This is a genomic window from Streptomyces sp. NPDC002788 (assembly GCF_053592115.1).
The window spans coordinates 1-54,376 of record NZ_JBSFVB010000019.1; the positions used below are offsets into that span (position 1 = coordinate 1).

55 protein-coding genes and 2 pseudogenes are annotated in these 54,376 nt (G+C 71.2%); 26 read left to right on the forward strand and 31 right to left on the reverse strand.

Translation table 11 applies throughout. The features are described from left to right. Positions 1-360 precede the first annotated feature (360 nt). A complete protein-coding gene (locus ACWD1U_RS29805; protein WP_451112141.1) occupies positions 361-1,002 on the reverse strand; it encodes a DNA-3-methyladenine glycosylase in 642 nt (213 codons plus the stop codon). Positions 1,003-1,146: 144 nt separating this feature from the next. Here ACWD1U_RS29805 and ACWD1U_RS29810 point away from each other — a divergent pair, with 144 nt between their 5' ends. From ACWD1U_RS29810 to ACWD1U_RS29820, 3 genes are all read left to right on the forward strand, one after another. Next, on the forward strand, positions 1,147-1,929 hold the full coding sequence (locus tag ACWD1U_RS29810; RefSeq protein ID WP_451112143.1) for a sporulation protein: 783 nt from the start codon (positions 1,147-1,149) through the stop codon (positions 1,927-1,929). Positions 1,930-1,982: 53 nt separating this feature from the next. Beyond that, a complete protein-coding gene (locus ACWD1U_RS29815) occupies positions 1,983-2,522 on the forward strand; it encodes a YbhB/YbcL family Raf kinase inhibitor-like protein (protein ID WP_451112144.1) in 540 nt (179 codons plus the stop codon). Positions 2,523-2,730: 208 nt separating this feature from the next. Continuing rightward, positions 2,731-3,237: an HNH endonuclease gene (locus ACWD1U_RS29820; protein WP_451112146.1), complete on the forward strand. Its 507-nt coding sequence runs from the start codon at positions 2,731-2,733 to the stop codon at positions 3,235-3,237. A gap of 56 nt (positions 3,238-3,293) precedes the next feature. Here the strand turns inward: ACWD1U_RS29820 and ACWD1U_RS29825 are convergent, their stop codons facing one another. The 3 genes from ACWD1U_RS29825 to ACWD1U_RS29835 all read right to left on the reverse strand — a co-directional run bounded on the left by ACWD1U_RS29825 (position 3,294) and on the right by ACWD1U_RS29835 (position 5,706). Then, complete coding sequence (locus ACWD1U_RS29825; protein ID WP_451112148.1) at positions 3,294-4,250, reverse strand: SPFH domain-containing protein; 957 nt, start codon at positions 4,248-4,250, stop codon at positions 3,294-3,296. 132 nt (positions 4,251-4,382) lie between these two features. Next, positions 4,383-4,814: an NfeD family protein gene (locus tag ACWD1U_RS29830; protein ID WP_451112149.1), complete on the reverse strand. Its 432-nt coding sequence runs from the start codon at positions 4,812-4,814 to the stop codon at positions 4,383-4,385. Positions 4,815-4,908: 94 nt separating this feature from the next. Beyond that, complete coding sequence (locus ACWD1U_RS29835; RefSeq protein ID WP_451112151.1) at positions 4,909-5,706, reverse strand: ABC transporter ATP-binding protein; 798 nt, start codon at positions 5,704-5,706, stop codon at positions 4,909-4,911. Between the two features lie 161 nt (positions 5,707-5,867). Between ACWD1U_RS29835 and ACWD1U_RS29840 the strand changes: the two genes are divergently transcribed. Next, complete coding sequence (locus ACWD1U_RS29840; RefSeq protein ID WP_451112153.1) at positions 5,868-6,653, forward strand: hypothetical protein; 786 nt, start codon at positions 5,868-5,870, stop codon at positions 6,651-6,653. Positions 6,654-6,840: 187 nt separating this feature from the next. On the opposite strand, the gene ACWD1U_RS29845 is transcribed toward ACWD1U_RS29840, so the two are convergent. The 3 genes from ACWD1U_RS29845 to ACWD1U_RS29855 form a co-directional block, all read right to left on the reverse strand. Further along, a complete protein-coding gene (locus tag ACWD1U_RS29845; protein ID WP_451112155.1) occupies positions 6,841-7,083 on the reverse strand; it encodes a chaplin in 243 nt (80 codons plus the stop codon). Positions 7,084-7,239: 156 nt separating this feature from the next. Beyond that, on the reverse strand, positions 7,240-7,881 hold the full coding sequence (locus ACWD1U_RS29850) for a response regulator (RefSeq protein WP_451112157.1): 642 nt from the start codon (positions 7,879-7,881) through the stop codon (positions 7,240-7,242). Further along, the gene (locus ACWD1U_RS29855) at positions 7,874-9,019 is read right to left on the reverse strand and encodes a GAF domain-containing sensor histidine kinase (protein ID WP_451112159.1); all 1,146 of its coding nucleotides are present in this window, start codon (positions 9,017-9,019) and stop codon (positions 7,874-7,876) included. Before ACWD1U_RS29855 ends, ACWD1U_RS29850 begins: the two co-directional genes overlap by 8 nt. Before the next feature lie 232 nt (positions 9,020-9,251). Here ACWD1U_RS29855 and ACWD1U_RS29860 point away from each other — a divergent pair. The 3 genes and pseudogenes from ACWD1U_RS29860 to ACWD1U_RS29870 all read left to right on the forward strand — a co-directional run. Beyond that, positions 9,252-9,535 (forward strand): annotated as a pseudogene (locus tag ACWD1U_RS29860) (SDR family NAD(P)-dependent oxidoreductase); the annotation flags it as partial. Continuing rightward, positions 9,534-9,867 (forward strand): annotated as a pseudogene (locus ACWD1U_RS29865) (S-adenosylmethionine:tRNA ribosyltransferase-isomerase); the annotation flags it as partial. The pseudogenes ACWD1U_RS29860 and ACWD1U_RS29865, both read left to right, overlap by 2 nt. Before the next feature lie 302 nt (positions 9,868-10,169). Beyond that, positions 10,170-10,886, forward strand: coding sequence for a transglycosylase SLT domain-containing protein (locus ACWD1U_RS29870; protein WP_451112161.1), 717 nt, complete (start codon positions 10,170-10,172; stop codon positions 10,884-10,886). 92 nt (positions 10,887-10,978) lie between these two features. Here the strand turns inward: ACWD1U_RS29870 and ACWD1U_RS29875 are convergent, their stop codons facing one another. Next, positions 10,979-13,516, reverse strand: a complete 2,538-nt coding sequence (locus tag ACWD1U_RS29875; protein ID WP_451112163.1) for an FHA domain-containing protein — start codon at positions 13,514-13,516, stop codon at positions 10,979-10,981. A 242-nt stretch (positions 13,517-13,758) separates the two neighbouring features. Here ACWD1U_RS29875 and ACWD1U_RS29880 point away from each other — a divergent pair, with 242 nt between their 5' ends. Both ACWD1U_RS29880 and serB read left to right on the forward strand, forming a co-directional pair. Beyond that, the gene (locus ACWD1U_RS29880) at positions 13,759-15,888 is read left to right on the forward strand and encodes a streptophobe family protein (RefSeq protein ID WP_451112164.1); all 2,130 of its coding nucleotides are present in this window, start codon (positions 13,759-13,761) and stop codon (positions 15,886-15,888) included. A 155-nt stretch (positions 15,889-16,043) separates the two neighbouring features. Beyond that, a complete protein-coding gene (gene serB / locus ACWD1U_RS29885; RefSeq protein ID WP_451112165.1) occupies positions 16,044-17,270 on the forward strand; it encodes a phosphoserine phosphatase SerB in 1,227 nt (408 codons plus the stop codon). 56 nt (positions 17,271-17,326) lie between these two features. On the opposite strand, the gene ACWD1U_RS29890 is transcribed toward serB, so the two are convergent. The 4 genes from ACWD1U_RS29890 to ACWD1U_RS29905 all read right to left on the reverse strand — a co-directional run bounded on the left by ACWD1U_RS29890 (position 17,327) and on the right by ACWD1U_RS29905 (position 19,978). Then, positions 17,327-17,845, reverse strand: coding sequence for a SixA phosphatase family protein (locus ACWD1U_RS29890; protein WP_451112167.1), 519 nt, complete (start codon positions 17,843-17,845; stop codon positions 17,327-17,329). A gap of 65 nt (positions 17,846-17,910) precedes the next feature. Then, positions 17,911-18,117, reverse strand: coding sequence for a hypothetical protein (locus ACWD1U_RS29895; RefSeq protein ID WP_451112169.1), 207 nt, complete (start codon positions 18,115-18,117; stop codon positions 17,911-17,913). A gap of 164 nt (positions 18,118-18,281) precedes the next feature. After that, positions 18,282-18,398: an SGM_5486 family transporter-associated protein gene (locus tag ACWD1U_RS29900; RefSeq protein WP_451112170.1), complete on the reverse strand. Its 117-nt coding sequence runs from the start codon at positions 18,396-18,398 to the stop codon at positions 18,282-18,284. Between the two features lie 68 nt (positions 18,399-18,466). Continuing rightward, entirely contained in the window at positions 18,467-19,978 is a 1,512-nt protein-coding gene (locus ACWD1U_RS29905) for an MFS transporter (protein ID WP_451112172.1), read from the reverse strand. 70 nt (positions 19,979-20,048) lie between these two features. Between ACWD1U_RS29905 and ACWD1U_RS29910 the strand changes: the two genes are divergently transcribed. Continuing rightward, positions 20,049-20,741 carry a FadR/GntR family transcriptional regulator gene (locus tag ACWD1U_RS29910; RefSeq protein ID WP_451112174.1) on the forward strand — a complete coding sequence of 231 codons (693 nt, stop codon included), beginning with the start codon at positions 20,049-20,051 and terminating at the stop codon, positions 20,739-20,741. Here the strand turns inward: ACWD1U_RS29910 and ACWD1U_RS29915 are convergent. The 3 genes from ACWD1U_RS29915 to fabG all read right to left on the reverse strand — a co-directional run bounded on the left by ACWD1U_RS29915 (position 20,719) and on the right by fabG (position 22,722). Continuing rightward, positions 20,719-21,069, reverse strand: coding sequence for a hypothetical protein (locus tag ACWD1U_RS29915; protein WP_451112175.1), 351 nt, complete (start codon positions 21,067-21,069; stop codon positions 20,719-20,721). The two genes, ACWD1U_RS29910 and ACWD1U_RS29915, sit on opposite strands and share 23 nt — an antisense overlap. Before the next feature lie 160 nt (positions 21,070-21,229). After that, on the reverse strand, positions 21,230-21,997 hold the full coding sequence (gene fabI, locus ACWD1U_RS29920) for an enoyl-ACP reductase FabI (protein WP_451112177.1): 768 nt from the start codon (positions 21,995-21,997) through the stop codon (positions 21,230-21,232). Between the two features lie 5 nt (positions 21,998-22,002). Continuing rightward, positions 22,003-22,722 carry a 3-oxoacyl-[acyl-carrier-protein] reductase gene (fabG, locus tag ACWD1U_RS29925; protein WP_451112179.1) on the reverse strand — a complete coding sequence of 240 codons (720 nt, stop codon included), beginning with the start codon at positions 22,720-22,722 and terminating at the stop codon, positions 22,003-22,005. A gap of 273 nt (positions 22,723-22,995) precedes the next feature. Between fabG and ACWD1U_RS29930 the strand changes: the two genes are divergently transcribed. Genes ACWD1U_RS29930 through tyrS form a run of 3 tightly spaced genes read left to right on the forward strand, consistent with a single transcriptional unit; the run spans position 22,996 to position 27,236 of the window. Beyond that, positions 22,996-24,519 carry a TldD/PmbA family protein gene (locus tag ACWD1U_RS29930; RefSeq protein ID WP_451112180.1) on the forward strand — a complete coding sequence of 508 codons (1,524 nt, stop codon included), beginning with the start codon at positions 22,996-22,998 and terminating at the stop codon, positions 24,517-24,519. After that, positions 24,516-25,910 carry a metallopeptidase TldD-related protein gene (locus ACWD1U_RS29935; protein ID WP_451112181.1) on the forward strand — a complete coding sequence of 465 codons (1,395 nt, stop codon included), beginning with the start codon at positions 24,516-24,518 and terminating at the stop codon, positions 25,908-25,910. The genes ACWD1U_RS29930 and ACWD1U_RS29935 overlap by 4 nt, the downstream gene beginning before the upstream one ends. Positions 25,911-25,967: 57 nt before the next feature. Further along, a complete protein-coding gene (gene tyrS / locus ACWD1U_RS29940; protein ID WP_451112183.1) occupies positions 25,968-27,236 on the forward strand; it encodes a tyrosine--tRNA ligase in 1,269 nt (422 codons plus the stop codon). A gap of 60 nt (positions 27,237-27,296) precedes the next feature. Here tyrS and ACWD1U_RS29945 read toward each other — a convergent pair whose 3' ends face one another. Next, on the reverse strand, positions 27,297-27,572 hold the full coding sequence (locus ACWD1U_RS29945; protein WP_451112185.1) for a GlsB/YeaQ/YmgE family stress response membrane protein: 276 nt from the start codon (positions 27,570-27,572) through the stop codon (positions 27,297-27,299). Between the two features lie 244 nt (positions 27,573-27,816). On the opposite strand from ACWD1U_RS29945, the gene ACWD1U_RS29950 reads away from it, so the two are divergent. Together ACWD1U_RS29950 and ACWD1U_RS29955 are read left to right on the forward strand one after the other, a co-directional pair. After that, positions 27,817-28,212 (forward strand): DUF3099 domain-containing protein, encoded by a 396-nt coding sequence (locus ACWD1U_RS29950; protein WP_451112187.1) that lies wholly within the window; start codon positions 27,817-27,819, stop codon positions 28,210-28,212. A 213-nt stretch (positions 28,213-28,425) separates the two neighbouring features. After that, positions 28,426-28,638, forward strand: a complete 213-nt coding sequence (locus tag ACWD1U_RS29955) for a hypothetical protein (protein ID WP_451112188.1) — start codon at positions 28,426-28,428, stop codon at positions 28,636-28,638. A 5-nt stretch (positions 28,639-28,643) separates the two neighbouring features. On the opposite strand, the gene moaA is transcribed toward ACWD1U_RS29955, so the two are convergent. From moaA to ACWD1U_RS29970, 3 genes are all read right to left on the reverse strand, one after another. Then, positions 28,644-29,633, reverse strand: a complete 990-nt coding sequence (gene moaA, locus ACWD1U_RS29960) for a GTP 3',8-cyclase MoaA (protein ID WP_451112190.1) — start codon at positions 29,631-29,633, stop codon at positions 28,644-28,646. 172 nt (positions 29,634-29,805) lie between these two features. Next, positions 29,806-31,431, reverse strand: coding sequence for a solute symporter family protein (locus ACWD1U_RS29965; protein WP_451112192.1), 1,626 nt, complete (start codon positions 31,429-31,431; stop codon positions 29,806-29,808). Further along, complete coding sequence (locus ACWD1U_RS29970; protein WP_451112193.1) at positions 31,428-31,784, reverse strand: DUF485 domain-containing protein; 357 nt, start codon at positions 31,782-31,784, stop codon at positions 31,428-31,430. The genes ACWD1U_RS29965 and ACWD1U_RS29970 overlap by 4 nt, the downstream gene beginning before the upstream one ends. Before the next feature lie 254 nt (positions 31,785-32,038). Between ACWD1U_RS29970 and ACWD1U_RS29975 the strand changes: the two genes are divergently transcribed. Then, positions 32,039-33,568, forward strand: coding sequence for a S8 family peptidase (locus ACWD1U_RS29975; RefSeq protein WP_451112195.1), 1,530 nt, complete (start codon positions 32,039-32,041; stop codon positions 33,566-33,568). Positions 33,569-33,632: 64 nt separating this feature from the next. Continuing rightward, a complete protein-coding gene (locus ACWD1U_RS29980) occupies positions 33,633-35,153 on the forward strand; it encodes a S8 family peptidase (protein ID WP_451112197.1) in 1,521 nt (506 codons plus the stop codon). 413 nt (positions 35,154-35,566) lie between these two features. Here ACWD1U_RS29980 and ACWD1U_RS29985 read toward each other — a convergent pair whose 3' ends face one another. Both ACWD1U_RS29985 and ACWD1U_RS29990 read right to left on the reverse strand, forming a co-directional pair. Further along, on the reverse strand, positions 35,567-36,247 hold the full coding sequence (locus ACWD1U_RS29985) for a lysoplasmalogenase (RefSeq protein ID WP_451112199.1): 681 nt from the start codon (positions 36,245-36,247) through the stop codon (positions 35,567-35,569). Continuing rightward, entirely contained in the window at positions 36,244-37,329 is a 1,086-nt protein-coding gene (locus tag ACWD1U_RS29990) for a sterol desaturase family protein (RefSeq protein ID WP_451112201.1), read from the reverse strand. The genes ACWD1U_RS29985 and ACWD1U_RS29990 overlap by 4 nt, the downstream gene beginning before the upstream one ends. A gap of 293 nt (positions 37,330-37,622) precedes the next feature. Here ACWD1U_RS29990 and ACWD1U_RS29995 point away from each other — a divergent pair, with 293 nt between their 5' ends. The 3 genes from ACWD1U_RS29995 (at position 37,623) to ACWD1U_RS30005 (ending at position 39,775) form a co-directional block, all read left to right on the forward strand. Further along, positions 37,623-38,615 carry a DEDDh family exonuclease gene (locus tag ACWD1U_RS29995; RefSeq protein ID WP_451112203.1) on the forward strand — a complete coding sequence of 331 codons (993 nt, stop codon included), beginning with the start codon at positions 37,623-37,625 and terminating at the stop codon, positions 38,613-38,615. 79 nt (positions 38,616-38,694) lie between these two features. After that, the gene (locus ACWD1U_RS30000; protein WP_078615365.1) at positions 38,695-38,928 is read left to right on the forward strand and encodes a hypothetical protein; all 234 of its coding nucleotides are present in this window, start codon (positions 38,695-38,697) and stop codon (positions 38,926-38,928) included. A gap of 49 nt (positions 38,929-38,977) precedes the next feature. Beyond that, positions 38,978-39,775 (forward strand): SURF1 family cytochrome oxidase biogenesis protein, encoded by a 798-nt coding sequence (locus tag ACWD1U_RS30005; RefSeq protein WP_451112205.1) that lies wholly within the window; start codon positions 38,978-38,980, stop codon positions 39,773-39,775. Positions 39,776-40,308: 533 nt separating this feature from the next. Here the strand turns inward: ACWD1U_RS30005 and ACWD1U_RS30010 are convergent. Beyond that, on the reverse strand, positions 40,309-42,447 hold the full coding sequence (locus ACWD1U_RS30010) for a carbon starvation CstA family protein (protein ID WP_451112207.1): 2,139 nt from the start codon (positions 42,445-42,447) through the stop codon (positions 40,309-40,311). 64 nt (positions 42,448-42,511) lie between these two features. Further along, the gene (locus ACWD1U_RS30015) at positions 42,512-42,724 is read right to left on the reverse strand and encodes a DUF3311 domain-containing protein (protein WP_086852193.1); all 213 of its coding nucleotides are present in this window, start codon (positions 42,722-42,724) and stop codon (positions 42,512-42,514) included. Between the two features lie 168 nt (positions 42,725-42,892). On the opposite strand from ACWD1U_RS30015, the gene ACWD1U_RS30020 reads away from it, so the two are divergent. From ACWD1U_RS30020 to ACWD1U_RS30040, 5 genes are read left to right on the forward strand one after another with little or no spacing between them, the layout of a single operon-like run. Beyond that, a complete protein-coding gene (locus tag ACWD1U_RS30020; protein ID WP_451112209.1) occupies positions 42,893-44,440 on the forward strand; it encodes a sodium:solute symporter family protein in 1,548 nt (515 codons plus the stop codon). Continuing rightward, positions 44,437-45,027 carry a sigma-70 family RNA polymerase sigma factor gene (locus ACWD1U_RS30025; protein WP_451112211.1) on the forward strand — a complete coding sequence of 197 codons (591 nt, stop codon included), beginning with the start codon at positions 44,437-44,439 and terminating at the stop codon, positions 45,025-45,027. Before ACWD1U_RS30020 ends, ACWD1U_RS30025 begins: the two co-directional genes overlap by 4 nt. Continuing rightward, positions 45,024-45,356: a hypothetical protein gene (locus tag ACWD1U_RS30030; RefSeq protein WP_451112213.1), complete on the forward strand. Its 333-nt coding sequence runs from the start codon at positions 45,024-45,026 to the stop codon at positions 45,354-45,356. The genes ACWD1U_RS30025 and ACWD1U_RS30030 overlap by 4 nt, the downstream gene beginning before the upstream one ends. Positions 45,357-45,389: 33 nt before the next feature. Next, positions 45,390-47,183, forward strand: a complete 1,794-nt coding sequence (locus ACWD1U_RS30035) for a glycoside hydrolase family 15 protein (RefSeq protein ID WP_451112215.1) — start codon at positions 45,390-45,392, stop codon at positions 47,181-47,183. A gap of 5 nt (positions 47,184-47,188) precedes the next feature. After that, the gene (locus ACWD1U_RS30040; protein ID WP_451112217.1) at positions 47,189-47,944 is read left to right on the forward strand and encodes an SDR family oxidoreductase; all 756 of its coding nucleotides are present in this window, start codon (positions 47,189-47,191) and stop codon (positions 47,942-47,944) included. Between the two features lie 52 nt (positions 47,945-47,996). On the opposite strand, the gene amaP is transcribed toward ACWD1U_RS30040, so the two are convergent. From amaP to ACWD1U_RS30065, 5 genes are read right to left on the reverse strand one after another with little or no spacing between them, the layout of a single operon-like run. Next, positions 47,997-48,584 (reverse strand): alkaline shock response membrane anchor protein AmaP, encoded by a 588-nt coding sequence (gene amaP / locus ACWD1U_RS30045; protein ID WP_451112219.1) that lies wholly within the window; start codon positions 48,582-48,584, stop codon positions 47,997-47,999. After that, a complete protein-coding gene (locus tag ACWD1U_RS30050) occupies positions 48,581-49,270 on the reverse strand; it encodes a DUF6286 domain-containing protein (protein ID WP_451112220.1) in 690 nt (229 codons plus the stop codon). The genes amaP and ACWD1U_RS30050 overlap by 4 nt, the downstream gene beginning before the upstream one ends. Next, positions 49,267-49,641 carry an Asp23/Gls24 family envelope stress response protein gene (locus tag ACWD1U_RS30055; RefSeq protein ID WP_451112222.1) on the reverse strand — a complete coding sequence of 125 codons (375 nt, stop codon included), beginning with the start codon at positions 49,639-49,641 and terminating at the stop codon, positions 49,267-49,269. The genes ACWD1U_RS30050 and ACWD1U_RS30055 overlap by 4 nt, the downstream gene beginning before the upstream one ends. A gap of 4 nt (positions 49,642-49,645) precedes the next feature. After that, positions 49,646-49,828, reverse strand: a complete 183-nt coding sequence (locus ACWD1U_RS30060) for a hypothetical protein (protein WP_451112224.1) — start codon at positions 49,826-49,828, stop codon at positions 49,646-49,648. A 55-nt stretch (positions 49,829-49,883) separates the two neighbouring features. Then, positions 49,884-50,357: an Asp23/Gls24 family envelope stress response protein gene (locus ACWD1U_RS30065; RefSeq protein WP_451112226.1), complete on the reverse strand. Its 474-nt coding sequence runs from the start codon at positions 50,355-50,357 to the stop codon at positions 49,884-49,886. 83 nt (positions 50,358-50,440) lie between these two features. On the opposite strand from ACWD1U_RS30065, the gene ACWD1U_RS30070 reads away from it, so the two are divergent. After that, complete coding sequence (locus tag ACWD1U_RS30070; RefSeq protein ID WP_451112228.1) at positions 50,441-51,154, forward strand: nucleopolyhedrovirus P10 family protein; 714 nt, start codon at positions 50,441-50,443, stop codon at positions 51,152-51,154. Positions 51,155-51,169: 15 nt separating this feature from the next. Here the strand turns inward: ACWD1U_RS30070 and ACWD1U_RS30075 are convergent, their stop codons facing one another. The 3 genes from ACWD1U_RS30075 to ACWD1U_RS30085 all read right to left on the reverse strand — a co-directional run bounded on the left by ACWD1U_RS30075 (position 51,170) and on the right by ACWD1U_RS30085 (position 54,275). Continuing rightward, entirely contained in the window at positions 51,170-51,973 is an 804-nt protein-coding gene (locus ACWD1U_RS30075; protein WP_451112230.1) for an enoyl-CoA hydratase/isomerase family protein, read from the reverse strand. A gap of 149 nt (positions 51,974-52,122) precedes the next feature. Next, complete coding sequence (locus tag ACWD1U_RS30080; RefSeq protein WP_010037790.1) at positions 52,123-52,341, reverse strand: helix-turn-helix domain-containing protein; 219 nt, start codon at positions 52,339-52,341, stop codon at positions 52,123-52,125. A 335-nt stretch (positions 52,342-52,676) separates the two neighbouring features. Beyond that, on the reverse strand, positions 52,677-54,275 hold the full coding sequence (locus ACWD1U_RS30085; protein WP_451112232.1) for an ABC-F family ATP-binding cassette domain-containing protein: 1,599 nt from the start codon (positions 54,273-54,275) through the stop codon (positions 52,677-52,679). Positions 54,276-54,376: the final 101 nt, after the last annotated feature.

The following is a 54,376-nucleotide window of genomic DNA, read 5'->3' on the forward strand; positions in this document are numbered from 1 at the left end:
AGTTCTCAAGGAACGGTCGCTTCCTTTGTACTCACCCTCTCGGGCTTTCCTCCGGGCGCTTCCCTTCGGTCTTGCGTTTCCGACTCTATCAGATCCTTTTTCGATCCGATTCCCTGTCGGCGGGATTTGCCGTCCGACCCGGGCTTTCGCCCGTCGGCCTTTCGACATTCACTACGTTAGCCGATTCCCCGTCCAACTCATAATCGAGTCCGCCGGAGTTGAATTCAGGCATGCGAGCACGCCGAATCCGCCCCTGCTGAGGGGAGTCGCTAGGTAGTGGTTTGGCCGCTTCCCGCTGCAGGCGATCGCCGTACCCGGTTCAAGCGGCTCGGGCCACATTACGCACCCCGCCTGGGCGCGTCAACTTCGGCGGCGCCTCGGGACATGGGCCCGATACGGGCTCACCGTCGGGTCGTTGGCGACCCAGAAGCGCCAGGGATGCACGGCACCTTCGCCGGCGACACCGGTCCGGGGGCCGTTGAGCACCTGGTCGGCGGGCACCGGAGTGCCGGTGAGCATGCGGAGCGGAGTGTCGTCGGTGGTGCACGCGTCCGTGCCGTCGAGGGAGCGGTCCACGTCCAGGGCCGTGGCGAGGCGGGCGGGGCCTTTGGCCAGTTCCTTGTCGTTGCGGGCCGAGAGTCGACGGGTACGGGCGAGTTCGGCGCCCTCGATGATCTCGCCCGCGCGGAGCAGGACCGCGCTCGCCTTGCCCTCGGGGCCGCACACCAGGTTCATGCAGAACCACATGCCGTAGGTGAAGTAGACGTAGACGTGCCCGGGCGGACCGAACATCACGCCGTTGCGGGCCGTGCGGCCACGGTAGGCGTGGGAGCCGGGGTCGTCGGCGCCGTCGTAGGCCTCCACCTCGGTGAGGCGGAGGGCGATCGGACCGTCCGGGGTGCTGCGTACCAGGATGCGGCCCAGGAGGTCGGGGGCTGCATCGAGGACGGGCCGGTCGAAGAACTCCCTGGGCAGGGGCGTACGGTCGGGGGTCGCGATCATGCCGTCCGAGGGTACTGGAGACGGGTGGTGCCGCGGGGTGGCCGTCGGGCACCGGCCTTGCCAGGGTGGGCAAGGGAACCGGCCACGTCCGGATCGCGTTTGTACGGATCAAGGATCCACCCGTTGTGGGCGAGAGGGAGAGACATGGCGTTCAAGAAGCTGCTCGCGAGTCTGGGGGCCGGCGGGGCTTCGGTCGAGACGGTGCTGCACGAGGTCAACGTCGTGCCCGGCGGTGTCGTCCAGGGTGAGGTGCGGATCCAGGGCGGGTCCGTCAACCAGCAGATCGAGGGGCTGTCGGTCGGACTGCAGGCCAAGGTCGAGGTGGAGAGCGGCGACCAGGAGTACAAGCAGGACATCGAGTTCACGAAGTCGCGGCTGGGCGGGGCGTTCGAGCTGCAGGCGAACGCGGTGCACGCGGTGCCGTTCGGGCTGGAGATCCCGTGGGAGACGCCGATCACGATGATCGACGGGCAGCCCCTGCGGGCGATGCACATCGGTGTCACCACCGAGCTGGAGATCGCGCGGGCCGTGGACTCCGGTGACCTGGACCCGATCAGCGTGCACCCGCTGCCCGCGCAGAAGGCGATCCTGGACGCGTTCATCCAGCTGGGCTTCCGCTTCAAGAACGCGGACATGGAGCGCGGTCTCATCCGGGGTACGCGGCAGAAGCTGCCGTTCTACCAGGAGATCGAGTTCTACCCGCCTCAGCAGTACCGGGGATTGAACCAGGTCGAGCTGAGCTTCGTCGCCGACGAGCACGCCATGGACGTGGTGCTCGAGATGGACAAGAAGCCGGGGCTGTTCAGCGAGAGCAGCGACACCTTCCGGTCCTTCCAGGTGGGGCTCCACGACTACCAGGGGACCGACTGGGCCGCCTACCTCAACCAGTGGCTCTCGGAGGTCGGCAGCAAGCGCAACTGGTTCTAGGGACAGGCCGTAGGCTCGGGGTCAACTGCAAGAACGATCCAGGAGGTACCGAGGTGACCGAGCTCAAGCGGCGGCCGCTCCCCCACGACTTCCATCCGCCTGTGCCGTCGTTCACGGTGACGAGCAAGGACGTCGAGGAGGGTGCGACGCTCCAGGACGCTCAGGTCCACGCGGCCGGCAACACCTCGCCGCATCTGCGGTGGGAGGGTTTCCCACTCGAGACCAAGAGCTTCGCCGTGACCTGCTACGACCCGGATGCCCCGACGGGCAGCGGGTTCTGGCACTGGGTGCTGTTCGACATCCCGGCGTCGGTGACCGAGCTGCCGGTGGGCGCGGGCAGCGGCACGTTCGAAGGCCTGCCCGAGGGTGCGGTCCACGCTCGCAACGACTTCGGCAGCAAGGACTTCGGCGGGGCAGCGCCGCCGCCCGGGGACGGTCCGCACCGGTATGTGTTCACGGTGTACGCCGTGGACCAGGAGAAGCTGGGGCCGGACGCGGACGCGTCTCCCGCCGTCGTCGGTTTCAACCTGCGGTTCCACACGATCGGGCGGGCCCAGCTGATCGGTGAGTACGAGGTGCCCGCCGAGGGTTGAGCATCCGCCCGGCGATCCCGGCGTTCACGGAACGTTTGCCCGCTCCTGGTCTTGGAATTGATCAGGAGCGGGCATTTTTGTTGCCGGGGGTCGCGGGGGTCACCCCCCGCGGGAGCAGCAGATATTGCGTTGTCCATCTCGGCGTGCCCGGCCAGAGTTGATCCAGCCCGCCAGGGGGTGGGCCGGTGCACACGGGAGGTGGGCTGGTATGCGGGACACGCTGGTACTGAACGCGAGCTTCGAGCCGCTGTCGACGGTGACGTTGAACCGAGCCGTCGTTCTGGTGCTTCAGGACAAGGCCGTCGTCGAGCAGGCCCACCCCGAACTGCGGATGCGGGGAGCGGCGGTCGACATACCGGCGCCGCGTGTGATCAGGCTCTGCCACTACGTGCGGGTGCCGTTCCGAAGACAAGCGCCGTGGTCGAGGCGGGGTGTGCTGGTCCGGGACCGTCACAGGTGCGCGTACTGCGGGCGGCGGGCGACGACCGTGGACCACGTGGTGCCGCGGTCGCAGGGTGGGCAGGACTCGTGGCTGAACACGGTGGCCTCGTGCGCGGAGGACAACCACCGCAAGGCGAACCGGACTCCGGAGGAGGCGGGAATGCCGCTGCTGCGGCAACCGTTCGAGCCGACTCCGGCGGACGCGATGCTGCTGGCGCTGGGGCAGGACGACTTCGACGCGCTGCCGGAATGGCTGGCCCAGCCGGCGGCCTAGCCGACGCGTGAAGGGGCCCGCTTCCCTGGGAAGCGGGCCCCTTCTCGCGTGTCGGGTCAGTCGATGGACGGCTTCTCGCGGCGTTCCTGGGCGGGGACGCCGCCGGACGCGCCTGAGTTACCGCCGGAACCGCCGCCCATGCCTCCGAAGTTGCCCATGGCGCCGGAGAGTCCCTTGAGCGCGTCGCCGATTTCGCTGGGGACGATCCAGAGCTTGTTGGCGTCGCCTTCGGCGATCTTCGGGAGCATCTGGAGGTACTGGTAGGAGAGGAGCTTCTGGTCCGGGTCGCCGGCGTGGATGGCCTCGAAGACCGTCCGGACGGCCTGGGCCTCGCCTTCGGCGCGCAGGGCGGCGGCCTTGGCCTCACCTTCGGCGCGCAGGATCTGGGACTGCTTCTCGCCTTCGGCGCGCAGGATCTCGGACTGCCGGACACCCTCGGCCTGCAGGATCGCGGCGCGCTTGTCGCGGTCGGCGCGCATCTGCTTCTCCATCGAGTCCTGGATGGAGGTGGGCGGTTCGATCGCCTTGAGTTCGACACGGTTGACGCGGATGCCCCACTTGCCGGTCGCCTCGTCGAGGACACCGCGCAGGGCCGCGTTGATCTCCTCGCGGGAGGTCAGGGTCCGCTCCAGGTCCATGCCACCGATGATGTTGCGGAGCGTGGTGACGGTGAGCTGCTCGATCGCCTGGATGTAGCTGGCGACCTCGTACGTCGCGGCCCGCGCGTCGGTCACCTGGTAGTAGATGACCGTGTCGATGTTGACCACCAGGTTGTCCTGGGTGATCACCGGCTGGGGCGGGAAAGGGACGACCTGTTCGCGCAGGTCGATGCGGTTGCGGATGGTGTCGATGAACGGGACGACGATGTTGAGGCCCGCGTTGAGTGTCCGCGTGTAGCGGCCGAAGCGCTCGACGATGGCCGCGCTGGCCTGCGGAATGACTTGAATCGTCTTGATCAGGGCGATGAAGACCAACACCACCAGAATGATCAGGACGATGATGACCGGTTCCATCGTCGTTGCCCGTGTCCCTTCTTCGCTTCGGCGCCTTCGGCAGATCTTATGGTTGTCGAAGATCTTGCTGGTCGAGTCTGACAGACCGTCGCGTACCTAGCGAGGAGTTCTCACCAGTTACGTCGTGCGAGGTCACATGACGATCGCGGTGGCTCCCTCGATGTCCACGACATCCACTTCCTCGCCCACTTCGTAGGCGCGGCCGGTGTCGAGGGCGCGGGCCGACCAGACCTCTCCGGCGAGTTTGATCCGGCCGCCGGAGGCGTCGACGCGTTCCAGGACGACGGCTTGTCTTCCTTTCAACGCGTCCACACCGGTGGCGAATTGGGGTCGTTGAGCACGATGCCGGTTCGCGATGGGGCGTACGACGGCGATGCCCGCGGTCGAGACGACGGCGAAGACCACGACCTGGGCGACGGCCCCGCCGCCGAAGACGCCGGTGGCCGCCGCCGCGGCGATGGCGCCCACCGCCAGCATGCCGAGTTCGGGCATCGCGGTGACCACGAGCGCGATGCCGAGCGCTGTCGCGCCGATCAGCCACCACAGCCATGCGTCGATTTCCACATGGTCATGGTAGGTCGCGGGTCCTGTCGCCGACAGGGCGCCCTCGGTGTGAAATCCCGTACTCGCCCTGGGATTTGTGTGGGGGAGGACCGGGTCAGGACAGCGGGAGGCCCTGGGCGGTCCAGCGCTCGCCCGACTGTTCGACGACGAGCGGGAGGCCGAAGCAGAGGGAGAGGTTTCGGGAGGTGAGTTCGAGCTCCAGCGGACCGGCGGCGAGGACCTTGCCCTGGCGGATCATGAGGACGTGGGTGAAGCCCGGCGGGATCTCCTCGACGTGGTGGGTGACCATGAGCATCGAGGGGGCGATGGGGTCGCGGGCGAGGCGGCCGAGGCGGCGGACGAGGTCCTCGCGGCCGCCGAGGTCGAGGCCTGCGGCGGGCTCGTCGAGGAGGAGCAGCTCGGGGTCGGTCATGAGGGCGCGGGCGATGAGGGTGCGCTTGCGCTCGCCCTCGGAGAGGGTGCCGAACCTGCGCTCCAGGTAGTCGCTCATGCCGAGGCGGTCGAGGAAGGCGCGGGCGCGCCGCTCGTCGATCTCCTCGTAGTCCTCGTGCCAGGTGGCGGTCATGCCGTACGCGGCGGTCAGGACCGTCTCCAGGACCGTCTGGCGCTTGGGGAGCTTCTCGGTCATGGCGATGCCGGCCATGCCGATGCGGGGGCGCAGCTCGAAGACGTCCGTGCCGGGCCTGCCGAGGGTCTCGCCGAGGATGGCGGCGCTGCCCGAGCTGGGGAAGAGGTAGGTGGAAGCGAGGTTCAGGAGGGTGGTCTTGCCGGCGCCGTTCGGGCCCAGGATGACCCAGCGCTCGCCCTCCTTGACCGACCAGGAGACCTGGTCCACCAGAGCCCGGCCCTCACGGACCACGGATACGTCCTGAAGCTCCAGAACATCGCTCATGAGCGCGTTGTCTCCCCTTGCAGTGTGGCCGGTCTCGGCTGTCGCGTACGCCTGTGGCTCGGTCCGCCGCGCCGGTGGGCGCGGGCCTCCATGAAATCTACGCCACCGGTCGGTCCGGCCATTCCCTCGGTCCGGTCCTTGGAGGGTCCTAGGGTGGGGGCATGCTCTCGGAACCACGCGCTGGACGTCTCGCAGCTTGGGGAAATGCCCTTTTGGCCGGACTTGTCTCTCCGGATGACGCGGTGCTCGCCATCGTCGGTGAGGACGCGGTGCACCGGGTGGAGGGGCTACCGGGTGAGTCGGGCCAGGTCGGTCTGACGCTCGCGCTGGGGCGGCTGCGGACGCTCGGGGTGACCGGTCTGCGGGTGGCGCTGCCCGCGCCGGGGCACCCCCTGGGGCTGAGCGGGCCGCCGGAGTTCAACGCGCGGGCGCTGGAGGCCGAGGAGGCGGCGGTCTGTCACGGGGCCGCCTACGGGCTGGTACCGGACGTGTACGAGGCCGGACCTGAGGGTGTGCAGGTCGAAGTGGTGTGGTACGTACTGCCGGTGCGGGAGACGCCGCCGGCGGACGTGCCCTCGCTGGGTGAGGCGGAACGGGAGCTCGCGGAGGCCCTGCGGGAGGCGACCGAGGTGCTGTCGCGGCTGGATGTGGCCGGGTCGGGGCCGGTGGCGGAGGCTGCGGTGGACGCGTATCGGGCCCGGGCCGAGCGGGGGCGGGAGGTGTTGGCGCCCGGATATCCGCCGCGGGCGGTGCGGGTGCTGGAGTTGGCGCAGCGGGTGGGGACGCTCATCGCTGTGGCGACGGAGAGCGGGCACGGGGGTGCGGTGAGTGCGTCCGAGATCGCCGCGCGGCGGGAGGCGTTGCGGCCGGTGGAGCGGACGGCGCGCAGGGCGCAGGTCGCGGCGTACAACTCCGTTGTGGAGGAGCGGGAGCGGGGGGTGCGATGACGGGGCGCTGTGCGGGTGCTCGGTGTTGCTGCCCGAGTCGGGTGGGTGCGCAACCCGGCGCTGCGGGGCGCCGCTGCGCCCACCCGTGCCGCCCGAACGGCACGAGTTCCCGCAGCTGAGCCGACCGGCCTCCCGGGCAGGACCGGGAGGCCGGTGTCACCTCCGGCTCGGAGACGGAGGCGGAGCGTCAGTGGTTGACGGCGAGGTTGCCGAAGGCGGGGTTCAGGACCCCGACGACGTTCACGCTGTTGCCGGAGACGTTGACCGGGACGTGCGCCGGGGCCTGGACGACGTTGCCCGAGCCGACGCCCGGGGAGCCCACGGCCTGGCCGTCGGCGTGCGCGCTGGTGGCGGAGGCCATGCCCGCCCCCGCGGCCAGCAGGCCACCGGTCACCATCGTCACGGCCGCTGCCTTCTTCAGGTTCTTCACTTCTGAGCCCTCCTTGCGATTGCCGCGGCAGGCGCCGCGGCACGCACTGGAGAACGGTGGGGATCCACCGAGGTTGCGCCATATGAGGGACGTTCCCACGACAGTATGAATCTCGGTCCGGAATGGAACCGTCCGCGCTGCCGTGAGGTGCGGGCGTCAGCCGGTCACGCCGTGGCGAACGGCCCACAGAGCGGCCTGGGTCCGGTCGGCCAGGTCCAGTTTCATCAGGATGTTGGAGACGTGGGTCTTGACGGTCTTCTCGGAGAGGACCAGCGCGCGGGCGATCTCCCGGTTGGAGCGGCCGTCCGCTATCAGGCCGAGCACCTCGCGCTCCCGCTCGGTGAGCGAACCGGCCCTCCCGGGGCCCGAGTTGGCCTCCTCCTGGGAGAGCAGGGCACCGGCGACCTCCGGCTGGAGGAGGATGTGCCCGGCGTGGACCGAGCGGATGGCTCCGGCGAGGGCGTCGGGATCGACGTCCTTGTAGACGTATCCGGCGGCGCCCGCTCGCAGGGCCGGGACCACGGTGCGCTGCTCGGTGAAGCTGGTGACGACCAGCACGCGCGCGGGGTTGCCGCGTTCACGGAGTCTGCGCAGGGCGTCGACGCCGTCCATGCCCGGCATCTTGACGTCCATGAGGATGACGTCGGGCTTCAACTCCTCGGCGCGCTCGACTCCTTCGGCGCCGTCGGCCGCCTCGCCGATGACCTCGATGTCGTCCTGCACCTCGAGGAAGGTGCGCAGGCCCCGGCGGACGACCTGGTGATCGTCGACGAGCAGCACCTTGATTGCGTCAGCCACCGGGGACCTCCATCTCTATCGTGGTGCCCTTGCCGGGCGCCGATTCCACGGTCAGTGTGCCGCCGGCCCCGCTCGCCCGGTCCCGCATCGAGACCAGGCCGAGATGGCGCCCCGCGCGGCGGACCGCGCTCGGATCGAAGCCGCTGCCGTCGTCCGTGACCCGCAGGACGGCGCCGTTGCCGTGACGGTCCAGGGTCACGTCGACGTGGTCGGCGCCGGAATGGCGCAGGGCGTTGTGCAGCGCCTCCTGGGCAACGCGCAGGACGGCCTCCTCCTGGGAGGCCGGCAGGGCCCTCACGCCGTGGCCGGTGAAGGTGACGCGCGCGCTGTGGGCGCGGTCTAGAACGTGGATCTGTGTCCGCAGGGTAGCGACGAGACCGTCCTCGTCGAGGGCGGCGGGGCGCAACTCGACGACGGCTGCCCGCAGTTCGTCGGCGGCCTCGGCGGCAAGGGCCGCCACCTGCTGGAGTTCGCCCTTGGCGCGGGAGGGGTCCCGGTCCACCAGGCGGGCCGCGGCCTGGGCGGTCAGGCGGAGGGAGAAGAGCTTCTGGCTGACCGCGTCGTGCAGTTCGTGGGCCAGGCGGGAGCGCTCCTCGGCGATGGTGAGCTCGCGGCTGCGTTCGTAGAGGCGGGCGTTGGTGAGGGCGATCGCCGCGTGCTGGGCGAGGATGCCGAGCAGTTCCTCGTCGTCCGCCGTGAAGCCGCAACCGCCTTCCGGTCTCGGGCAGTTCTTGTTGGCCAGGAAGAGCGCGCCGATCACCTCGTCGCCGTCGCGGATCGGCAGGCCGAGGAAGTCGACCAGGTCCGGGTGGGCCTTCGGCCAGCCCTCGAAGCGGGGGTCCTTGCGGACGTCGGCGAGACGCTCGGACCTGGCCTCGCGCAGCATCGCGGCGAGGATGCCGTGCTGGCGCGGGAGCGGGCCGATGGCCTTCCACTGCTCCTCGCTGACGCCGTCGACGACGAACTGGGCGAAGCCGCCGTGGTCGTCCGGGACGCCGAGCGCGGCGTACTGCGCGTCGAGCAGCTCACGGGCCGAGGCGACGATCGTCTTGAGGACGTCGCGCACCTCGAGATGCCTGCTCATGGCCAGCAACGCGGAGCTGACCGCGGCGAGGCCGGACCGGGGACCGTGACTCATGTCCTCACCGTACCGGCGGGTGTGGCAGCCCGGATCGGACCGGTGGCGGCGGGCGCCCGGTCCGGTGGGCCTAGGTCGCGGGGCGGAGGCGGTCGGCGTGGTGACGTAGGTCCGGGGCCGGCGGGCCGGTGGCGCAGACGAAGGGACCCGGTGGGTTGCGGCCGGCGTCGGAGGCGGTCCGGGCACCTCGTTCCCGGGTTGAGGGCACGCGATCACGACGGGGGAGCGGATCATGCCGGTTGCGATCATCACCGGGGCCCGAAGGGCCTGGGCCGGGCGCTCGCGAAGGCCCTGGCCGAGCGGGGCTGCGACCTGGTGCTCGACGCCAGGGGCGCCGAGGCGCCGGCGGACGCGGCCGGGGGCCCTTTGCGCGTACGGCACGCGCGTGACCGCCCTGCCCCGGTACGTCTCGGACGCAGCGCACCGGGCGGAGCCGGTGTCGGCGGCGTGGCGGCTGGGCGGGTGGACCTGCTGGTGCTCAACGCGAGCGCGCTGGGCGCCGAGCCGCTGGTGCGGTGGGGGCCGGGTCGTGGCGGTGGGGACGACGGCGGTGCTGTCCGTGGAGTCGGCCGCGGGCGCTGACGGGGTCGTACGGGCGCGGGCGGGGTGGACCGCGGTGGTGACGCCGGAGCGTGGGAGGCGGGTGGTGGACGGGCTGCTGACCGGCCTGCAGAGCCGGAGGCCTCCCATCTGCTGATGCTGGAGGCGGTGGCGGGCCGGGTGGCGATCGAGCGTGGTCACGGGGCTACGCCCCAGGGCCGGTACCTGTGGCACGAGTTCGGGGACGTGCACCTCGTACTGCCGTGAAGACCCCTCACACAGAGCATCGCTTGTGCAACTGGTGGTGAGAACCCGCGTCGGGCGATGTGAGCCCGCGCATAGGACGCACGTCACGTACGAAAGGACGTAGGAGACAAAGCCGCACCTATTGAGCGGCGCATACAGTCCAGTCTGCACCGATTTGCCCCTCCCTGATCCACTATCTCCTTTCGTACGTCACACCTTTGCCACGCCATTTTGCGGCCGCTAAGAATTGCTGCTGTCGCTCAGCGCCGTGGGTTCTTCCCCGCGGCGTTCGTGTCGGAAACACACCGAGTCCAACGCCGGACGCCGAGCGACTCCCGCGCTATTCGAAGAGGTCCACACCACCATGCCCAAGAACATCTTCAGCCGTGTTCACAGTCGAAGCCTGACGCGTCACCACAAGATCGCCATGGCGGGTGTCGCCACCCTCGGCGCCGCCGCCATCGGGTTCTCCGCGGTGCCGAGTGGTGCCTCGACCAAGACCACGACCGAGGCCGCTCAGCCGGCTGCGGTGGCGTACAGCACCCAGCAGATCAAGGACGTCAAGGCGAGCGTGACCGACCAGATGGCCGGTGCCAGCCTGAAGGCGGAGCAGATCGCGGCGAAGAAGAAGGCCGACGCCGCGGCCGCCGCCAAGAAGAAGGCCGCCGCCGAGGCGGCGAAGAAGAAGGCCGAGGCCGCGCGCAAGGCCAAGGAGGCCGCGAGCCGCGACGCCAAGCGCGCCGCGGTCAAGAAGAGCTACCCGAACAACCTCGACGGCTGGATCCGCGAGTCGCTCGACGTCATGAAGAAGCACGGGATTCCCGGCTCCTACGAGGGCATCAAGCGCAACATCATCCGGGAGTCCTCGGGTAACCCGAGGGCGATCAACAACTGGGACATCAACGCCATCAACGGCATCCCGTCGAAGGGCCTGCTGCAGGTCATCCCGCCGACCTTCAAGCACTGGCACGTCCCCGGCACCTCCTGGGACATCTACGACCCGGTAGCCAACATCACCGCCGCCTGCAACTACGCGGCCGACAAGTACGGCTCGATGGACAACGTCAACAGCGCGTACTGAGGCCGGCGCGGACCTCTGCTTCGCTGAACGAGCGCCGAAGGGCGGCACCCTCCTGGCGGGGTGCCGCCCTTCGGGCGCGGGTGGAGCGGTGACTACTTGCGCATGACCTCGGGTTCGTGGCGGCGCAGGAAGCGGGCCACGAAGAAGCCGCAGATCACGCCGAGCGCGACAAGCGCGCCCATGTCCATGGCCCAGGCCCCGACCGTGTGCTCCCACAACGGGTCGGTGTCGCCGGCCGTCTCGGGCGGGCTGATCTTGTTGAAGTCCAGCGTGGCACCGGATGCGGCGACCGCCCAGCGGGACGGCATCAGGAACGAGAACTGGTTGGCGCCGATCGAGCCGTGCAGCGTGAACAGGCATCCGGTGAAGACGACCTGGATGATCGCGAACATCACCAGCAGCGGCATGGTCTTCTCGGCGGTCTTCACCAGCGCCGAGATGATCAGGCCGAACATCATCGAGGTGAAGCCCAGCGCCATGATCGGGACGGACAGCTCAAGCAGCGTGGCGCTGCCGAAGACCAGGCCCTCCTCGGGGATCTCGCGGCTGGAGAAGCCGATGACGCCGACCAGCAGGCCCTGGAGCACGGTGATCATGCCGAGCACGAACACCTTCGACATCAGGTACGCCGAGCGGGACAGGCCGGTCGCGCGCTCCCGCTCGTAGATGACCCGCTCCTTGATCAGCTCTCGGACCGAGTTGGCCGCGCCCGCGAAGCAGGCGCCGACGGCGAGGATCAGCAGGACCGTGGTGGCCGTGCCGTTCGGGATGATCCGGCCGGTCTGCGGGTTGGCGGGGTTCGGCAGCAGGCCCTTGTCCGCGTCGATGAGCAGGCTCACCGCGCCGAGCACGGCCGGAAGGATCACCATCAGCGCCAGGAAGCCCTTGTCGGACGCGATCACCGACACATAGCGTCGGACCAGCGTGACGAACTGGGACATCCAGCCCTGCGGTTTCGGCGGCTTCATCGCCTGCATCGGCTGAACCTGTACGGACTGCGGCGCCACGGCGTCGAGGTCCGCGGCGTACATCTGGTAGTGCTGCGAGCCCTTCCAGCGGCCCGCCCAGTCGTAGTCGCGGTAGTTCTCGAAGGCGGAGAAGATATCGGCCCAGGTGTCGTAGCCGAAGAAGTTCAGCGCTTCCTCGGGCGGACCGAAGTAGGCGACGGCACCGCCCGGCGCCATCACGAGGAGCTTGTCGCACAGCGCCAGCTCGGCCACCGAGTGGGTGACGACGAGAACCGTACGGCCGTCGTCGGCGAGGCCGCGCAGCAACTGCATGACATCGCGGTCCATGCCCGGGTCGAGGCCGGAGGTCGGCTCGTCCAGGAAGATCAGCGACGGCTTGGTCAGCAGCTCCAGGGCCACGGAGACGCGCTTGCGCTGGCCGCCGGACAGGGAGGTGACCTTCTTGTCCTTGTGGATGTCGAGCTTCAGCTCGCGCAGCACCTCGTCGATGCGGGCCTCGCGCTCGGCGGCCGTGGTGTCCGCCGGGAAGCGGAGCTTGGCCGCGTACTTGAGGGCCTTCTTGACGGTCAGTTCCTTGTGCAGGATGTCGTCCTGCGGGACCAGACCGATGCGCTGGCGCAGCTCGGCGAACTGCTTGTACAGGTTCCGGTTGTCGTAGAGGACCTCGCCCTGGTTGGCGGGCCGATAGCCGGTGAGTGCCTTGAGCAGGGTGGACTTGCCGGAGCCGGACGGGCCGATGACCGCGATCAGCGACTTCTCCGGGACGCCGAAGGAGACGTCCTTGAGGATCTGCTTGCCGCCGTCGACCGTGACGGTCAGATGGCGGGCGGAGAAGGACACCTCACCGGTGTCGACGAACTCCTCGAGCCGGTCGCCGACGATACGGAACGTCGAGTGGCCGACGCCGACGACATCGGTCGGGCCGAGCAGCTGCGAACCACCCTTGGCGATCGGCTGGCCGTTGACGTACGTGCCGTTGTGGGAGCCGAGGTCGCGGATCTCCATGCGCCCGTCGGGCGTGGCGTGGAACTCTGCGTGGTGCCGGGAGACCTGCAGGTCGGAGACGACCAGTTCGTTCTCCAGGGCACGGCCGATGCGCATCACGCGGCCGAAGGAGAACTCGTGGAACGTGGTCGGGCTGCGGTCGCCGTGGACCGGCGGTGCCCCCGCGACACCGCCGGGGCCCTGCTGCTGCGGGATCTGCGCCGCCGCCTGCTGCTGCCAGCCGGCCTGCGGGGCCTGTTGCTGATGTGCCGCCGCCTGCTGGTGCGGCTGCTGGGCAGGGGCCTGCTGGGCCCATCCCGCGTTCGCGCCCTGAGCAACGTACGGCTGCTGCCGAAGCTGAGCCTGCGGTGCGGCGATATCGGCCGGGGCACCGGACAGGTTCAGGCGCGGGCCGTCGGTCGGGTTGCCCAGGTTCACCGCTGAGCCGGGGCCGAGCTCCGTCTGATGGATCCGCTGCCCCCGCACGAACGTGCCGTTGGTGCTTCCGTGGTCCTCGATGACCCAACTGCGGCCGTTGAAGCTGACCGTGGCGTGACGCCAGGAGACCCTGGCGTCGTCGAAGACGACGTCCCCCTGCGGATCACGTCCGAGGGTGTATGCCCTGGACGGATCGAGCGTCCAGGTACGTCCGTTTGATTCCAGTACGAGTTCCGGCACTCCATGCCCCACTGAGTTGTCCCCCGAGTTGCCCCCGACTTGGGGAGTCTAGGGATGTCGAACATCGGGGGGAACTATTTCAGCAGCGGCCCCCTGACCGAAAGTCGGGCCTTGTGGAATCCGTACACAGGCGCATCGGCCGTTTCCGTTGACGGGGTTGAAAACGGGCCGGAGAGTGGTATTTCGACGCGCGGGGGACATGCGCGGTGTTCCCGCCGCGTCGCGGATCGGGGGGGTCTGCCATGGGTGCTGCCACAGAGGTCGGACCGGCGAGGGACGACGCTCGCGTGCCGTGGGGGGACGTGCTGATGTCCGCCGTCGCCGCCGTGAGCTGGGCGTTGATCGGGATGGCGGGGACGGCGGCGCTGGGCCTACGGCTGCTGGAGGCGGACACGGCCGGTTCGTTGGGGCCGATGACCGCGGCGGTGGTGGCTCTCGGGGCGGGTGGTTCGGTCACGCCCTCCGGTGACGTCTCCGCGTTCGGCCTCACGGGCGCGGAGGCGGACACGGCCATCGAGATCACGCCACTGGGAGTGAGCCTGGTCGGGGCGGTGCTGCTGTCGTGGTTCTTCCTGCGGTCCTTGCGTGCCGCGGGAGTTGTGATCTCCCGGGCCGAACTCCTCGCGCGGGCGGGCGCGGTGGTCGCGCTGTTCGTGGCGATGCTGGGCGGGCTGGCGTGGGCGGGGCACGATGTCATCACGATCGACGGAGGGTCGCTGGGGCTGGACGACATGACCGGCGGGGGCGGCCTGGAGATTCCCGGACCGGGGGACGTCGGGGGGCTGCTGCCGGACCGGCTCGGCGACCTGGCCGGCGCGCAGGCCGCCGTCGGCTTCACGGTCGACACCGCCCCGACGCTGCTCGGCGGCCTCGGGTGGTCGGCCGGCGTCCTTCTCGTCGCCCTGCTGGCCTCCCGCCGCACGCCGCTGCCGCGGGGCTGGGAGGCCGTGCACCGGGTGGTGCGGCCGGCCGCGTCCGCGGTCGTGACCGTGCTGCTGGTGGCCGTGGCGGCGGGTCTCGCGGCGGCGGCGTACGCGGCGGTCGGCGACGACCGTCCGAAGCGCATCGCCGGCGCGGCACTGCTCGGGGCGCCGAACGGGGTGTGGCTGGGCGTCCCGATCGGCCTGCTCGTGCCGTGGGACGGACGCGCGACGGGCGAACCGACCCGGTTCCTGCCCGATCCCCTGGACGGCCTGCTCGGGGCCGGGACCGACCAGCCGGTGACGCTGGGGCGGCTGGCCGAGCTGGACGGGCGGGTGTGGCTGCTGGGGGCGGCGGCGGCGGCGTCGATGCTGCTGGCGGGGGTGTTGGCGGCGGCGCGGACACCGGTGGGGGTGGAAGCACAGGGGGGTTCGGGTGCGTTTGGTTTCGCGGGCCGCTGTGCACTGCGGCTGGGAGTCGCGACCGCGCTCGCCCTGCCGTTGCAGGCCTGGCTCACGGACGTGTCCGTGAGCGCCTCCCTGTCCGTCCTCGGCTTCGACGCGTTCGGCGCGGGCCTCACCCTGCGAGGGGACCTCGGCATGGCCCTGCTGCTGGGCGCGGTGTGGGGCGCGGGGGCCGGGGCTGCGGGGGCGCTGCTCGCCTGGGGGTGCGGGGCGGCGGGGCGCTCGGCTGCGGTGTTGGCCCGGGGCGGGGTGCCGGGCGCGGTCGGTGAGGCAGGGGCCCGGCCGGGGGTTGCGCGGGCCGGGCCGGGGATCGCCGAGGTGGGGCCGGGGTACGGCGAGTATGCCCGGCAGGCGGGGTCGGGGGGTGGTGCGGCTCGGCCCGGGCACGATGAGGACGCCAGGCAGGCCGGGTCCGGGGGCGGTGCGGCGTGGCCGGGGCATGACGATGCCATCAGGCGGGCCGGGCCGGGGGCCGGTGCGGCTCGGCCCGGGAACGACGAGAGTGCCGGTCAGGCAAGGCCAGGGGCGTATGAGGCTGATGCCGGGCGGGGCCGGCCCCGGGGCGCGACGGGAGGTGAGCGGGCGCCGCACCCGGAGGAAGCCGGACCCTACGCGCCGGGTGTGCCGTACCGGCCGCCCAACCCGTCCACCAATCCTTACCTCCGGGTCCCGGACGAACTGCGGGGGCCGGGGGACACACGGCCCGCCGACGAGGAGCCGCCGTCGGACAATCCGTCGGAGTACCGGGCGTACGACGACGCCGGGCCGTCGGACGAAGTCCGCCCGGGCGACGAGAGCACGGCCCCCGATGACGGCGGCATCCACGGCTCCCCCACCGTCGTCCGGCCCGTGGGCCCTCCTCCCCGCGGTCCCCGCCAGTCCCCGGGGCCGAGGAACGGCAACGGGCCACCGGCCCGGCCGGACGGCGGACCGCCGCCCCCGCCACCCCCTCCCCCACCGCCGCGGAGACCACGTGGCGGAAGGTGAAACACGCGCTGCTTCCCGCCACTCCCTCCCCGCGGGTAACAGGAGACGGCACCCTGCGTGAGACTCCCGCCACCGGCGCGACACCCACTGTTCGCTGTCCGCCAGACGGACCTCGGGGGCGGTGTGCGCCGGCCGCCGGATACGGTGGAACCACCATGAGCGCTTCGCAGACCTCGTCTTCCGACGTCCCTGCCGACGTCCCCACTCTCCTTGTCAAGATCTTCGGCAAGGACAGGCCGGGCATCACGGCCGGTCTCTTCGACACCCTCGCCGCCTACTCCGTCGACGTCGTCGACATCGAGCAGGTCGTCACCCGCGGACGGATGGTGCTGTGCGCGCTCGTGACCGAGCCGCCGGCCGGGCTCGAGGGGGATCTGCGGGCGACCGTCCACAGCTGGGCCGAGTCGATGAAGATGCAGGCCGAGATCATCTCCGGCCTCGGCGACAACCGGCCGCGCGGTCTCGGCCGCTCTCTGGTCACCGTGCTCGGGCATCCGCTCACCGCGGAGGCGACGGCGGCGATAGCGGCGCGGATCACGCAGACCGGCGGCAACATCGACCGTATCTTCCGCCTCGCCAAGTACCCCGTCACCGCCGTCGAGTTCGCGGTCTCCGGCGTGGAGACGGAGCCCCTGCGCACGGCCCTGGCGACCGACGCGGCGAAGCTCGGCATCGACGTGGCGGTCGTGGCGGCCGGTCTGTACCGCCGCGCGCAGCGTCTGGTCGTCATGGACGTCGACTCCACACTCATCCAGGACGAGGTCATCGAGCTGTTCGCCGCGCACGCCGGGTGCGAGGACAAGGTCGCCGAGGTGACGGCGGCGGCGATGCGCGGGGAACTGGACTTCGAGCAGTCCCTGCACGCGCGCGTGGCGCTGCTGGAGGGTCTGGACGCCTCGGTCGTGGACAAGGTCCGCAGCGAGGTGCGGCTGACGCCGGGCGCCCGCACCCTGATCCGTACGCTGAAGCGGCTCGGCTACCAAGTCGGTGTCGTCTCGGGCGGGTTCACCCAGGTCACGGACGATCTGAAGGAGCGGCTCGGGCTGGACTTCGCGCACGCCAACACGCTGGAGATCGTCGACGGGAAGCTCACCGGCAAGGTCACCGGCGAGATCGTCGACCGCGCGGGCAAGGCCCGGTTGCTGCGCCGGTTCGCCGCGGAGGCGGGTGTGCCACTGTCGCAGACCGTGGCGATCGGTGACGGTGCGAACGACCTGGACATGCTGAACGCGGCCGGTCTGGGGGTCGCCTTCAACGCCAAGCCGGTGGTGCGCGAGGCCGCGCACGCCGCGGTGAACTTCCCGTTCCTGGACACCGTCCTGTACCTGCTGGGCATCACGCGCGAAGAGGTCGAGGCGGCGGACACCCCCGGCACGGTCTGAACCAGATGGTCAGAGCCCGGCACCGCACCGGTGCCGGGCCCCTCGTGCGGAGATCGTCACTCGGACGGCGCCCAGTAGTCCCCCAGCGTGCCCACGCCCGGCTCCAGGCTCTTCCACGAGCCGTTGAACGACACGACGGCGAAGGCGGCGGCCGGGAACCCGCGGCGGGCCATCCGCTCGCGGGCGTCGCCGTCGGCCGAGCCCGCCAGGACGTCGGCGAGGCCCTCGATGCCCGGGTTGTGGCCGATCATGAGGACGTTCTGGATGTCGTCGTGCGTCTCGTTGAGCACGGCGATCAGCTCACCCGGCGAGGCCTCGTAGATCCGCTCCTCGTAGACGGTTTTCGGCCGCTGCGGGAACTCCTGGACGGCGAGCTTCCAGGTCTCCCGGGTCCGGACCGCGGTGGAGCACAGGGCCAGGTCGAAGGAGAGGCCGGTGTCGGCGAGCCTGCGCCCGGCCTCCGCCGCGTCCATTCGGCCCCGGTCGGCGAGCGGACGCTCGTGATCGGTCACCTGCGGCCAGTCGGCTTTCGCATGGCGGAAGAGGACAATCCTGCGGGGTTCTGCGACGCTCATGAGATCCAGCTTCGCATGAAACACGCCAAGGGGCGCAGGGAGTTGACCACCGGCTTCGGCCGTGTTCAGCGGGCTGTCAGCTGCTCAAGGCGTTCGAAGAGGTGGGTGATCGCGGGGTCACCGGTGGCCGCGTGGGCGTCGGAGGGGTCGAGGATCAGGGCGAGCAGGGCGGTGAAGGCCAGCACGGGCAGGGCGAGCGCCCACCAGGGCAGCCGGCTGCCGGCTGCGGCCCGGGTCGCCGGGTGGGGCCGGGGGTGCGTGGGGGCCGGCATGGGTGCCTCCGCTCTCCGAGTGGTCGGTGGCCGTCTCGCGGTCACCTCTCGAAGCTACGGAATCCACGGCCGCCAACCCATCCGGTGATCCACCCACTTGACCCTGACCCTCACCCCCTAGGGGACAGGGGGGCCAGCCCCACCATGGGCCGGGTGAGGGCCGGTCATGGCGAGGCGAGGGTCGCGATGACGGCGATGACGATGAAGATCGCGAAGAACGCGCCGAACACGAGCAGCATCTTCCTCTGACCGTGCTGGGGATTCGGGTCGAGCACTGGCATGGGGCAAGTGTCGCACCCGGCGGACCCGCCGGACGCCCCGGCCCCCGGAAACCGCCCCGTGGCCGGGCTCAGCGGCCCGCCTCGTCCTCCACCGTCCGGTCCCGCCCCGCCAGGACACCCACCACCATCTGCGGGACCATCAGGGCGCTCATCAGCGCGATCGGCAGACCCCAGCCGCCGCTGTGCTGGTAGAGGACGCCCACCAGGAGCGGCCCCGGGATGGAGATCAGGTAGCCGGTGCTCTGCGCGAACGCCGACAGCTGGGCGACACCCGGGCCGGTCCGGGCCCGCATGCCGACCATGGTGAGGGCGAGCGGGAAGGCGCAGTTGGCGATGCCGAGCAGCACGGCCCAGGCCCAGGCGCCGGCGGCGGGCGCGAGGTACAGCCCGGCGTATCCGGCGAGGCCGCAGACGCCGAGGGCGATCACGATGGGGCCCTGGTGCGGCAGCCGTGTGGCCAGGCGGGGAATGACGAAGGCCAAGGGCACGCCCATCACCATGGTCACCGCCAGGAGCAGCCCCGCGGTGTTCGCCGGAACACCGGCGTCACGGAAGATCTGCGCCATCCAGCCCATGGTGATGTAGGCGGCGGTGGCCTGGAGCCCGAAGAACACGGCCAGCGCCCAGGCGGTACGGCTCCGGGTGATCCGCAGCTGCGGCGCCTCCTCGCGCGCGGATTCCGCCGCAGCGGTGGCAGGGGTCCCCCTGCCGGCGGCCGTCCCGCGGACGGCGGAGGTGTCCTCACGTGTGGTTTCCGTACCGGTGGGGACGGAGACTTCCTCGTCCGAGGGTTCCGTCCCAGCGAGGGCCGGTGTCTTCGGCGCGGGTTCCCTCCCGGCGGGGGCCGGTGTCTTCGGCGCGGCTTGGGTGTACCGAGCGGGCCCGCTTCCGGCCCGGTCCGCCGCTCCGGGCGGAGTCAGGCGTCCGCGTACGAACGGCAGCCACGGCACCACCGCCGCCACGGCGAGCCCCGCCCACAGGGCCAGGCCCGACTGCCAGCTCCCGCCGAGGGCGTCGGTCAGGGGCACCGTCACGGCGGCCGCGAGGGCGGTACCGAGGGCGAGGGCCATCGAGTACAGGCCGGTCATGGACCCGACGCGGCCGGGGAACCAGTGCTTGACGATGACCGGCATCAGGACGTTGCTGACCGCGATGCCCATGAGCGCGAGCGCGCTGGCGGCCAGGAAGCCGGCCGTGCCGCCGGCGTACGGCCGGATCAGCAGGCCGGTGGCGATGGCTGCCATGCCGGCGCACACCACGGCGCCCGATCCGAAGCGGCGGGCGAGCCGCGGGGCCGCGACGCCGAAGACGGCGAAGCACAGCGGCGGCACGGACGTGAGCAGCCCTGCGAAACTGCCGCTCATGCCGAGCCCGTCGCGGACCTCCTCCAGGAGGGCGCCGAGGCTGGTGATGGCGGGGCGGAGGTTCAGCGCGGAGAGCACGATGCCGGCGACGAGCAGCCGCATCGTCCACGCGCGCGTCGCCGTGCCGCCGGGTTCCCGGCCATCGTGCGCGGCTGAGCTGCGTACGGTCGGGGGCGCCATCGTCCGGGTTTCCTCACCAGCCATGAGACCCATCATAGAATCATGGGATGATTGACTGTCCACTCCTCGGCTGCCCTCCGGCGCCCCGGTCGTGCGAAGGTGAGCCATGCCCCTGAGCCATCCCCGCCGGTCGGCGCTCTCCGAGCAGGTCATCGCCGCGCTGCGGGCCCAGATCACCTCGGGCGAGTGGCCGGTCGGCTCCCGCATCCCGACCGAGCCGGAGCTCGTCGAGCAGCTGGGTGTCGCCCGCAACACGGTCCGTGAGGCCGTCCGCGCGCTCTCGCACAACGGCCTGCTGGACATCCGCCAGGGTTCCGGCACGTACGTCGTGGCGACGAGCGAGCTGGCCGGTGTGATGCAGCGGCGGTTCGCCGAGGCCGACCCCCGGCACATCGCCGAACTGCGCTCCACGCTGGAGTCGGCCGCCGCGCGGCTGGCCGCGGAGCGGCGCACGGAGAAGGACCTCAAGCAGCTCGACGCGTTGCTGCTGCGTCGCGAGGAGGCCTGGGAGTCGGGCGACGCGGAGGCGTTCGTGACCGCGGACGCGACCTTCCACCTGGCCGTGGTGTCCGCCTCCCACAACGACGTGATGACCGCGATGTACGCGGATCTGGGCGAGGTGCTGCGGGACTGGCTGCGCGAGGACGTCGGCGAGGAGCTGACGCCGGAGACGTACATGGACCACGCGCGGATGCTCGACGCGATCCGCGCGGGAGACGCGGACGAGGCGGCGGCGGAGGCCGCCCGCTACCCGTTCCTGTGCCGCCCGGGCGGGATCAGCTCGCCTTCCGGTGACTGACCCACACCTCGCCGACTTCCTTCCAGCAGCGCCCCGTCAGCCGCACGGTCTGCGCGGGCCCGGCGGCCACCGGGAGGCTGTCGGTGTCGATGTCCCACCAGCGGACGCACTCGACGTGCAGGCTCACGCGGTCCGTCTCCGGGTACGGGTTGTGGCAGTAGGCGGTCACCTCGGAGCCGGTGACACGGATCCGGCACGACGCGCCGAAGGGGTCCGCCGGCTCGGGCTCGGCGGCGGGCACGCGCGCGTGGGGCACCGCTTCGTACGCCAGGGTCAGGACGAGGGCGACGGCGAGGGACAGTGAGGCCGTTCGGCGGGACAAGCGCACAAGGAGGCCTCCTCGGCCGTGCTGGGGAGGGCATCGCGTGGTGAAACGCGTACTCCAGAGTGCCCAGTTGCGGCCTGCCCCGCCCGCCGGATGGGCCGAACGGGTGACGCCCCGCTCCCCGCGCGCTGCGGGGGACGGGGCGTCGACGTCGTACGGGAGATCAGGCACCGATGGCGTGCAGGCCGCCGTCCACGTGGATGATCTCGCCGGTGGTCTTCGGGAACCAGTCGCTCAGCAGGGCGACGATGCCGCGGCCGGCCGGCTCGGGGTCCTTCAGGTCCCACTCCAGCGGGGAGCGGGAGTCCCACACGGAGGCCAGCTCACCGAAGCCCGGGATGGACTTGGCGGCCATGGAGCCGAGCGGACCGGCCGAGACCAGGTTGCAGCGGATGTTCTGCTTGCCCAGGTCGCGGGCCATGTACCGGCTGGTGGCCTCCAGGGCGGCCTTGGCCGGGCCCATCCAGTCGTACTGCGGCCAGGCGAACTGCGCGTCGAAGGTCAGACCGACGACCGAGCCGCCGTTCTGCATCAGCGGCAGGCAGGCCATGGTGAGCGACTTCAGGGAGTACGCCGAGACGTGCATGGCCGTGGCGACCGACTCGAACGGCGTGTTGAGGAAGTTGCCGCCGAGGGCGTCCTGCGGGGCGAAGCCGATGGAGTGCACGACCCCTTCGAGGCCGCCGAGCTCCTCGCCGACGATGTCGGCGAGCCGGCCGAGGTGCTCGTCGTTCGTGACGTCGAGCTCGATGACCTTGGTGGGCTTGGGCAGCTTCTTGGCGATGCGCTCGGTCAGCGTCGGCCGCGGGAACGCCGTGAGGATGATCTCGGCGCCCTGCTCCTGGGCCAGCTTGGCGGCGTGGAAGGCGATGGAGGACTCCGTCAGCACACCGGTGATCAGGACGCGCTTGCCCTCGAGAATTCCGCTCATGATGATCAGTGACCCATTCCCAGTCCGCCGTCAACGGGAATGACGGCTCCAGTGATGTACGAAGCGTCGTCCGAGGCGAGGAACCGCACCGTCGCGGCGATCTCCTCCGGCTGGGCGTACCGGCCGAGCGGGACCTGCGACACGATGCCGGACCGCTGCTCGTCGGTCAGCGCCTTGGTCATGTCGGTGTCGACGAAGCCGGGCGCGACGACGTTGAAGGTGATGTTGCGCGAGCCCAGCTCACGGGCGAGGGAGCGCGCGAAGCCGACGAGGCCGGCCTTGGAGGCGGCGTAGTTGGCCTGGCCCGGGGAGCCGAGCAGCCCGACGACCGAGGAGATCAGCACGACACGGCCCTTCTTGGCGCGCAGCATGCCGCGGTTGGCGCGCTTGACCACACGGAAGGTGCCGGTGAGGTTGGTGTCGAGGACGGACGTGAAGTCCTCCTCGGACATGCGCATCAGGAGCTGGTCCTTGGTGACGCCGGCGTTGGCCACGAGGACCTCGACGGGTCCGTGGGCCTCCTCGATCTCCTTGTAGGCCTGCTCCACCTGCTCGGCGTCGGTGATGTCGCACCTGACGGCCAGGCAGCCCAGTTCCGTCAGGGCGGCCGGCGGCTCACCCGAGCGGTACGTGATGGCGACCTTGTCGCCGGCATCGGCGAAAGCGCGGGCGATGGCGAGGCCGATGCCCCGGTTGCCTCCGGTGACGAGAACCGAGCGGCTCAACGGATCACCCTTTCGATAGCGGTGTGGTTCCCCGCCCCGGGCGCCTGGACGACAGGCGGCGATGACAGGCGGCTTCCTCGAAAACCTATCGGTCCGGGCACGCTCGCGGACAATCGGGCACCGACAGTGGCGTACGGGACTCACTGTCGGGTCCCTACAGAAAGCCTTGGTCTTCGGTCCGGAAAGTCGTGGCCCGCGGGCGTGGAGGGAGGACATGATCGGATCAGTCACAGAGCACGGCAACCACGGTCACCTCGACAGAAAGAGACGGCGGTGCCTCATACCATCGACGAGGCCTTCACGGCCCTCCCCCTACGCGCCCTCGCGGACGCGGCCCTCGCACGCGCGCGTGCGCTGGGTGCCGAGCACGCGGACTTCCGGTTCGAGCGGGTGCGAGACGCCTCCTGGCGGTTCCGGGACGCCAAACCCGCCGGGTCGTCGGACACCACCGACCTCGGGTACGCGGTGCGGGTGGTGCACGGCGGCACCTGGGGATTCGCCTCCGGCGTCGACCTCAGCCTGGACGCCGCCGCCCGGGTCGCCGGGCAGGCGGTGGCGATGGCCAAGCTGTCCGCCCAGGTGATCAAGGCGGCCGGGTCGGACGAGCGGGTGGAGCTGGCCGACGAGCCGGTGCACGCCGACAGGACCTGGATCTCGTCGTACGAGATCGACCCGTTCACCGTGCCCGACGAGGAGAAGGCCGGGCTGATCGCGGAGTGGAGCGCGCGGCTGCTGGCGGCGCGGGGGGTGGACCATGTCGACGCCTCGCTGCTCACCGTCCACGAGAACAAGTTCTACGCCGACACGGCCGGGACCGTGACCACGCAGCAGCGCGTGCGGCTCCACCCGGTGTTCAACGCCGTGTCGGTGGACGAGTCCAGCGGCGAGTTCGACTCGATGCGCACCCTCGCGCCGCCCGTGGGACGCGGCTGGGAGTACCTGACGGGCACCGGCTGGGACTGGGAGAGCGAGCTGGAGCAGATCCCGGAGCTGCTCGCCGAGAAGATGCGCGCACCGAGCGTGCAGCCGGGCCTGTACGACCTGGTCGTCGACCCGTCCAACCTGTGGCTGACCATCCACGAGTCCATCGGGCACGCCACCGAGCTCGACCGGGCGCTCGGCTACGAGGCCGCCTACGCCGGTACCTCCTTCGCCACGTTCGACCAGCTGGGCAAGTTGCGCTACGGCTCGGAGCTGATGAACGTCACCGGCGACCGCACCGCCGAGCACGGCCTGGCCACCATCGGGTACGACGACGAGGGCGTCGCCGCGCAGTCCTGGGACCTGGTGAAGGACGGCACGCTGGTCGGCTACCAGCTGGACCGGCGGATCGCGAGGCTGACCGGCTTCGAGCGGTCCAACGGGTGCGCCTACGCCGACTCCCCCGGCCACGTGCCGGTGCAGCGCATGGCCAACGTGTCGTTGCGGCCGGATCCGGCGGGCATGTCGACCGAGGATCTGATCGGGGGCGTGGAGCGGGGCGTCTACGTCGTCGGCGACCGCTCCTGGTCGATCGACATGCAGCGGTACAACTTCCAGTTCACGGGCCAGCGCTTCTACCGGATCGAGAACGGACGCCTCGCCGGGCAGCTGCGCGATGTGGCCTACCAGGCGACGACCACCGACTTCTGGGGCTCGATGGCCGCGGTGGGCGGGCCGCAGACCTACGTCCTGGGCGGCGCCTTCAACTGCGGCAAGGCCCAGCCGGGCCAGGTGGCCGCCGTGTCGCACGGCTGCCCGTCGGCCCTGTTCAAGGGCGTCAACATTCTCAACACCACGCAGGAGGCCGGTCGATGAGCGCGCGCACCACCAAGCCGCACGAGGTCGTCGAGCGCGCCCTCGAACTGTCCCGGGCCGACGGCTGTGTCGTCATCGCCGACGAGCGGTCCACGGCCAACCTGCGCTGGGCGGGCAACACCCTGACCACGAACGGTGTCACGCGCGGGCGCACCCTCACCGTCATCGCCACGGTCGACGGCACGGAGGGCACGGCCTCCGGGGTCGTGTCACGATCCGCGGTGACGGCCGACGAGCTGGAACCCCTGGTGCGGGCCGCCGAGGCCGCCGCGCGCGGCGCCGGGCCCGCCGAGGACGCGCAGCCGCTGGTCACGGGCGGGGCCGTGGCGCCGGAGTTCACGGAGGCTCCCGTGGAGACCTCCTCCGCCGTGTTCGCCGACTTCGCCCCGGCGCTCGGTGAGGCCTTCGCACGCGCCCGTGCGGGCGGCCGCGAGCTGTACGGCTTCGCCAACCACGAGCTGGTGTCGACGTACGTCGGCACGTCCACGGGGCTGCGGCTGCGGCACGACCAGCCGAACGGGACGCTGGAGGTGAACGCCAAGTCGCCGGACCGCACCCGGTCCGCCTGGGCCGGGCGCTCCACACGGGACTTCAAGGACGTCGACCCGGCGGCGCTGGACACCGAGCTGGCCGTGCGCCTCGGCTGGGCCGAGCGGCGCGTGGAGCTGCCCGCGGGGCGCTACGAGACGCTGCTGCCGCCGACGGCCGTGGCGGATCTGCTGATCTACCAGATGTGGTCGGCGTCGGGCCGTGACGCGGTGGAGGGCCGCACGGTGTTCTCCAAGCCGGGCGGCGGCACGCGGGTCGGCGAGAAGCTGACCGGCCTGCCGCTGACCCTGCGCAGCGACCCGAACGAGCCGGGCCTGGAGTCCGCGCCCTTCGTGATCGCGCACTCCTCGGGGGGCGACCAGTCGGTGTTCGACAACGGGCTGCCGCTCGCGGCCACCGAGTGGATGCGCGAGGGCGAGCTGCGGCACCTGACGACCAGCCGGCACAGCGCCGCCCTGACCGGGCTGCCCGTGGCACCGGGCATCGACAACATCGTCCTGGACGGGGGCGAGGACCGCTCCCTGGACGAGATGGTCGCGAACACCGAGCGCGGGCTGCTGCTGACCTGCCTTTGGTACATCCGCGAGGTCGATCCGGCGACGTTGCTGCTGACCGGCCTGACCCGGGACGGTGTCTACCTCGTGGAGAACGGCGAGGTGACCGGCGAGGTGAACAACTTCCGGTTCAACGAGTCGCCGGTCGGGGTGCTCGGCCGGGCCACGGAGGCCGGCCGGACCGAGAAGACGCTGCCCAGGGAGTGGAGCGACTGGTTCACCAGGGCGGCGATGCCCGCGCTGCGCGTGCCTGATTTCAATATGAGCTCGGTCAGCCAGGGCGTATAACCTCGTAGGCGGCTGTCACTCGACTGCCCGAAGATCATTCAAGGAGACACGAGAACCGTGACGGACATCGTCGACGAGCTGAAGTGGCGCGGGCTGTTCGCCCTGTCCACCGACGAGGACGCTTTGCGCAAGGCGCTCGCGGACGGTCCCGTCACGTTCTATTGCGGTTTCGATCCGACGGCGCCGTCGCTGCACGTGGGACACCTGGTGCAGGTGCTCACCGTGCGCCGGCTCCAGCAGGCCGGTCACCGGCCGCTGGCGCTGGTCGGCGGTGCCACGGGCCTCATTGGTGACCCCCGCCCGACCGCGGAGCGCACGCTGAACGACCCGGAGACGGTCGGAGGCTGGGTCGACAGGCTGCGCGCCCAGATCGAGCCGTTCCTGGACTTCGAGGGCGAGAACGCGGCCGTCATGGTCAACAACCTCGACTGGACGCAGAACCTGTCCGCGATCGAGTTCCTGCGCGACATCGGCAAGCACTTCCGCGTCAACAAGATGCTGACGAAGGACTCCGTGGCCCGGCGCCTGGAGTCCTCCGAGGGCATCAGCTACACGGAGTTCAGCTACCAGCTCCTGCAGGGCATGGACTTCCTGCAGCTCTACCGCCGCTACGGCTGCACGCTCCAGCAGGGCGGCAGCGACCAGTGGGGCAACCTCACGGCGGGCCTGGACCTGATCCACCGCCTCGAGCCGGACGCCACCGTGCACGCGCTGGCGACGCCGCTGATGACCAAGGCGGACGGCACCAAGTTCGGCAAGACCGAGGGCGGCGCCGTCTGGCTCGACCCGGAGATGACGACGCCGTACGCGTTCTACCAGTTCTGGCTGAACGTGGACGACCGGGACATCTCGACGTACATGCGCATCCTGTCCTTCCGGTCCCGCGAGGAGCTGGAGGAGCTGGAGAAGCAGACCGAGGAGCGTCCGCAGGCCCGGGCCGCGCAGCGGGCCCTTGCCGAGGAGCTGACGACGCTGGTGCACGGCGCCGACCAGACGGCCGCCGTGATCGCCGCGTCCAAGGCCCTCTTCGGGCAGGGCGAGCTGGCGGAGCTCGACGGCAGGACGCTGGCCGCGGCCCTGTCGGAGGTGCCGCACATCCAGGTCGCCGAGCTCGGCCCGGTCGTCGACCTGTTCGCCGAGGTCGGTCTGGTGGCCAGCAAGTCGGCCGCGCGCCGCACGGTGAAGGAGGGCGGCGCGTACGTGAACAACGCCAAGGTCACCGGTGAGGACGCCGTCCCCGCCGAGGAGGACCTGCTGCACGACCGCTGGCTGGTGCTGCGCCGGGGCAAGAAGAACCTGGCGGCGGTCGAGGTCACGGGCGGCTGAGCGCACGCGGGCAGGGGGCGGTCTCAGGTACGGAGACCGCCCCCTTCGCCGTGCGCCCCGTTACGCCCTGCGTCTGTTTCCCCTGGCCGCCGTCCAGGCCCGGTCGCCGAGGCCGACGAGGATGAGCGCGGCCACCAGCTGGAAGATGTGCCGCCACCAGTCGATGCCCGCTGTGGCCTCGACACCGGCCGCCCGGGCGATGGCATTGCCGGCGATGCCGCCGATCATGCCCAGGATGATGGTCAACCACAAGGGAATGTGCTGCTTGCCCGGAATGATCGCCTTGGCGAGCAGGCCGAGCACCAGCCCCACGATGATCGCCCACAACCAGCCCATCGCTGCCTCCTCGTACGGCTTGACGCGAACACTACGGCCAGTGTCGGCCCATGCTCCGTACGCCGCATGCCGACGCGGGCCGTACGCGTGACGGCGCAGGTCGTGCGCCCGCGCGGGAGCCCACCCGGTCTCGTGACGGACGCAGACGCGGCGTACCGTGGGAGGTGTCCCGGCCGGGGTCCCCGGCCGGCCCGGGACGGCTGCGGGGCGGGGACAGTCCGATACGGGCGGATGGTGGAATGCGATGCGGAAGCAGCATGGCGGCGGCAACGTCCAGGTTTTCCGGATCACCGGCGCCCGGACCGGGTTGCAGGAGGACGTACGCGGGCGGCAGCGCCGGTACGTGATCTCGATGACGGTCCGCACGATCTCCGTGATCCTCGCGGCCACGTTGTGGAACGTCGAACGGCACGTGGCGGTCGTGGCGTTGGTGCTCGGGCTGGTGCTGCCGTACATCGCGGTGGTGATCGCGAACGCGGGGCGCGAGAACGCGCCGTCTCTGCCCTCGACGTTCGTGGCGCCACCGGTGCGGCCGATGATCGCGCCGTCCGAGTCCCAGGACGGGCCGGCGGAATCCGTCGCGGAAGACGTTGTGTCGGGGACGGTGCCGGGGGCGCGGGCGGACTCGCACGAGCGGTAGGGCCGCACGGCGGCCGCAAACGGAAGTCAGCTTCCCGCCAAGCTCAAGAAAAGCTCAGATCAATCATGTTGTTCCAGTGCCGGGCCCGGGGTTACCCGTGACATACTTCGTACGCGCTCCGCATCCCCCGTCGGAGCGACGGACCGACGCCGGGCAGCTCCCCCCGTGGCTGCTCGGCGTCGCCTTTTCTGTGTGCAGTGGTGAGACGAACCTGTGAGTGACGAGACGCCCATCTGTTCCGCGAAGGGCTGCCGTGTCGATGCGGTGTGGGTACTTGCCTGGAACAACCCGAAGGTGCATACGCCCCAGCGGCGCAAGACGTGGCTGGCCTGCGAGGAGCATCGCGAGCATCTGTCGCAGTTCCTCGGGGTGCGGGGGTTCTTGAAGGACGTGGTTCCCCTCGAGGAGTGGCAGGAGACCGAATAGGTCTCTCAGCCACCGATCGCCGACATCGGCCGGTCGGGCTGCACGAACGTCGGGTCGTCCAGGCCCGCTCCCGCCTTCTTGCCCCACATCGCCAGGCGCCAGATGCGGGCGATCTCCTCGTCGGGGGCGCCGGAGCGCAGGGCGGCGCGGAGGTCGGTCTCCTCCCGGGCGAACAGGCACGTGCGCACTTGGCCGTCGGCCGTGAGGCGAGTGCGGTCGCAGGCCGCGCAGAAGGGGCGGGTGACCGAGGCGATCACGCCGACCACATGCGGGCCGCCGTCGACCAGCCAGCGCTCCGCCGGGGCCGAGCCGCGCTTCTCCTCGCCCTCGGCGGTCAGCTCGAAGCGCGTGCGCAGGGACGTCAGGATGTCGCCTGCCGTGATCATGCCGTCGCGCTTCCAGCCGTGCTGGGCGTCGAGGGGCATCTGCTCGATGAAACGCAGCTCGTAGTCGTGCTCCACGGCCCAGGCCAGGAGGTCGGGGGCCTCGTCGTCGTTGAGACCCGGCATCAGGACCGAGTTGACCTTCACCGGGGTCAGGCCGGCGTCGCGGGCGGCGTGCAGGCCCTCGATGACGTCCTGGTGGCGGTCGCGGCGGGTGAGGGTCTTGAAGACGTCCGGCCGGAGGGTGTCCAGGGAGACGTTGACCCGGTCCAGGCCCGCCGACTTCAGGGCCGCCGCCGTGCGCTTGAGGCCGATGCCGTTGGTGGTGAGGGACATCTGGGGGCGCGGGTCGAGGGCCGCGACGCGCTCGACGATGCCGGCCAGGCCGGGGCGCAGCAGGGGCTCGCCGCCGGTGAAGCGGACCTCCTCGATCCCGAGGGACGTGACCGCGATGTCGATCAGGCGGACGATCTCGTCGTCGTCGAGCAGATCCGGCTTGGCCAGCCACTGCAGGCCCTCCTCGGGCATGCAGTACGTACAGCGCAGATTGCACCGGTCGGTCAGCGAGACCCTCAGGTCGGTGGCCACTCGGCCGTAGGTGTCGATGAGCACGTGGGCCCCCTCCCTCGACGCGGATCGTGCGCGCGGCACGGTTTCTCCGACACCTGCGAGCCTACGTGACGCCACCGACATCCCCACAGGCCTCGATCGCACGACGCACGACGCGGCCGGGCCGCAGGGTCCTGGAGGTTCCTACGACACGGCCGCGTGGAAAGGGTCGTGCTCAGTGGGCGCCGGTGCCGGTCAGGGACCTGACCTCCAGCTCGGCGTACTTCTTGGCGTCGGGCTCCTCCTTGGACAGGACCGTGCCGAGCCAGCCCATGAGGAAGCCGAAGGGGATGGAGATGATGCCCGGGTTCTTCAGCGGGAACCAGGCGAAGTCGACCTCGGGGAACATCGCCTTGGGGTCGCCGGAGACGACGGGCGAGAACAGCACCAGGCCGACGGCGACGATCAGACCGCCGTAGATCGACCAGAGGGCGCCCTGGGTGGTGAAGCGCTTCCAGAACAGGCTGTAGAGGATCGTCGGCAGGTTGGCGGATGCCGCGACCGCGAAGGCGAGGGCGACCAGGCCGGCCACGTTCAGGTCGCGGGCCAGGGCGCCCAGGCCGATGGAGACGACCCCGATGAAGACGGTCGCCCAGCGGGCCGCGCGGACCTCCTCCGCCCCGGAGGCCTGTCCCTTGCGAATGACGTTGGCGTAGATGTCGTGCGCGAAGGAGGACGACGAGGCGAGGGTGAGGCCGGCGACGACGGCGAGGATGGTCGCGAAGGCCACCGCCGAGATCGTCGCGAGCAGGATCGCGCCCCAGGTCGAGTCGACGCCGCCGAGGTGCAGGGCGAGCAGGGGTGCCGCCGTGTTGCCGGACGGGTTGGACGCGATGATCTCTTCCTGCGAGATGAGGGCGGCGGCGCCGAAGCCGAGCGCGATGGTCATCAGGTAGAAGCCGCCGATGATGCCGATGGCCCAGTTCACGGACTTACGGGCGGCCTTGGCGTCGGGCACCGTGTAGAAGCGGATCAGGATGTGCGGCAGGCCGGCGGTGCCGAGCACCAGGGCGATGCCGAGCGAGATGAAGTCCAGCTTGGAGGTGCCGGTCGCGCCGTACTGGAGGCCGGGCTCCAGGAAGGCGGCGCCCTTGCCGCTGTTCTCGGCGGCCGTGCCGAGCAGGTCGGAGATGTTGAAGTCGAACTTCAGCAGCACCAGGAAGGTGATCAGGAGGGTGCCGCCGATGAGCAGCACGGCCTTGATCATCTGGACCCAGGTGGTGCCCTTCATGCCGCCGATGGAGACGTAGACGATCATCAGGATGCCGACGAGGGCGACGATGAGGATCTTGCCGGCGTCGGAGGTGATGCCGAGCAGCAGTGAGACGAGGACGCCCGCGCCGGCCATCTGGGCCAGCAGGTAGAAGATCGACACGACGATCGTGGAGGTACCGGCGGCGGTGCGGACCGGGCGCTGGCGCATGCGGTACGCGAGCACGTCACCCATGGTGTAGCGGCCGGAGTTGCGCAGCGGCTCGGCCACCAGGAGCAGGGCGACGAGCCAGGCGACCAGGAAGCCGATGGAGTAGAGGAAGCCGTCGTATCCGAAGAGGGCGATCGCGCCCGCGATGCCGAGGAACGACGCGGCCGACATGTAGTCGCCGGAGACCGCGAGTCCGTTCTGGAAGGCGCTGAACTGGCGGCCGCCCGCGTAGAAGTCGGCGGCGTCCTTGGTCTGGCGGCCCGCCCAGATGGTGATGCCGAGGGTGGCCACGACGAACAGCGCGAACAGGGTGATGATCAGCGGGCGGTGCTCGCTGGCCTCGTTCGCGGCGAGGAAGGTCTGCTGTACGGGGCTCATGCGCCGCCCTCCATCCGGGACTTGATGGCCTGGGCCTTGGGGTCGAGGTTCGCGGCGGCGTGCTTCGAGTACCACCAGGCGATCAGGAACGTGGTGACGAACTGGGCGACGCCGAAGACGAGGGCGACGTTGATGTTGCCGAACAGCTTGGTGCCCATGAAGCCGCCCGCGTAGTTCGACAGCAGGACGTACAGCAGGTACCAGGCGATGAAGGCGATGGTCAGCGGGAAGGCGAAGGAGCGGTAGGAGCGGCGCAGTTCACCGAACTCCGCGCTCTCCTGCACCTCGCTGAACTCCTCGGGTGAGGGGAGTTTGTGTTGCTCCTTCGAGGGGGGCGGTGCGTCGGTGGCCACGGGTCTCCTCGCAATGACGGAAGCGGTTTGTGAAGGGGAAGGGAGGCGAGTGTCCTCGCGCTCCTTGTTCAACGTCACGGCGGCACGCGAGGAGCGGTTCAACCGCGTCGCGTTCTTTTCGAAGTCGTTTCGACAAAACGTTGCTGGCCAGCGAGAGGCCGGGATAGCTTCACCCTGCACCACCTCGTCATGTACCTGCCCGAGCACCACCTGTGCCTCGGGCCGGTTTCGTTTCCGGAGGATGTGGAGACCCCATGTCTCATCTGCGTTCCAGACGCCGGCTCGCCCTCGCCGTGCCCGTCGTGTTGTCGCTGACGGCCTCACTGGGCTTCCTGCCCGCCGCCGCCTCGGCGGCCCCGCACGCGGAGTCGGCCACCCGGGCGGCGGACGCGCCGAAGCTGGCGTACGTCGTCAACACCAAGGTGGACCGCCACACGATCGCGTCGGTGAAGAAGGCGATCGGCGCGGCCGGCGGCTCGGTCGTGGCCACCTACGAGCGGATCGGCGTGATCGTCGTCCACTCCTCGAAGCCCGACTTCGCCAAGAGCATCCGCACGGTGCGCGGAGTCCAGTCGGCCGGTGCGACGCGCACGGCGCCGCTGACCGCCGCGGGGACGAAGGAGGAGGGGGCCGCCCAGTACCTGACGGCCGCCCAGGCCGAGCGGGTCGAGGCCGCCTCCGCGAAGTCGCCCGAGAGCGAGCCCCTCGAGGCCGACCAGTGGGACCTGCGCGCGATCGGCGCCGACAAGGCCGCGGAGATCAACCCGGGCAGCCGCAAGGTGACCGTGGCCGTGATCGACACCGGCGTGGACGACACCCACCCCGACATCGCCCCGAACTTCTCCGCGTCCCAGTCCGCCAACTGCGCCGGCGGCAAGCCCGACACCAGGGAGGGCGCCTGGCGGCCGTACACGCCCGAGGACTACCACGGCACGCATGTCGCCGGTTCGATAGCCGCCGCCCGCAACGGAGTCGGCGTGGCGGGCGTCGCTCCCGGTGTGAAGGTGTCCAGCATCAACGTGACCGACCGGGCGAACGGCCTCTTCTACCCGGAGAGCGTCGTCTGCGCGTTCGTGTTCGCCGCCGACCACGGTGTCGAGATCACGAACAACAGCTACTACGTCGACCCGTGGCTGTACAACTGCATGGACGACCCGGACCAGCGGGCCGTCGTCGACGCGGTCAACAGGGCCCAGCTGTACGCCCAGAAGAAGGGCACGCTCAACGTCGCAGCGGCGGGCAACTCCAACCACGACCTGGACGCGGACGCGATCCTCGACGACTCCAGCCCGAACGACACCACGCCCGTCGAGCGCACCATCGACCCGCACGAGTGCTTCGACATACCGACCCAGCTGCCGGGTGTCGTCACGGTCAGCGCGACCGGCGTCGACAACCTCAAGTCGTACTACTCGACCTACGGCAAGGGCGTCGTCGACGTCGCCGCGCCGGGTGGTGACCGCCGCTACCAGATCCCGGACACGCCCTCCAAGGACGGCCGCATCCTGTCCACCATGCCGAACGGCGCGTGGGCCTTCCTGCAGGGCACCTCGATGGCCTCGCCGCACGCCTCCGGTGTCGCCGCGCTGCTGAAGTCCAAGCACCCCTGGGCCTCCCCGGCCCAGCTCCAGGCGCTGCTGAAGGCGCAGGCCGACCCGACCGCCTGCCCCACCTCCTACGACCAGGACGGCGACGGCACGCAGGACGCGGTCTGCGAGGGCGGCGAGCGCGTCAACGGCTTCTACGGCCACGGCATCGTCAACGCGCTGCGCGCGGTCAAGTGACTCGACTCGCGCCACCGAGACCTTCCGCACCATCAGCTCGTACCGTGAACGAAGTGGAGACACCATGACCGCGCCGCACGCGCGCTACCGCCGCGCCGTCGCCATCCCGGCGGGGATGGCCATGGCCACGGCCCTCGCGTTCCTGCCGAACACCGCCGCCACGGCCGCCGAGGACGCCCCCGCGGCGGTCTCGGCCGACGCGACCTCGCTCAGCTACGTCGTCAACGTCAAGTCGGGCCACGGCACCCCGGCGTACGTGAAGAAGGCCGTCGCCAAGGCCGGCGGCGCGATCGTGACGTCGTACGACCAGATCGGCGTGATCGTCGTCCACTCCTCGAACCCCGACTTCGCCAAGAGCATCCGCAAGGTGCGCGGGGTGCAGTCGGCCGGGGCCACCCGCACCGCGCCGCTGCCCTCGGCGACCACGGCTGACCTGGGTGCGCCGAAGGTGCTGAGCGCGGCCGAGGTCGCCGAGGCCAAGGCCCCTGCCGGTCAGGACCCGCTGGAGCCCCAGCAGTGGGACCTGCCCGCGATCAAGGCGGACAAGGCGCACGAGAAGTCGCTGGGCAGCGCCGAGGTCACGGTCGCCGTGATCGACACCGGCGTCGACGACACCCACCCCGACATCGCGCCCAACTTCGACCGCAAGGCGTCGGTCAACTGCGTCTCGGGCAAGCCGGACACGTCCGACGGGGCCTGGCGGCCGAGTGCCGCGGAGAGCCCGCACGGCACCCACGTGGCCGGTGAGATAGCCGCCGCCAAGAACGGCGTCGGCATGACCGGTGTCGCGCCCGGCGTGAAGGTCTCCGGCATCAAGGTGTCCAACCCGGACGGGTTCTTCTACACGGAGGCCGTGGTGTGCGGCTTCGTGTGGGCGGCCGAGCACGGGGTCGACGTGACGAACAACAGCTATTACACGGACCCCTGGTACTTCAACTGCAAGAACGACCCGGACCAGAAGGCACTCCTGGACGCCGTCACGCGTGCCTCGCAGTACGCGGAGAAGAAGGGCGCGGTCAACGTCGCGGCGGCCGGCAACGAGAACTACGACCTCGCCGCCGACGAGATCACCGACCCGTCGTCCCCGAACGACACCACGCCGGGCGACCGGGTCGTCGACCCGTCGAAGTGCCTCGACATCCCGACCCAGCTGCCGGGTGTCGTCACGGTCGCCTCGACCGGCGCGAAGGGCATCAAGTCGTCCTTCTCCAACTACGGGCTGGGCGTCGCCGACATGGCCGCGCCGGGCGGCGACTCGACGGCGTACCAGAAGCCGGAGGCGCCGGCCACGAGCGGGCTCATCCTGGGCACGCTGCCGGGCGGCAAGTGGGGCTACATGGCCGGTACGTCGATGGCGTCCCCGCACGTCGCGGGCGTCGCCGCCCTCATCAAGTCGACGCACCCGTACGCTCCTCCGGCCCAGGTGAAGGCCCTGCTGTACGCGCAGGCCGACGCCACGCCGTGCACGGACCCGTACGACATCGACGCCGACGGCAAGATCGACGCGGTGTGCGAGGGTTCGAAGAACCGCAACGGCTTCTACGGCTGGGGCATCGCGGACGCGCTGGACGCGGTGACCAAGTAGGGCTGATGTGAGGGCGGTCCGGGCCGGGCGGGGGCACCCCCGCCCGGCCCGCTTCGTGCCCGCGCCGCATCCGGCCCCCTCGCGGACGGCTCTTCCTCTCGACTTGCCCCGCCCCGTGGAGGCTGGTGAGGATCCCTGGGCGACCTCGACAAGATCCACGCCCGGGGCGCCCGAGGCGCGGGACCGTACCGCGTGCCGGGGTGGGGCGGGGCCGTCGCGGTGCTGGTGCTCGTGGCGCCGGCCGCGCTGTTCCCGCTGCTCGGGCCGGCCACCGCGCTGCTGCGCCGGGCGGGCGACCCCTTGACCGCCTGCGCACCTGCCGGGCGGAGGTCGTCGCGCTGGGCCCGGTGGTCGCGGTGTCGGGACTGCTGACGGCGCTTCCGGTGCCCATCCGCGGGTGACGGCGGCGAGCGTCAGACGGCGCGCATCTCGCCGTACGTCACGGCCGGGGCCCTGCGGGCGTTGAGGGCCCCGAGCGTTCCGCCGGCCAGCAGGACCTGTGCGGCGAGGTACGTGAGCATGATCCAGAAGTCGGGTCGGGGCGGCTGCGGCCAGTGGGCGACGCCGGTGGCGATGAGCGTGTCGGAGAGCAGGAACAGCGTTCCGCCGAGCCCGGTGAAGAGGCCGAGCCTGATGCCGGACCGGTACGCCATGGCCGTGAGCAGCAGGCTGTACCCGGCGACGGGCACGCGCAGGTGGGCGGGCAGGTCCGCCCACAGCAGCGCGACAGTCGTGACGAGGGCGGTGGCGTAGCCGAGGGCCAAGGCGCCCGCACGCGCGCGTGGGACCGAGTACCGGCTGCCGTGCGCCGCGAACAGGACGAGGTAGCAGACGTGTCCCGCCGCGAAGGAGGCCATGCCGGCGAGGAAGGCCGGCTCGGCGTCGGACAGCAGCAGAACGTCCCCGCCCCAGCCGAACAGCAGGGCGGCCACCAGCGGCCGGGGCGCCCGGCGCAGGGCGGCCCAGCCAGCCAGGAGCGGCATCAGCAGCGGCTTGGCCACGGTGTGCCCGGCGTCGAAACCGGCCGCGAGGCAGACGAGGTCGACGGCGGCGGCGAGGCCGAAGGCAGCCAGGAGGAGGCGCGGGGCGTTCACGCCGACGGGGTCTCGCCGGCCGGCGTCGCCCCACCGACGGGCGTGGGCTCACCGACGGGCGGCTCACCGACGGGCGTGGCCCCACCGACCGGTGCCCCGGACCTGCCCGGTGCCTCGTCCGCGCCCGGGGTTTCGGACACGCCCGGAGCCTCAGACGGCCGCGAGGTCACAGACGCAGCAGTTCCCGCCGACGCGGCGGGAGCCGGAGCCGAAGCCGTCGCCGCGACCCCGGCCACGGCCGGCGCCGCCCCTCGTGCCGGCCCCCACCCCGGCCCACGGAACACACGCCCGGCCCGTTCGCTCCAACCGCGCGCCGCCCTCAGGTCCTTCGCGATGGACACGTACTCGTGCGTCGCCACCTTCAGCAGGTTGTACGTGTCGATGTTCTTCGTCAGCCCGTACCGCGGCCGCTCGGCCTCGGCGACGAACGATCCGAACAGCCGGTCCCAGACGATGAGGATGCCGCCGAAGTTGCGGTCGAGATAGCCGCCCTGGGACGCGTGGTGGACGCGGTGGTGCGAAGGCGTGTTGAAGACGAACTCGAACCAGCGGGGCATCCTGTCGATGCGCTCGGTGTGGATCCAGAACTGGTAGACGAGGTTGGCGGAGGAGCAGAACGCCAGCGCCGCGGGGTGCGCCCCGGCGAGGATGAGGGGGACGTAGAACGGCCACACGGTCAGGGACGTCCAGGGCTGGCGCAGCGCGGTGGTGAGGTTGAACTTCCGGCTGGAGTGGTGGACGACGTGGCAGGCCCACAGGATGCGGATGACGTGGTGGCCGCGGTGGGACCAGTAGTAGAAGAAGTCCTGCCCGAGCAGCATCAGCGGGACGGTCCACCACAGGACGGGGATGCGCAGCGGCGTGAGTTCGTACAGGGCCGTGTAGACGGCGACGATCGGGATCTTCCAGAGGAAGTCGAAGACCAGACTGCCGAGCCCCATGCCGAGGCTCGTCGCGGCGTCCTTCGCCTCGTACCCTTCCGCGTCCTCGTCGGGATGGAGACGGTAGCTCACCATCTCGACCACGGTGAGGAGCACGAAGGCGGGGATCGACCACAGCACGACATCGGGCAGGTTCGGCATGCAAGCACCGTAGGACCGCCGTCGTGCCCCGACCAGACGTTGTTACCCACAAGTATTCTCGACGGTACGCGCTTGCTTCTTGGCGATCTCCACCAACACCTTCCCGGACGAAATCACCCATACGATCCCGGAGTAAGACGGGCGCCGGGCACACGGGACGCGGGCGAGCATCGACCAGACGTACGCCCCACGAACGGACAGACCGGGCAACCCGCCTGAGGGGGCGTCGGAACGGCGGGGCGAGCGCACCTGACGGACGGCGGTGTCAGTCGTGGCCCGTATCCTCAGGAACCATGCTGGAAGACCTGACGACCGCAGCGTTCTCTGCCACGACGTGGCCGACCGCGTATCCCCAGGGATACGCGGTCGTTGACGTGGAGACCACGGGCCTGGCCCGGGACGACCGCATCATCTCCGCGGCCGTCTACCGGCTGGACGCGCGCGGCGAGGTCGAGGACCACTGGTACACGACGGTCAACCCCGAGCGGGACCCCGGCCCCGTGTGGATCCACGGGCTGACGAGCGAGGCGCTCGAGGGCGCGCCCCTCTTCCCGGACATCGCCGAGGAGTTCGCGGCACGGCTGACGGGGCGTGTGCTCGTCGCGCACAACGCCGTCTTCGACTGGCAGATGATCGCCCGGGAGTACGCGCGCGCGCAGCGCGAGGCCCCGGTGCGGCAGCGGCTGTGCACCATCGCCCTCTCCAAGGAGCTCGGGCTGCCGCTGCCCAACCACAAACTGGAGTCGCTCGCCGCGCACTTCGGCGTCGTCCAGCAGCGGGCGCACCACGCGCTGGACGACGCGCGCGTGCTCGCGGAGGCCTTCCGGCCCAGCCTCCGGGCGGCGGCGGCGAACAACGTACGGCTGCCGCTGCACGAGTGCCGGCCGCTGACCGAGTGGACGGACCGCCCCGCCACGCCGCGCATCGGGCAGCAGGCGGGTCACGGCGGCTACCGCGGGGGCGGTTGGCGCCCCTCCCGCAAACGCCCCGCCTGCCCCTACCCCAACCCCGGGCGCTACGAGGCGGGCGGTCGGCTCCAGCAGGGCATGCGGGTCGCCTTCTCCGGTGACACCTCCACCGAGCGGGACCTGCTGGAGGACCGCGCGACCGAGGCCGGGCTGCACGTGGCCACGAGCCTGTCCCGGCTGACCAGCCTGCTCGTCACGAACGACCCGGACTCGGGCACGTCCAAGGTGGTCAAGGCCCGCCAGTTCGGCACGCCGATCGTGGACGAGGCGGCCTTCGGGCAACTCCTCGCGGACGTGGAGCCGGCGTCGCGGGGGTGACCGTACGGACGGGTGATTGCCGCGCGACTCGCCCGGCGGCCGCTCGCCCGCGCGGGGACGACGGCTCACCCTGTGGCGCATGGCGACCTGTGAGGTATGTGGCAATCAGTACGGAATGACCTTCGAGGTGCACGCGCAGGGCGCGGTGCACGTCTTCGACTGCTTCTCCTGCGCGATCCACCGCATGGCCCCCATCTGCGAGCACTGCCGGGTGCAGATCATCGGTCAGGGCGTCGAGGTCGAGGGCCACTGGTACTGCGGCGCCCACTGCGCCCGCGCGGAGGGAAAGGCGGGAATTGTCGACAAGGTGTGAACCCGTACCCGCCCGAATGCACCCCACGGCCGAGTTGTACGGTCGTGGGGTGTACCGCTTCCTGATGTCCCGGCAGTGGGTGATCCTCACGTTGGTCGCCCTGCTTCTCATCCCCACGATGATCAGGCTGGGCATATGGCAGATGCACCGCTATGAGGAGCGCACCGCCCGGAACCAACTGGTCACCGACGCGCTGGGGGCCGAGCCGGTGCCCGTGGAGAAGCTGACCGCGCCCGGGCACACCGTCACCAGCACCGAGCGGTACCGCACCGTGACCGCCAAGGGCCACTTCGACACGGAGGACGAGGTCGTCGTCCGCCGCCGCACCAACTCCGACGACGAGGTCGGTTACCACGTCCTGACCCCGTTCGTCCTCGGCGACGGCAAGGTGCTGCTCGTCAACCGGGGCTGGATCCCCTCCGACGGCCCGAGCCAGACCGCGTTCCCGAAGGTCCCCGCACCGCCGAGCGGTGAGGTGACCGTCGAGGGGCGGCTGATGCCGAGTGAGACGACCGCGGCGAGCGGGATCAAGAACCTCAAGGGCCTGCCGGACCGGCAGGTCATGCTGATCAACAGCGAGCAGCAGGCGCGGCGCCTGCACGCCCGGGTGCTCGGCGGGTACATCGCCCAGACGGCCCCCGAGCCCCGGGGCGACACCCCCGAGCTGCTGGGCGACCCCGGCAAGGAGGACGCCGCGCTGAACTACGCGTACGCCATCCAGTGGTGGCTCTTCTCCGCGGCCGTCCCGGTCGGCTGGGTGGTCCTCGTCCGCCGCGAGGCCCGGGACCGGGCACATGCGGCGGCGAAGCAGACCGACCCGAACCAGCCGGAACCGGCAGCGGTCTGACCTTCGCCGGCCGTGCCGGCTGCCGCCGGCCACTACTGGCCGCCCTCCCGCGATAGGCGACGGCCCGGCCACCTCGACCCCGCCGGCCGGCCGCCTTCTCCCGACCATGGCTGCCGTCGCCGACCCTGCCCGCCCCGCGCACCGTCGGCAGCCGACCACCTTCGACGACGGCCGGTCGCCTCGACCCGGCCGCCCGCCGCCCCCACCACCGGCCGGTCGGCTGCCGCTGGTGCTGCTGCTGCTGCTGCACACCACAACTGCCGTCGAGGGCCCAGGCCACCGTCGGCAGCCGATCACCGGCGCCGGCGAAGACGGCCGGTCACTGGTGCCCCGCCCGCCCCGCCGCCACCGCCGGTCTGTCGGCTCTGTCGCCCCCCGGCCCCCGGCCGCCGACCGCCGCCCGCCGTCAGCGGCCGCCGGCCGACCCCGTCAACAGCAGCGCCCCTGCCGGCAGTCCTCCCGGTGGGACCGGTTGAGCACCGCTGCCAGTTCCCGCACGTACCAGCGCACCGCCCGCGCCCAGCGCACCGCCCTCATGGACGGGCCCCCACCAGGGGCTCGTCCGGCACGTCGAGGCGGGACTCGACGTACGGCGCCTCGGTGACCGGCATCGAACCCGGGGCTCGGATCGCCCGCACGCAGACCACCGCCGCGTTGCCGATCACGACGGCGACGAGCAGCAGGAACAGGGCGATCAGCACGCCGTCGACCGTGGAGTTGGTGACCACCGTGTGCATGTCGCCGAGGTTCTTGGCGGGCGGCAGGACCTGGCCGGCGTCGAGGGCGTCGGCGTACCGGGCTCGCTGGGCGAAGAAGCCGATCTTCGGGTCGGCGGAGAAGATCTTCTGCCAGCCCGCGGTGAAGGTGATCGCGACGACCCAGGCGAGCGGGACGCCCGTGACCCAGGCCCACCGCAGCCGACCGGACTTGATCAGGATCGTGGTGCAGACGGCCAGGGCGATCGCGGCGAGGAGCTGATTGGCGATGCCGAAGAGCGGGAAGAGCTGGTTGATCCCGCCCAGCGGATCGGTGGCGCCGGTGTAGAGGAAGTAGCCCCAGGCCGCCACGACGAGCGCGCTGCACAGCCAGATGCCCGGCTTCCAGTTGACCCGGCCGACCGGCTTCCACACGTTGCCGAGCATGTCCTGGAGCATGAAGCGGCCGACCCGGGTGCCGGCATCCACGGTGGTCAGGATGAACAGCGCCTCGAACATGATCGCGAAGTGGTACCAGAAGGCCTTCATCCCGGCACCGCCGAAGACCCCGGAGAAAATTTCCGACATGCCGACGGCCAGGGTCGGCGCTCCGCCGGAGCGGGCGATCAGGGTCTGCTCCTCCACGGCCTTGGCCGCCTGGGTGAGCTGCTCGGGGGTGATGGTGAAGCCGAGTCCGGCGACGGCGTGGGCGGCGGACTCGGCCGTCGTGCCGAGGAGGGCCGCCGGGGCGTTCATGGCGTAGTAGAGGCCCGGCTCCAGAGTCGCCGCGGCGATCAGCGCCATGATCGCCACGAACGACTCCATCAGCATGGCGCCGTAGCCGATCATCCGGACCTGGGACTCCTTCCGGATCAGCTTCGGGGTGGTCCCCGAGGAGACCAGGGCGTGGAACCCGGACAGCGCGCCGCAGGCGATGGTGATGAACAGGAAGGGGAACAGCGCCCCGGCGAAGACGGGCCCGGCCCCCGTGGAGGCGAAGACGCTCACCGCGTCCGCGCGCATGACGGGTGCGGCGACGACCACGCCGACCGCGAGCAGGGCGATGGTGCCGATCTTCATGAAGGTGGAGAGGTAGTCGCGCGGCGCGAGCAGCATCCACACCGGCAGGACGGAGGCGACGAACCCGTAGCCGACCAGGCAGAACACGAGGGTCGTGGGGCTGAGGGTGAAGGCGGACGCCAGCGAGGACTCCTGGATCCAGCTGCCGCCGACGATGGCGAGCAGCAGCAGGACGACGCCGATCAGGCTCGTCTCGACGACCCGGCCGGGGCGGATGACGTGCAGCCAGAAGCCCATGAACAGGGCGATGGGGATGGTCATGGCGACGGAGAAGGTGCCCCAGGGGCTGTGGGCGAGGGCGTTGACGACGACCAGGGCGAGCACGCCCAGCAGGATGATCATGATGGCGAACACGGCGATCAGGGCGGCGGCCCCGCCCACCCGGCCGATCTCGTCGCGGGCCATCTGCCCGAGCGAGGTGCCGTCCCGCCGCATCGACAGGAACAGCACGACCATGTCCTGCACCGCGCCCGCGAAGATCACCCCCGCCACGATCCACAAGGTCCCGGGCAGGTAGCCCATCTGGGCCGCGAGCACCGGGCCCACCAGCGGCCCGGCGCCGGCGATCGCGGCGAAGTGGTGGCCGAGCAGCACCCGGCGGTCGGTGGGATGGAAGTCGACGCCGTCCTCGAGGCGTTCGGCGGGCGTGGCCCGGCGGTCGTCCGGCCGCAGGACGCGGCGGGCGATGAACCGGGAGTAGAAGCGGTAGGCGATGGCGTACGAGCCGAGCGCGGCGATCACCAGCCAGACCGCGGAGATCCGCTCGCCGCGTGCCAGGGCGAGCACACCCCAGGCGACCGCGCCGAGCAGGGAGACGGCCGCCCACAGCAGAATGGATCGAATGCGGGACTTTTCCGGCACTTCGCGGCCGGATTCGGGCAGGACTGATGTGGGCATGGCGGCTCCTCGCCTCAACAGGTGTGCGAAAACAGGGGTGCGGATCGAGCACAGGGAGTGCGGATCAGCGATGTCGGTCCGTCAGCGCGTACGCGGCGAGCAGGCACAGGCCGCAGCCCGGTACCCACGCGAGCTGGTACCAGTAGAAGAACGGCGTCCCCGCGAGCCGCGGACCGGCACCGGCGTACAGCGGGACCCACAGCAACCCGGCCGCGGGTGCGAGCAGCAGCAGGGCGACGGCGACGCGCCGTAGCCGGGGATGTCCGGTGCGTGCCATGACCTGCCCTCCTCTCCCACTCGCTGTCGGTCTGTGCAAGAGTTGCGCTCCCGCCGGATGTGGTTGACACGGCGTTCCAGAAAGATTTCCCGCCGGTTTCCTGTCCTCCGGACGGGCCGCCCGCGCAACTCTCGCGCGAGGGCACAGGCACACCAAGGACGGTGACCCATGGCTGACGGCGCCATGACCGCGACGTTCCTCGCCGTGATCGGCGGGGCGTCGCTGCTCGCCGTCACCGCGCGGCGGCTGCGCCCGGTCGACCGGCTGCCCTCCCTGGAGGGCTGGGCGCTGGCCGACCGCGGCCTCGGCCCGGGCTGGACCTGGCTGCTGCTCGGCGGCACGATCTTCACCGCGTACACCTTCACCGCCGTACCGGGGCTGGCGTACGCAAACGGCGCGCCGGCCTTCTTCGCGGTGCCGTACACGGTGATCGTCTGCCCGCTCGCCTTCGTGCTGCTGAGCAGGCTGGGGAGCGTGGCCCGGCGGCACGGGTACATCACCGCCGCCGACTTCGTGCGGGGCCGCTACGGGTCGCCGCCGCTGGCCCTGATGGTCGCGCTGACCGGGATCCTGGCGACGATGCCGTACCTGGCGCTGCAACTGCTGGGCATACGGGCGGTGCTGACGGCCGGGGGCGTGTATCCGCGAGGTGCGGCCGGGGACCTGGTGCTGGTCGCGCTGTTCGCGGGGCTCGCGGTGGCCACCTACCGGCACGGGCTGCGGGCACCGGCGGTCATCTCGGCGCTGAAGGCCGTGGCCGTTTTCGTGTCGCTGACCGCGGTGACCTGGCTGGTGCTGGAGCGGTTCGGCGGCCCGGGGCCGGTCTTCGACGGCGCGGCGCAGCGGCTGGGCGGCCCGGCGCTGCTGCTGTCGCCCGCGCAGCAGCCGGCCTACGCCACCCTCGCCCTCGGCTCCGCCCTGGCCCTGCTGATGTACCCGCATGTGCTCACCGCCGGGTTCGCCGCCGACGGGCCGCGCACCCTGCGCAGGGTCGCGGTGGCGCTGCCTGCCTGGACCGGGCTGCTCGCCCTGTTCGGGTTCCTCGGCATCGCCGCTCTCGCGGCGGGGGTGCGGGCGCCGCGCGGCGGTGCCGAGGCAGCGGTGCCGATGCTGGTCGACCGGCTGATGCCGGCGCCGCTGGCCGGGCTGGTGTTCGCCGCGATCGCCGTCGGCGCGCTCGTCCCGGCGGCGGTGATGTCGATCGCCGCGGCCACGAGCTTCGTGCGCAACGTGTACGTCGAGTACGTCCATCCGACGGCCACGCCCAAGCGGCAGGTGCGCATCGCCAAGGCGGTGTCGCTCACCGCGAAGGTGGGGGCCGTGGCGTTCGTGTTCGGGCTGCGCGATCAAGACGCCGTCAATCTCCAGCTGCTCGGCGGCGTGTGGATCCTGCAGATCTTCCCGGCCGTCGCGGTCGGGCTGTTCACCGGGTGGCTGCACCCGCGGGCGCTGCTCGCCGGGTGGGCCGTGGGCATGGCGTCGGGGACATACCTGGTGGTCCGCGAGGGGTTCTCCTCGATCGTGCCGCTCGGCACCGGCGCCGCACCGCTGGAGATCTACGCCGGGCTCGCCGCCCTGCTGCTCAATCTGACCGTCGCGGTGGCCGGCACCGCGGCGCTGTCACGCCTCGGCGTCCCGCGCGGCGCCGACGCGACCGACCTGCCGTCCCGCCTGACCGTCCGGCGACGCCCGGAGACGGGAGCGAACAACCCGTGAGACGCAGACAGAACCCCACCCTGCCGCCCCTACCGGCACCGGCACCGGCACCGGCACCGGCCGAACCGCTCGCTCCGCCGGCCGGCGACGTCGCCGACCCCGAGCGGGAGGCCGGTGTGGCCCACCTCTTCGAGCTGCACTACTCCTCGATGCTGCGGCTCGCCGTGCTGCTCGGCGCCGACGACCCGGAGAACGTGGTGGCCGAGGCGTACTACCAGATCTACCGCAAGTGGCGGCGCCTGCGGGACGCGGCCGCGGCGGAGGCCTATCTGCGTTCCACGGTCTGCAATCTGACACGCATGCGGATACGGCACCTCCAGGTCGCCCGCAGACATGAGGAGAAACCGCCGGACGAGACGGTCGCCTCCGCCGAGCACGCCGCGTTGCTGCGCGACGACCAGCGCGTGCTGATCGACGCGCTCCAGCAACTGCCGCCCCGGCAGCGCGAAGCGCTGGTGCTGCGGCACTGGCTCGGCCTCAAGGAGAGCGAGATAGCCGCCGCGATGGGCATATCCGGCGGCTCCGTCAAGACGCACACGGCGCGCGGCATCGCCGCCCTGACCCAGGCGATGGAGGCCCGGCGATGACGGATCGAGATGCGACTTCGTCGCGTGGCACCACTCCGGACCGGACCGGCCGCGGCCGCACCGAACAGGAACTGCGCGAGGCGCTTCAGGCACTGGCGGGCGGGGTGCTGCCCGACCCCGACGCGTACCGCACGGCACGCGGCGCGTGGCTGCGGCGCGAACGCCGGCGGCGGCTGGTGCTCGCCGTGCTGACCGCCGTCGTCTTCACGTTGGCCGTACTGATCGGCCTGTGGGTGCTCAACCAGGCCCCGTCGGACCCGGGTGTGGTCTTCTCGGGCACCGGCGTACCGGTCGCCGAAGACATGTCACTCCCCCGGACCCTGCCCTGATTGGCGGGCCTACTTGCCGGGAACCCGCACTCCGTGCACCCCCGTATCGAGGACTACGCGCTCATCGGCGACGAACAGACCGCTGCCCTGGTCGGCACGGACGGATCCGTCGACTGGCTGTGCCTGCCCCGCTTCGACTCCGCCGCCTGCTTCGCCAAGCTGCTGGGTGACGAGGACAACGGCTACTGGCGCATCGCCCCCGTGGGGGCGGACCGGTGCACCCGGCGCGCCTACCGCCCCGACACCCTCGTCCTGGACACCGAGTGGGAGGCCGAGCGGGGGTCGGTGCGGGTCACCGACCTGATGCCGCAGCGCGACCGGGCACCCGACCTCGTCCGGATCGTCGAGGGTCTCGACGGCGAGGTGACGCTCCACAGCGTCCTCAAGCTGCGCTTCGACTACGGCTCGATCGTCCCGTGGGTGCGCAAGGTCGACGGCCAGCGCGTGGCCGTGGCCGGACCGGACTCGACGTGGCTGCGCAGCGAGCCGGAGGTGCGCAGCTGGGGCGAGGACTTCGGCACGCACGCTGAGTTCACGGTCAGGAAGGGCGAGAAGGTCGCGTTCGTCCTGACCTGGCACCCCTCCCACGAGCTGCGCCCGCCGCTCGTCGACCCGTTCGAAGCCCTGCGCAACAGCGTCGAGGACTGGCAGGCCTGGGCCTCGCGCTGCCGCTACGACGGACCGTACCGGGACGCCGTCGTCCGCTCCCTGATCACGCTCAAGGCGCTCACCTACGCCCCGACCGGCGGCATCGTCGCCGCTGCCACGACGTCCCTGCCCGAGGAACTCGGCGGGGTGCGCAACTGGGACTACCGCTACTGCTGGCTGCGCGACTCCACCCTCACCCTGGGCGCGCTGCTCGCGGCGGGCTACCAGGAGGAGGCCGAGGCCTGGCGGAACTGGCTGCTGCGCGCTGTCGCGGGCGACCCGGCCGACCTGCAGATCATGTACGGCCTGGCGGGTGAGCGACGGCTGCCCGAGTTCGAGCTGCCCTGGCTGTCGGGCTTCGCCGGGTCCGCGCCCGTACGCATCGGCAACGACGCCGTGAAGCAGCTTCAGCTGGACGTCTACGGCGAGGTCATGGACTCCCTGTCGCTGGCCCGCGAGTCGGGCCTGTCGGCGCAGCCGGACGTGTGGGCGCTCCAGACCGCCCTGATGGACTTCCTGCGGACCCACTGGCAGCAGCCGGACGAGGGCTTGTGGGAGGTGCGCGGCGGTCGGCGCCAGTTCGTGCACTCGAAGGTGATGGTGTGGGTGGCCGCCGACCGCGCCGTAGGCACCCTGGAGCGCCATCCGGAGCTGGACGGCGACCTGGACGGCTGGCGGGCACTGCGCGACGAGGTGCACCGCGAGGTGTGCGAGAAGGGCTACGACGCCGAACGCAACACCTTCACGCAGTCCTACGGCTCCCGCGAACTGGACGCCGCCCTGCTGCTCATCCCCCGCGTCGGTTTCCTGCCGCCTGACGACCCCCGGGTGATCGGCACGATCGACGCGGTCCGCGAGGAGCTGGACCACGGCGGCTTCCTGCACCGCTACAGCACCGACGGCTCGGATCTCAGGGAACTCGACGGGCTGCCCGGCAGCGAGGGCACGTTCCTGGTGTGCTCGTTCTGGCTCGCCGACGCCCTGCACATGACGGGCCGTACGAAGGAGGCCCGCGAGCTGTTCGAGCGGCTGGTGGGGCTGGCCAACGACGTCGGCCTGCTGTCCGAGGAGTTCGACCCGGTGTCCGGCCGCCAGCTCGGCAACGTCCCGCAGGCCTTCAGCCACATCGGCCTGGTGAACACCGCCCTCGCCCTGTTCGGGGAGAACGGTGCAGGATAGGGGCCATGGATCTTGGACTGAAGGACCGGGTGTACGTCGTCACCGGAGCCACGCGGGGTCTGGGCCACGCCACCGCGCGTGAGCTCCTCGCGGACGGCGCGAAGGTGGTCGTCTCGGGGCGGGACGAGGAGAGCGTCGCCGACGCGGCGGCCGCACTGGGGCCGAACGCGGTCGGGTTGGCGGTAGACAACGCCGACCCCGAGGCGCCGGCCCGGCTGATCGGGGCCGCACGGGAGCACTTCGGGCGTTTCGACGGTGTCCTCGTCAGCGTGGGCGGGCCGCCGGCCGGGTTCGTCGCGGACAACACGGACGAGCAGTGGCAGGCGGCGTTCGAGTCGGTGTTCCTCGGTGCGGTGCGGCTGGCCCGCGCCGCAGCGGCCGAGTTGGAGGCCGGGGGTGTCATCGGGTTCGTGCTGTCCGGGTCGGTGTACGAGCCGATTCCGGGGCTGACCATCTCGAACGGGCTGCGGCCGGGGCTGGCGGGATTCGCCAAGTCGCTGTCCGACGAGCTCGGGCCGCGAGGGGTCCGGGTGGTCGGTGTGCTGCCCGGGCGGATCGACACGGACCGGGTGCGTCAGCTGGACGCGCTGTCGGCGGATCCCGAGGCGACGAGGACGGCTTCGGAGTCGCAGATTCCGCTGCGGCGGTACGGGGCGCCCGATGAGTTCGGGCGGGTGGCCGCGTTCCTGCTGTCGCCGGCTGCTTCCTATCTGACCGGGGTCATGGTGCCGGTGGACGGTGGGTCCCGGCACGGGTTCTGACGGCGGGTGTGCGGTGGGTCGTGCGGGCGGTTCCCTGCGCCTCTCGGGCCGGTCAGCTCACCCTCTCCGCGCGGCGCTTGACCCCCCTCAGCCGTACCTCCGCCGGAAGTGACGCCAGACCGGCCGACGTTCTGGCGTGGGTCAGTGCGCCGGTCGTGAGGTCGCGCAGAACTGTTCCGGGATCCACGTGCGGCTCCAGCGCGAGGCGTACGCGGGCCTCCGGAGCGCTGTGGCGGCCCGTCAGATCGACCTGGGCGCGGTCCACGCCCTCGATGTGGGCCGCCTCCTGCGTGAGGACGTTCTCCAGGGCCCGGCCGCGCACGAGTGCGCCCTCGCCGTCGCCGGTGTCGACGAGGACTTCGGCGAGGCGGCGCCGGCGGAGTACCGCGACCAGCCACCACAGGGCGAGCAGCAGCAGGACCGCGAGGGCGGCGATGACGGCCGGCCACCACCAGCCGTCCTCGCGCCAGCGGGTGCGTTCGGCGGTGCTGAGCAGTACGTCGTGCCGGTCGTGGTGGATCCACCACGAGGGCGCCGGCGCGCCGAGGCCGACGGCCAGGACGGAGCCGCCCAGCACCAGCAGGACCAGGCCGACGAGCCCTAGGAACACGCGGTTGACGGTCCTGAGCACCGCCTTCACCCCTTCCGGCCGGGCCGCCGGACGCGCACCGACAGCGAAGGGGGACGTGACAGTCCCAGTCCGCTGACCGCGTCCGCCAGCACGGCGTCCAGATCGGTTCGTACGTCGTCCGTTTCCCGGAAGTGCGACGCGGCACGGACGTCCGCACGTCGCCGGCGCATCCGCACCCGTACCGACTGCACGCCGGCCACTTCCATGGCCCGGTCGCGCAGGGCGGTCGCGGCCGCTTCCCGGTGCAGTCCGGCGCGTACGTCGGCCTGCGTGCGCCGCATCGGGAGCACGCCCCGCAGGCCCGGCGTGAGGGCCAGGATCAGCAGCCACAGCCCGAGGGCGGCGGCCACCCCGGCCCCGACGAGCACCCAGGCGTCGTCGAGGGGCCGTTCGGCGAGCTGCCGGGCCAGCTCCCGGCGCCAGTACATGCCGGGCCGGCCTGCGCGCACCGAGACGATGTCGTACAGGAACAGCCCGGCGAGACCCAGGAGCAGCAACGCGACGACGCCGGCGGGGATGCGGCGGGCCGACCAGAAGCGTCCTGCGCGGCCGGCCTCGCCATCGGGGGCGGGCGGCTGCCCGGGCTCGGGCGGCGACGCGGAGGGGGCGAGCCCGGTGCCGGCGTCCGGTTCGTCGAGGATGGGCAACCGTCGTGTGCCGCCGTCGGAGGGCTCCGTGCCCTGGGGTTCGCTCACCGCGTCCTCCCGTGTACCGCGTCGGGCCCGGCCTCCAGGTGCAGCCGCTCCACGTGGACGACGACCTCCGGCACCCGCATTCCCGTCAAGGAACCCACCCGCTCCACGACTTGGCGGCGCACGCGGTGGCAGCGCCCGCCGATGTCACAGGGGTAGCCGAGTTCGACGTGGACCCGGACGTGGGCGGCCTCGTGGTGGACGACGACCGTGGCGGACGGCCGTCCGGCGTCCGCCGGCAGTGTCCCGACGGCCTCACGGGCCGCCTGCGAGGCGATCTTCGCGACGACCCGGTCGGCGATGCGGGTTCCGCCGCGCTCGCCCGGCGGGACGACACCCAGGGGTCTGTCGAGCTCACCGGGCCCCGCGCTCATCGGCTCACCGCCGCCGTTCACGGGTGCGGAAGAAGTCGCCGAGTTCCAGGTCCCCCTCCAGGAACCGGCCGACGGCGAAGCCGACGGCGCCCAGTGCCGCCACCAGCAGGAAGGCGCCGAATCCGCCGAAATATCCGGCGAAGGCCAGCGCCATGCCGACGATCATGCCGACCACGGCCATGCTCATGCGCTCCTCAGCTCCTCAGCTCCGCAGCCGATGTGTGGTCCGTCGCCTCTGTGCCTCACTGGATGCGGCGCTCCGGTTCCTCTTCCTCTTCGTCCGGCAGCTTCACGTCGCTCACCGCGATGTTGACCTCGACGACCTCGAGGCCGGTCATCCGCTCGACTGCGGTGATGACGTTCTCCCGCACGTCCCGGGCGACATCGGCGATCGACACGCCGTACTCGACGACGATCTCCAGGTCGAGGGCCGCCTGTACCTCGCCGACCTCGACCTTCACGCCGCGCGACACCGACTTGGCGCCACCGGGCACGCGGTCGCGCACTGCTCCGAAGGTGCGGGACAGGCCGCTGCCCATGGCGTGCACGCCGTCCACGTCGCGGGCGGCGAGTCCGGCGATCTTCTCCACGACGCCGTCCGCGATGGTGGTCCGGCCCCGAGAGCCGGCGTCTCCCCCGCTGTGCTTGGCCAACGGGCTCCGGTGTGCCGACGAAGTCTCGGTCTCCCCGCCCCGGTTCTCGGTCATGTCAGTCATCGCCGTACGTCCTTTTCGTCGTCCTTCGACCACCGTAAGCACGGTTGCGCGATAACGCGCCTCTGATGCGGCAGGCTGGAGGAATGACGGCCGACCGGTGGACGCAGGCAGTGAGAGATCAGCTGAGCCTCGGCAGGCTTCTGCCCCTGGGCGATGCGCGGGACGGCGCCTGGATCGCGGAGCGGGCAGCCGAGGCGGTGCTGGCGCGTGCGGCGCGGGACGCGCCGGGTGTACGCCTCGGCACAATGCGGGTCGCGCTCGCCGATCCGGAGGACACGCGGGAGCCTGCCGTGCCGGCTCCGCCGAGTGCGCTGCCGCCCGGACCCTTGCGGGTGGTGGCGGAGTTCGCGGCGACGGCGTCGCAGCCCCTCCCGGCGACGGCGTCCCTGCTGCGGGCCACGCTGGCCACCGCCGCGACGGAGCGGCTCGGCCTGACGGTGTCGGAGGTGGACCTGCGGGTGACGGGGCTGCTGGACGAGGAGACGCAAGGGGCGCCGGAGGTACGTCTCCCCGAACCGCCGCGGGCCGCGCGGGCCGAGAGCGGCGACGAGGGCCGTGTCGCCGCCGAGACGCTGAAGGTCCCGGGTGTGCTCCACCTGACCGGCACACTGGGCCACCCGGTGCACATCGAGGAACTCCCGGGCGAGGCCGCGCTGACGCACCGCCACGTCCGGCTGGAAGTGGCGGTGGCCGCGGACCACCGGACCCGTGACGTGGCCCGCGCGGTCCGCTCGGCGGTCAGGAGGGTCCTGCCGGACCATCCGACGGTGGCGGTCGTGGTGAGCGCGATCGGCTGATCGCGCCCGGCGCCCTCAGTCGCCGACGCCGGCGAGGTCCCGCAGCCTCCGTGCCTGGGCCTGGCGTTCCGCGCTGCGCTGCTCCTCGTACGTGCGGTCCTGGGCGCCGCGCAGCAGGGCCTTGGTTTCGATGACCGCGTCGCGGGGCGCGGCGAGGACGGCCGCGGCCAGGTCGCGGACCGTGCCGTCGAGTTCGTCGGCGGGTACGGCGACGTTGGCCAGCCCCGTGCTCACGGCCTCGTCGGCCGTGACGAAGCGCCCGGTCGCGCAGATCTCCAGCGCGCGGGCGTATCCGACGAGGCCGACCAGCGGGTGCGTGCCCGTCAGGTCGGGCACGAGTCCGAGGCTGGTCTCGCGCATGGCGAACTGCACGTCGTCGGCGACGACGCGCAGGTCGCATGCGAGGGCGAGCTGGAAGCCCGCCCCGATGGCATGCCCCTGGACAGCGGCGACGGAGACGATGTCGCTGCGCCGCCACCAGGTGAACGCCTCCTGGTACTCGGCGATGGTCGCGTCCAGCTCGGCGTCGCCGCCCCGGGCGAGGTCGACGAACGACGGTTCGCCGTCGAAGCCCTCGGGCGTGAACGCCTGCCGGTCGAGCCCGGCCGAGAAGGACTTGCCCTCGGCCCGCAGCACCACGACGCGGACGGAACCCGGCAGCTGCCGCCCGGCCTCGGTCAGCGCCCGCCACAGAGCGGGGCTCTGCGCGTTGCGCTTGGCCGGGTTGGTCAGCGTCACCGTGGCGATCGCGTCGTCGACGGTGAGCCGTACGCCGTCCTTGTCGAGTACGGGAACGAGGTCCCTGTCGGGCGAAGCCATGGGACGCCTCCGATGTGTGCGGTCGTCTTCCGCGCCGTACGACGGCTTCCCGCCGTAGCACGGCACAGCTAAGTGACTGCACAGTAACCACCCGGTCGATCAGCTGAACGACCGGGTGGCCACCATCGAAGCCGAGGAGCCACCCGGGGTCAGGCCGTGGCCTTCTTGCCCCGTGTCGCCCCGCCACGCCCTCGCAGCGTGACGCCCGACTCACTGAGCATGCGGTGCACAAAGCCATACGAGCGGCCGGTCTCCTCGGCCAACGCCCGGATGCTCGCACCGGCGTCGTACTTCTTCTTCAGGTCTGCCGCGAGCTTGTCGCGCGCGGCGCCGGTCACCCGGCTGCCCTTCTTCAGAGTCTCGGCCACCCGTGCCTCCTCATGGGAAGTGCGCTCTGGTCCCCTCATGATCACCCCTCCGGGCTCTGATGGCCACCCATTCGGCAAGGTCCGTGAGACAAGGTTGTGACGACGGGAGCACACACCCACATGCGGAATACGGAATTCCGGAGACCGGTGTCCGTACGGCCGAACGGATTGGGCCGGGAAATGCCAGGTCAGAAAGGTGTCGCGGCCGAGCCCGGAAGAATCGGGGGCTCGGCCGCGAAATCGATGTAGGACACACCTCGGTACGAGGAGATCTCACACAGATGATGGATCACCACTGGGCCGAATGATCCATACGCCGTTGATCACGCATTCGATCAAGCGAGTGCGACGAGATCCGCGTAGTCGGCGCCCCACAGGTCCTCGACGCCGTCCGGCAGCAGGATGATCCGCTCCGGCTGGAGCGCCTCCACCGCGCCCTCGTCGTGCGTGACGAGGACGACCGCGCCCTTGTAGGTGCGCAGCGCGCCGAGGATCTCCTCGCGGCTGGCGGGGTCGAGGTTGTTGGTCGGCTCGTCCAGGAGCAGCACGTTCGCCGAGGACACCACGAGGGTGGCGAGGGCGAGTCGGGTCTTCTCGCCGCCGGAGAGCACCCCGGCCGGCTTGTCGACGTCGTCGCCGGAGAACAGGAACGAGCCGAGCGTCTTGCGGACCTCCACCAGGTCCAGGTCGGGGGCGGCCGAGCGCATGTTCTCCAGGACCGTGCGCTCCGGGTCGAGGGTCTCGTGCTCCTGCGCGTAGTAGCCGAGCTTGAGGCCGTGGCCCTTGATGACCTCGCCGGTGTCAGGCTCCTCGGCCCCGCCGAGAAGGCGGAGCAGGGTCGTCTTGCCCGCGCCGTTGAGGCCGAGGATGACGACGCGCGAGCCCTTGTCGATGGCCAGGTCGACGTCGGTGAAGATCTCCAGCGACCCGTAGGACTTCGACAGGCCCTCGGCCTTGAGCGGGGTCTTGCCGCACGGGGAGGGCTCGGGGAAGCGCAGCTTGGCGACCTTGTCGGACTTCCGCTCGGCCTCCAGACCGGCCAGCAGCTTGTCCGCTCGGCGGGCCATGTTCTGCGCGGCGACCGTCTTGGTGGCCTTGGCCCGCATCTTGTCGGCCTGCGAATGCAGCGCGGAGGCCTTCTTCTCGGCGTTCTGCCGCTCGCGCTTGCGGCGCTTCTCGTCGGCCTCGCGCTGCTGCTGGTAGAGCTTCCAGCCCATGTTGTAGACGTCGATCTGGGCGCGGTTGGCGTCCAGGTAGAACACCTTGTTGACGACCGTCTCGACCAGGTCGACGTCGTGGGAGATCACGATGAAGCCGCCGCGGTAGGTCTTGAGGTAGTCGCGCAGCCAGATGACCGAGTCGGCGTCGAGGTGGTTGGTCGGCTCGTCGAGCAGGAGCGTGTCCGCGTCGGAGAACAGGATGCGGGCGAGCTCGATGCGGCGGCGCTGACCGCCGGAGAGGGTGTGCAGGGGCTGGCCGAGCACCCGGTCGGGCAGGTTGAGCGCGGCGGCGATGGTGGCGGCCTCGGCCTCGGCGGCGTACCCGCCCTTGGTGAGGAACTCCGTCTCCTGCCGCTCGTACTGCTTGAGCGCCTTCTCGCGGGTGGCGCCCTTGCCGTTGGCGATGCGCTGCTCGTTGTCGCGCATCTTGCGGATCAGCACGTCCAGGCCGCGGGCGGAGAGGATGCGGTCGCGGGCGAGCACGTCGAGGTCGCCGGTGCGGGGGTCCTGCGGGAGGTAGCCGACCTCACCGGAGCGGGTGATGGTGCCGCCGGCGGGCATGCCCTCGCCCGCCAGGCACTTGGTGAGGGTGGTCTTCCCCGCGCCGTTGCGGCCGACCAGGCCGATGCGGTCGCCCTTGGCGACTCGGAAGGTGGCGCTTTCGATGAGGACGCGGGCACCGGCGCGCAGCTCGATACCGGAGGCGGAGATCACGGACAGACTCCAGGGCGGATACGGGGGCGGGATGGGCGGCTGAGGACGTTCCCGCCGTCTAATGCGCGAGGAGAATGGCCATGGGGACAGTCTAACGGGGA

What these genes read in the sequence shown, in the direction of transcription:
- ACWD1U_RS29805 (WP_451112141.1), bottom strand. Translation starts at nt 1,002, where the DNA reads ATGATCGCGACCCCCGACCGTACGCCCCTGCCCAGGGAGTTCTTCGAC.
- ACWD1U_RS29810 (WP_451112143.1), top strand. Translation starts at nt 1,147, where the DNA reads ATGGCGTTCAAGAAGCTGCTCGCGAGTCTGGGGGCCGGCGGGGCTTCG.
- ACWD1U_RS29820 (WP_451112146.1), top strand. Translation starts at nt 2,731, where the DNA reads ATGCGGGACACGCTGGTACTGAACGCGAGCTTCGAGCCGCTGTCGACG.
- ACWD1U_RS29825 (WP_451112148.1), bottom strand. Translation starts at nt 4,250, where the DNA reads ATGGAACCGGTCATCATCGTCCTGATCATTCTGGTGGTGTTGGTCTTC.
- ACWD1U_RS29835 (WP_451112151.1), bottom strand. Translation starts at nt 5,706, where the DNA reads ATGAGCGATGTTCTGGAGCTTCAGGACGTATCCGTGGTCCGTGAGGGC.
- ACWD1U_RS29840 (WP_451112153.1), top strand. Translation starts at nt 5,868, where the DNA reads ATGCTCTCGGAACCACGCGCTGGACGTCTCGCAGCTTGGGGAAATGCC.
- ACWD1U_RS29855 (WP_451112159.1), bottom strand. Translation starts at nt 9,019, where the DNA reads ATGAGTCACGGTCCCCGGTCCGGCCTCGCCGCGGTCAGCTCCGCGTTG.
- ACWD1U_RS29870 (WP_451112161.1), top strand. Translation starts at nt 10,170, where the DNA reads ATGCCCAAGAACATCTTCAGCCGTGTTCACAGTCGAAGCCTGACGCGT.
- ACWD1U_RS29880 (WP_451112164.1), top strand. Translation starts at nt 13,759, where the DNA reads ATGGGTGCTGCCACAGAGGTCGGACCGGCGAGGGACGACGCTCGCGTG.
- serB (WP_451112165.1), top strand. Translation starts at nt 16,044, where the DNA reads ATGAGCGCTTCGCAGACCTCGTCTTCCGACGTCCCTGCCGACGTCCCC.
- ACWD1U_RS29890 (WP_451112167.1), bottom strand. Translation starts at nt 17,845, where the DNA reads ATGAGCGTCGCAGAACCCCGCAGGATTGTCCTCTTCCGCCATGCGAAA.
- ACWD1U_RS29895 (WP_451112169.1), bottom strand. Translation starts at nt 18,117, where the DNA reads ATGCCGGCCCCCACGCACCCCCGGCCCCACCCGGCGACCCGGGCCGCA.
- ACWD1U_RS29900 (WP_451112170.1), bottom strand. Translation starts at nt 18,398, where the DNA reads ATGCCAGTGCTCGACCCGAATCCCCAGCACGGTCAGAGGAAGATGCTG.
- ACWD1U_RS29905 (WP_451112172.1), bottom strand. Translation starts at nt 19,978, where the DNA reads ATGATGGGTCTCATGGCTGGTGAGGAAACCCGGACGATGGCGCCCCCG.
- ACWD1U_RS29910 (WP_451112174.1), top strand. Translation starts at nt 20,049, where the DNA reads ATGCCCCTGAGCCATCCCCGCCGGTCGGCGCTCTCCGAGCAGGTCATC.
- fabI (WP_451112177.1), bottom strand. Translation starts at nt 21,997, where the DNA reads ATGAGCGGAATTCTCGAGGGCAAGCGCGTCCTGATCACCGGTGTGCTG.
- ACWD1U_RS29935 (WP_451112181.1), top strand. Translation starts at nt 24,516, where the DNA reads ATGAGCGCGCGCACCACCAAGCCGCACGAGGTCGTCGAGCGCGCCCTC.
- ACWD1U_RS29945 (WP_451112185.1), bottom strand. Translation starts at nt 27,572, where the DNA reads ATGGGCTGGTTGTGGGCGATCATCGTGGGGCTGGTGCTCGGCCTGCTC.
- ACWD1U_RS29950 (WP_451112187.1), top strand. Translation starts at nt 27,817, where the DNA reads ATGCGGAAGCAGCATGGCGGCGGCAACGTCCAGGTTTTCCGGATCACC.
- ACWD1U_RS29965 (WP_451112192.1), bottom strand. Translation starts at nt 31,431, where the DNA reads ATGAGCCCCGTACAGCAGACCTTCCTCGCCGCGAACGAGGCCAGCGAG.
- ACWD1U_RS29975 (WP_451112195.1), top strand. Translation starts at nt 32,039, where the DNA reads ATGTCTCATCTGCGTTCCAGACGCCGGCTCGCCCTCGCCGTGCCCGTC.
- ACWD1U_RS29980 (WP_451112197.1), top strand. Translation starts at nt 33,633, where the DNA reads ATGACCGCGCCGCACGCGCGCTACCGCCGCGCCGTCGCCATCCCGGCG.
- ACWD1U_RS29990 (WP_451112201.1), bottom strand. Translation starts at nt 37,329, where the DNA reads ATGCCGAACCTGCCCGATGTCGTGCTGTGGTCGATCCCCGCCTTCGTG.
- ACWD1U_RS29995 (WP_451112203.1), top strand. Translation starts at nt 37,623, where the DNA reads ATGCTGGAAGACCTGACGACCGCAGCGTTCTCTGCCACGACGTGGCCG.
- ACWD1U_RS30000 (WP_078615365.1), top strand. Translation starts at nt 38,695, where the DNA reads ATGGCGACCTGTGAGGTATGTGGCAATCAGTACGGAATGACCTTCGAG.
- ACWD1U_RS30010 (WP_451112207.1), bottom strand. Translation starts at nt 42,447, where the DNA reads ATGCCCACATCAGTCCTGCCCGAATCCGGCCGCGAAGTGCCGGAAAAG.
- ACWD1U_RS30015 (WP_086852193.1), bottom strand. Translation starts at nt 42,724, where the DNA reads ATGGCACGCACCGGACATCCCCGGCTACGGCGCGTCGCCGTCGCCCTG.
- ACWD1U_RS30020 (WP_451112209.1), top strand. Translation starts at nt 42,893, where the DNA reads ATGGCTGACGGCGCCATGACCGCGACGTTCCTCGCCGTGATCGGCGGG.
- ACWD1U_RS30030 (WP_451112213.1), top strand. Translation starts at nt 45,024, where the DNA reads ATGACGGATCGAGATGCGACTTCGTCGCGTGGCACCACTCCGGACCGG.
- ACWD1U_RS30040 (WP_451112217.1), top strand. Translation starts at nt 47,189, where the DNA reads ATGGATCTTGGACTGAAGGACCGGGTGTACGTCGTCACCGGAGCCACG.
- ACWD1U_RS30055 (WP_451112222.1), bottom strand. Translation starts at nt 49,641, where the DNA reads ATGAGCGCGGGGCCCGGTGAGCTCGACAGACCCCTGGGTGTCGTCCCG.
- ACWD1U_RS30060 (WP_451112224.1), bottom strand. Translation starts at nt 49,828, where the DNA reads ATGAGCATGGCCGTGGTCGGCATGATCGTCGGCATGGCGCTGGCCTTC.
- ACWD1U_RS30065 (WP_451112226.1), bottom strand. Translation starts at nt 50,357, where the DNA reads ATGACTGACATGACCGAGAACCGGGGCGGGGAGACCGAGACTTCGTCG.
- ACWD1U_RS30070 (WP_451112228.1), top strand. Translation starts at nt 50,441, where the DNA reads ATGACGGCCGACCGGTGGACGCAGGCAGTGAGAGATCAGCTGAGCCTC.
- ACWD1U_RS30075 (WP_451112230.1), bottom strand. Translation starts at nt 51,973, where the DNA reads ATGGCTTCGCCCGACAGGGACCTCGTTCCCGTACTCGACAAGGACGGC.